Raw genomic sequence first — 40,443 nt, forward strand, 5'->3', positions numbered from 1 at the left:
TTGCCCTCGAAAAGGCGACGCCATTGCAATCGATCATCGACACTCCGACCGTTTCTTGCTCCGGTTCAGATCAGATCGAAGGACAACCTTGGAAGTCTTCAATCTTTTCATGAGATCCGGCCGAAGTGGCCGTAATGACTGCGATCTTTCTGCCGCCGCCCTGTCTGATCCTGAAAATACACACCCCCCATGAGGGGGGCAAGATAGGAATCTTTACGAACCGTTTACGACTCCGACACAGACGGGCGGGGTGCCGCGGCGGGAGGCGGGAAGGGTGCCGGGAACACGTTGGCGAGTCAGCAGATTCGCGACGCGATCGCTTCATCCGTGTATCGGCCGCAAACCTGTCAAGGGGTCTGAAAATTTTCCCCGACAATGATCATGACGGTTCGGCAAATGTGCCCGCGAAAAGGCACCACCTATCAAGCAATTGATTTTGAAGGTTTTTTTGTGCCAGCCTCTGCGCGGCTCCGGCGCTGCCCGGAAAGCCGGCAAAGGGTTGGAAAGGCGGCAGCAGGGGCCGAAAACACGAAGGGCCCGGCGTGAAGCCGAGCCCTGTAGCGTCGCGATCGTTCACCTGATGGTTGCGTTGGCAGCCGCGGGTGACGTCGGTGTGTGCGCAATGCGACCGTCGACCGGAGCGCTGCCGCTCAGCCGAGCGCCTTCACGCGGGCGGCGAGGCGCGAGACCTTCCGCGAAGCGGTGTTCTTGTGCACGATGCCCTTCTGGGCGGCACGCATCAGTTCCGGCTGCACCACGGCGAAGGCGGCGGCAGCTGCGGCGGCGTCGCCGCTGGCGATGGCCTCTTCGACCTTGCGCACAGTACCGCGCATGCGGGTGCGGCGGTTCTTGTTGATCGCGGTGCGGCGCGCAATCTTGCGCACCGCCTTCTTGGCCGAAGTCGTGTTGGCCATCTCGAGCCCTTCCTGTGATCCGTGCCGCATCCGGAGCGCGGCGCCCCGCCACCCCATGGGTGACGCTGCGGGCGACCGGCCGGCGGGCAACGGAAAGATATGGCGGCGACGACGTCACCACCTGTTTCGGAGCGCGCTTATAGTCCCTCGCGGGCGGTCCGTCAACGTGGCGGGCACGGGGGCGCGCGGAAAATCCGCGCGAGGGGCCGTTCCTCTCCGGAGGGTCCCCGTCCGGAGACCCGCTCCCCGGGCAGTCACCGTCCGGAGAAATGCGGCGCACGCTTCTCGATGAAGGCGGCCATGCCCTCCTTCTGGTCCTCGGTGGCGAACATGGCGTGAAACAGGCGCCGCTCGAAGCGGAGGCCTTCGGCGAGCGACACTTCCTCGGCCCGGTTGACCGTCTCCTTGGCCATCATCGCGATCGGCAGCGACAGGTCGGCGATCTTCTCGGCGATCTTCAGCGTCTCCTCCAGCAGGCTGTCGGCCGGGAAGATCCGGCTGACGAGGCCGGCGCGCTCGGCCTCGGCCGCGTCCATCATCCGCCCGGTCAGCACCATGTCCATCGCCTTCGACCGGCCAACGAGCCGGGCCAGCCGCTGGGTGCCGCCCATGCCCGGCATGATGCCGAGGGTGATCTCCGGCTGGCCGAAGCGGGCGCTGTCGGCGGCGAGAATGAAGTCGCAGCTCATCGCCAGTTCGCAGCCGCCGCCGAGCGCATAGCCCGAAACGGCCGCCACCAGCGGCTTGCGGCAGCGCGCCACCCGGTCGATCCGCTGGGCGAAGTCGCCCATGTAGGCGGTGAGGAAATCGAGCTTGGCCATTTCCTTGATGTCGGCGCCGGCGGCAAAGGCCTTGTCCGAACCGGTGAGCACGATGCAGCCGATCGCGGCGTCGGCTTCGAAGGCGTCGAGCGCTTCGCCGAGTTCGGTCAGAAGCGCGTCCGACAGGGCGTTCAGCGCCTTCGGCCGGTCGAGGCGAATGAGGCCGACATGGCCGCGGGTCTCGGTGACGATGCATTCGAACGGCATCGGCTCTCCTCTTCTTCTCTAGGGTCCGGGTGACAGGCAGGTCCGTCCGGCAGGCTATCACGTCTGGCAGAGGGCGCAGTAGAAGGTGGAGCGCCCGCCCTGGGGAATGCGCGTCACATGGCCGCCGCAACCCGGCCGCGCGCAGGGCGCGCCGGCCCGGTCGTAGACGGCAAAGCGGTGCTGGAACAGGCCGAGCGTGCCGTCGGTGCGCTGATGGTCGCGCAGCGACGAGCCGCCGGCCTCGATCGCCTCGCCGATCACCGCCCGGATCGCGGCCACCAGCGCCTCGCGCTTGGCGGCCGCGGCGGGGCCGGACAGGGAGCCTGCCGGGGCGAGCGGCGACAGGCCGGTGCGGAACAGCGCCTCGCAGACATAGATGTTGCCAAGCCCGCGATCAGCTTCTGGTCGAGCAGGGCCGCCTTCAGCGACACGATCTTGCCGGCAAACACCCGGTCGAGATGGTCGGGCGACAGCGCGTTGCCGGTCGGTTCCGGCCCGAGGCCGCGAAAATGCGGATGGGCCTCGATCCCGGCGCGCGGCACCAGCGTCATGAAGCCGAAGCGGCGCGGGTCGTTGTAGACGATGCGACTGCCGGCGTCGGTCTCGAACACCACATGGTCGTGGATCTCCGCCCGCGGCTTGGCGTGGTAATAGGGATCGGGCGCGCCGTTCTGCGCCCCCTCGAAGCGGAACGAGCCGGACATGCCGAGATGCATGACGAGGCAGACGCCGTCGTCGAGGTCGGCGACGAGATATTTCGCCCGCCGCCCGAGCGCGCTGACGCGCCGTCCCGTGATCCGCGCGGCAAAGTCATCCGGAAAGGGAAAGCGCAGGTCCGGCCGGCGCTGGTCGACCTTCGTGATCACCGCCCCTTCCAGAACCGGCTGCAGGCCGCGCCGCACGGTCTCGACTTCGGGAAGTTCGGGCATCGGGGTCCTCGGGTCCGCAACGGGTCCGCGAGATGTAGGCAAGGCGGGCACTTCGGGCAATGCCACGTCTCCCCGGCGAAGCGCGTGAAAACGGCTCCCATCGCGCGTGACGGCTGTGCCATGATCGCCGCCTGCCGGCGCCCGTTCCTGCTGCCGGGCCTACGGGAGGCAATACGGTGACCTTTTCCTCCTTCATGCTTCAGTATGCCGGCGTGAGCGTTTCGACCGTCGCCGCCCGGGCGCCATCGCTGTTCATCACCGAAGGCGCCCCGTTCGGCCGCTTTCCGGCGATCACGGACGGCGAGGTGGCCACCCTCCAGGGCGCCGGCACCACGGTGGTCGGCTATGTCAACGTCGCCGTCACCGACGACACCCGACCCTACTGGAACCCGGACTGGACCGAGGACGAAACCGATCGCGGCGCGCTCACCGATCTTGCGCCGAGCTGGCTGGTTGGCCAGCCGAAGAATTGCTTCGGCCGCATCGCCGACTATGACGACCCGGCCTGGCGCCAGATCGTGATCGACCAGGCGGTCGAACTCGTCTCCCGGGGCTATGGCGGCGTCTTCCTCGACGACGTCGGCATCTATTTCACGGAGGGCTCGACCGGCGGGCCGGTCGCCGGGCGGGCGCTGAAGATGATGGCCTTCGTGACGGAGATCGCCGAGGCGATCCGCGCGGTCGATCCCGGCGCCGTCCTGGTGGTCAACTCCACGCCCTATATCCCCACCGACGCGACCGGCGGGCCGGCAAGCGCCACGGCCGCCGCCTTCCTCGACGCCGTCGACGCCATGCTGTTCGAGAATTACTTCGGGCTCAGTCGCGCCCGCGAGACCGCCGCCATCGACGTCGGCATCACCTACATCCTGCCCCACATGGACATTCTGGCGCTGGAATCGGAGGGCGGCATCGAAGCGGCCGCCCGCTTCCTTCTGGAGGCGGAGGCGGCCGGCTTCGCCGGTTTTGCCTCCTTCGGCGGCAGCTACGCGACGGCGGGCTACAACCGGGTCGACGGCATTGCGGCGAGCGAGACGCTGGGCGGATCGTCCGGCCAGGACATCATCTTCGCCGGGGCGGGCCATGACATCGTGAACGGCGGCGACGGGGCCGATCTCGTGCGCGGCGAGGACGGCAGCGACCGTCTCTCGGGCGGCCGCCATGCCGACATCCTTGCGGGCGGGGCAGGGGGGGACACGCTCAAGGGCGGCAAGGGTGATGACACGCTGGTCGGCGGCCGCGGCAACGACCGTCTGTCCGGCGGCGACGGCGACGATGTGCTGGCCGGTGGCCAGCATGCCGACGTCTTCGTCTTCGACGCGGCGCTTTCCAGTGCGGGGACTGACCGGATCACCGATTTTGGCAGCGGCAACGACCGGATCGAGCTGTCGGCCTCGGTGTTCGCCGGCCTTGCACCGGGCGCCCTCGCGGGTGCTGCCTTTGTCGTCGGCGCGGCCGCCGCCGATGCGAATGACCGGATCATCCACAATGCCTCGAAAGGAACTCTGTGGTTCGATGCCGACGGATCGGGCGCCGGCGCATGGTGCGCTTTGCGACCCTCACCGGTGCGCCGGACCTTTCCGCCGCCGATTTCCTCATCGTGTGAAACCGGCACCCGCGTCGATTCCGCTCCCCTCCGGCGCGCATCCGCCCTATAAGCGGTGCGACAGATCCCTGGGATACGGAGAATGCGGCGATGACGGCAAATGACACGGCGAGCTTCGGCTTCCGCGACGTGGACGTCGGCGCCAAGCAGACGATGGTGGACGAGGTGTTCCACGCCGTTGCCAAGCGCTACGACATCATGAACGACGCCATGTCGGCCGGCGTCCACCGGATCTGGAAGGACGCCTTCGTCTCGCGGCTCGCGCCGCCGCGCACCGGCTCCAGGCCCTTCCGGGTGATCGATGTCGCCGGCGGCACCGGCGACATCGCCTTCCGCATCCACGACCGTTCCGGCGGCCACGCCCGTCCCACCGTCGTCGACATCAACGGCTCGATGCTCGCCGTCGGCCGCGAGCGGGCCGAAAAGCGCGGGCTGACGGGCATCGACTTCGTCGAGGCCAACGCCGAGGAGCTGCCCTTCGAGGCGTCGAGCTTCGACGCCTACACGATCGCCTTCGGCATCCGCAACGTGCCGCGGATCGACAAGGCGCTGTCGGAGGCCTTTCGCGTGCTGCGGCCGGGCGGGCGCTTCCTCTGCCTCGAATTCTCCTCGGTCGACGTGCCCGGCCTCGACCGGCTCTACGATCTCTATTCCTTCCACGTGATCCCGCGGCTCGGCCAGGCGATCGCCGGCGACGCGGACAGCTACCGCTATCTCGTGGAATCGATCCGCCGCTTCCCCAACCAGGAGCGCTTCGCGCAGATGATCCGCGACGCAGGCTTCTCGCGGGTCGGCTACACCAACCTCACGGGCGGGGTCGCTGCGATCCACGTCGGCGTCAAGATCTGAGGTCCGGGCGTCGCGATGTCCTCTGTCGGTGATGTCCTGCGGCTCGCCCGCGCCGGCTACGTGCTGGCGCGCGAAGGCGTGCTCACGGCGATTCCCTTTCCCGAACCGATGCCGGTCGGCCTCAAGGCCGCGCTCTACGGCGCGCGGCTGATCCAGCGCCGCTCGGCCTCCGGCGCCGACGGCGCGGCGCGCCTCACCGTAGCGCTCAACCGGCTCGGGCCGTCCTATGTCAAGCTCGGCCAGTTCCTCGCCACCCGGCCGGATCTCGTCGGCGCGAGCTTTGCCCGCGATCTGACCGCGCTCCAGGACGCGCTGCCGCCCTTCGGCGAGGCGGTGGCCCGCACGGAAATCGCGGCGGCCTATGGCCGTCCGGTCGACGCGGTGTTTGCCAGCTTCAGCCCGCCGCTCGCCGCCGCCTCGATCGCCCAGGTCCACCGGGCCGAGGTGATCGACGAGACCGGCGAGCGCCGGCCGGTGGCGGTCAAGGTGCTGCGGCCCGGGGTCGACGTGCGCTTTCGCGCCGATCTCTCGGCCTTCTACCGGGTGGCGCGGCTGATGGAGCGGGTGCATGCGCCCTCGCGCCGGCTGCGCCCGGTGGCGATCGTCGACACGCTCGCCCGCTCCGTGCTGCTGGAGATGGATTTTCGTCTGGAAGCGGCCGCTTTGTCCGAGATGGCGGAGAATGTCGCCGCCGACGAGGGCTTTCGGGTGCCGGCGGTGGACTGGCGGCTGACCAGCCGGGGCGTGCTCGTCCTCGAATGGATCGACGGCCACAAGCTGTCCGACCTTGCCGGCATCGCGGCGGCCGGCCACGACGGCGTGGCGCTGGCGCGCAACCTGTTGCAGTCCTTCCTGCGCCATGCCCTGCGCGACGGCTTCTTCCACGCCGACATGCACCAGGGCAACCTGTTCGTCGAGGCGGACGGCACCATCGTCGCGGTCGACTTCGGCATCATGGGCCGGCTCGGGCCGAAGGAGCGGCGCTTCCTCGCCGAGATCCTCTACGGCTTCATCATCCGCGACTATGTCCGCGTCGCCGAGGTGCATTTCGAGGCCGGCTACGTGCCGGCCCACCACGATGTCGCGAGCTTCGCCCAGGCGCTGCGGGCGATCGGCGAGCCGCTGCAGGGCCACACGGCCGCCGACATCTCCATGTCGCGCCTGCTCAACCAGCTGTTCGAGGTCACCGACCTGTTCGACATGGCCACCCGGCCGGAGCTGATCATGCTCCAGAAGACCATGGTCGTGGTGGAGGGCGTCGCCCGCACCCTCGACCCCGGCCTCGACATGTGGAAGACCGCCGATCCGGTGGTGCGGACCTGGATCGAGCGCAATCTCGGCCCGCGCGGCATGATCGAGGATGCGGCCGGACAGCTCCGGGCGCTGTGGCGCCTGACGTCCAAGCTGCCGGATCTTGCCGAACGCGCCGACCGGCTGGCGCGGCGCTTCGACGACGCCGGCGACGAGGTCGTCCGCGTGCGCCCGGTGTTCTCGGGCCGCGCCGTCGCCGCGCTGTGGGTGGGCGCGCTGTCGCTCGCGGCGATCGCGGCGGCGATCTGGTTCGGATAGCGCCTTCGCGGGGCAAGCAGGCCGCGCGGTCGACGCACCGGGGCGGCAGGGAGACACGGATGCGGCTCTTCATCTTCGGTGCCGGCTATTCCGGCCTCGCGCTGGCCCGGCGGCTGGCCGGCACGGCCGAATGGATCGGCGGCACCACCCGTCATGACGCGCGTCTCGGCGCGCTGCGGGATGCCGGTATCGAACCGTTCCTGTTCGATGGCACCCAGGCGGGCGCGGGCGTGTCCGCGGCGCTGCAGAGGGCGACCCATGTGGTGATGTCGATCGCCCCGGAGCCGGCCGGCGACCCGGTTCTCATCCACCATGGCGCGGACCTCGCCTCGGCGCCGGCGCTGGACTGGCTCGGCTACTGGTCGACGATCGGCGTCTACGGCGATCACGGCGGCGCCCATGTCGACGAGACGGCGGAGTGCCGCCCCGTGAGCGCGCGCTCCAAGCTGCGGCTGGAGATCGAGCAGGCCTGGCAGGCCTTCGCCGCCGCGCGCGGCGTGCCCGTCGCCGTGATGCGGCTTGCCGGCATCTACGGCCCCGGCCGCAACGCCTTCGTCAAGCTCGCCGAGGGCACGGCCCGCCGGCTGGTCAAGCCCGGCCAGGTGTTCAACCGCATCCATGTGGACGACATCGCCACAGTCACCGCCGCCGCGATGGAACGGCGCGTGGGCGGCATCTTCAACGTCTGCGACGACGAGCCGGCCCCGCCCCAGGACGTGATCGCCTATGCCGCCGGGCTGATGGGCGTGCCGCCGCCCCCCGAACAGGATTTTGCCACCGCTGACCTCTCGCCGATGGCCCGCTCCTTCTACGGCGAGAACAAGCGCTGCCGGAATGGCAAGCTCAACGCGGATCTCGGCGTCACGCTCGCCCATCCGACCTACCGCGAGGCCCATGCGGCCATGTGGGCGGCGGGAGACTGGCGCTAGGTCAGGCCCAGCGCGCCGCCTCGTCCACCAGCCGGCCGACCACCGTGTCGAGGGAGGCCGAGGTGCGCTCGGACGTGAGTTCGCCCTTGTCGTCGAAGGCGGTCGCGGCGCCGGGCACCACCACCTGCTCGGGGATCACGGTGGCGCCGATGCCGATCTCCAGCACCTGCCTGAGGGTCATCAGCGAGCGCATGCCGCCGAAGGCGCCCGGCGAGGCGGCGCCGACCGCGAAGACGCGCTTGCGGAAGGCCGAGGGCTCGCCCGGTGCGGGCCGCACCCGGCTGATCCAGTCGATCGTGTTCTTGAGCAGCGGCGTGACCGAGGAATTGTATTCCGGGCTTGTGAGGAAGATGCCGCTGTGGGCGGCAAACAGCCCGGCGAGGCGTTTGGCCGGTTCCGGCACGCCGCTCTCGCCCTCCAGATCGCCGTCGTAGATCGGCAGCGGATAGTCGGTCAGCGAGATCCGCGTCACCTCGATGTCGCGCATTGCGAATCGCTTGGCCGCAAGCGCCGCGAGCTGCGCGTTGAAGGAACCGGTCCGGTTGGAACCGGGCAGCACGAGGATGCGGGGGGCGGGTCTCGGCATGGAGCAACCTTGGTCTTAAGGACAGGTGGCCGCGAGCCTAGCCGCCGGACCGGACATTGCAAGTCCCCGCTCGCGCTCCCGTCGGACTCGGATCGGGTGAGCGCGAGCAGCCGGCCCCCGCCGCGCCGCCATCCGGCACGACCCCCTCTTGCCATCGCGGGTGGGCGCATTAGTTTGTAGTCATTCTAATTTGAGGCTGCGCTGATGTTCGACCTTTCCCGCCGTGCCTTTTCCGATCTCTCCGAGCAGGAGGTGCTCGCCCTCGCCATTTCCTCCGAGGAGGAGGACATGCGGATCTACGCCAGCTATGCCGAAGGCTGCGCGCCGACTTTCCCGCCACCGCGGCGGTGTTCTCCGACATGGCGGCCGAGGAATCGGGCCACCGCGCGCGGCTGATCGACCTCCACCGGGAGAAGTTCGGCGAGGTGGTGCCGCTGATCCGGCGCGAGCATGTGCGCGGCTTCTATGCGCGCAAGCCCTACTGGCTGGTGCGTCCGCTCGGGCTGGACCGGGTGCGGCGCGAGGCCGAAGACATGGAGGCGCAGGCGGCGAACTTCTACCTGAAGGCGGCGCAGCGTACCTCGGACGCCGGCATCCGCGCGCTGCTCGGCCAGCTGGCCGCCGCCGAGGGCGCGCACCGGCTCCGCGCCGCCGAACTCGGCGAACGGCACCTGACCGCGCAGGCCCGTCTCGACGAAGGCAAGGCCGATCACCGGCGTTTCCTGCTGCAGATCGTCCAGCCGGGTCTTGCCGGACTGATGGACGGCTCGGTCTCCACGCTCGCCCCGGTGTTCGCGGCCGCCTTCGCCACCCACGACACCTGGCAGACCTTCCTGGTCGGCATGGCCGCCTCGATCGGCGCCGGCATCTCGATGGGCTTCACCGAGGCGGCCTCCGACGACGGCGCGCTCACCGGGCGCGGCAGCCCGTGGATCCGCGGCGCCGCCGCCGGCATCATGACCGCGGTCGGCGGCCTCGGCCATGCGCTGCCCTATCTCATTCCCGATTTCGTCACCGCGACGGTGGTCGCTGCGCTGATCGTGCTGCTCGAGCTCTGGGCGATCTCGTGGATCCGCTGGAAATACATGGACACGCCCTTCCTCCGGGCGGCCTTTCAGGTGGTGGTCGGCGGATTCCTCGTGTTCCTCGCCGGCATCCTGATCGGCAACGCCTGACGTGTCGGCCGCCAGAACGAAGAAGGCCCGACCTTGCGGCCGGGCCTCTGACGAGACGGGACGAGACTGTGTGCCGGCGCCTCAGGCGGCCGGCACGCCGGTCGGCAGCGGACAGGAGACGCCCGTGCCGCCGAGGCCGCAGTAGCCGTTCGGGTTCTTGGCGAGATACTGCTGATGGTAGGCTTCGGCGTAATAATACGGGCCGGCGTCGACGATCTCGGTGGTGATCTTCTGCGGCCGGCCGGCCCTGGCCAGCGCCTCCTGGTAGGTCGCGCGCGAGCGTTCGGCCACCGCGCGCTGCGCGGCATCCGTCACGTAGATGCCCGAGCGATACTGCGTGCCGGTGTCGTTGCCCTGGCGCATGCCCTGCGTCGGGTCGTGGCTTTCCCAGAAGGCCTTCAGAATGCCCTCGAAGGAGATCGCCGCGGGATCGAACACCACCTGCACCACCTCGTTGTGGCCGGTGAGGCCGCTGCAGACCTCCTGGTAGGTCGGATTGGGCGTGAGGCCGGCGATATAGCCGACCGACGTGACCCACACCCCCGGCAGCTGCCAGAACTTGCGCTCGGCGCCCCAGAAGCAGCCGAGGCCGAGCACGACGCTTTGATAACCCTCCGGCCACGGGCCGGCGAGCGGACGATGGTTCACGAAATGGAAGTCGGCGGTCGGGATCGGCGCGGCCCGGCCGGGCATCGCCTCGGCGGCGGTCGGCAGCTTGAGCTTGCGGTTGAGCATGTCGGCGAGAAACATCAGGCGGTCTCCCTTCTTGAAAGCGGTCCGACCCGGCAGGTCCCCGGTCGGCGGCACGTCAGGCCTGCGGACGCCGCGTGCCGCGACGGCCGAGATACATCAGCAGCAGGCCGAGAAGCCCCCCGACCACGAAGGTCGGCGCGGCGAGCAGGGTGACGAGCAGCGGGTCCCAGGCGAGATCGCCGAGGGTGTCGCGCACGCCGGCCTGCGCCGCGTTGAGGCTGGACGGGCTGAGCGCGAACCAGGTCGCACCGAGCGGCGTCACCACCAGCCGGTCGGAGGAAATCGTGCGCACGCCATCGGCGATCAGGGCGATGAAGGACGCCGTGAACACGGCCAGTCCGGCAAGGCGAAGAAGAAAGCGCAGCATGAGCCCGTCCGTCGGTCCTGGCTGTCCGGCCCGATATGGGGTGCCGGAGCGCGCGGGACAATGATTCCCGGGCGATCTCGTCCCGGCTGCCGCGCCATGATCACCACGGCAGGGCCCCCGCCGTCATCCGAATTCGGCGTGACACCGCCGTGATCGGGCCGTTGGCCGGCGCCGGGCGACGCGAAACGCCCCGGACATGACGAGGGGCGCCGCAGCGCCCCTCCCGATCCGTCGGCCGAAGGCCTCAGGCGTCGAGGCGCTCGATGATGAGGCTGCGCAGCGAGCGCAGGTCCTTGGCAAAGCCGCGGATGCCCTCGGCGAGCTTCTCGGTCGCCATCGCGTTCTCGTTCATCGCCCAGCGGAAGGCCCGCTCGTCGGTCGGATAGATCGCGGGCTTGCCCGTCACCATCTCCGGCGACAGCTTGCGCGGCAGCTCGCCCTCGTCGGCGGCGAGCTCGTCCAGCAGCGCCGGGGAGATGGTCAGCCGGTCGCAACCGGCCAGCGCCTCGATCTCGGCGGCCGTGCGGAAGGACGCGCCCATCACCACGGTCTCGATGCCGTGGGCCTTGTAGTAGGTGTAGATCTCGCGCACCGACAGAACGCCCGGATCTTCCTCGGCCGTAAAGCTGCGGCCTTCCTTGGCGACATACCAGTCGAGGATGCGGCCGACGAAGGGCGAGATCAGGAAGGCCTTGGCCTCGGCGCAGGCCACGGCCTGGGCGATGCTGAAGATCAGCGTCATGTTGCAGTCGATGCCTTCGCCCTGCAGCACCTCGGCGGCGCGGATGCCCTCCCAGGTGGAGGCGAGCTTGATCAGGATCTTCTCGCGCGGGATGCCGAGGGCGTCATAGGCGGCGACGATCTCGTGGGCCTTGGCGATGCTGCCGGCGGTGTCGAAGGAGAGGTCGGCGTCGACCTCGGTCGAGACCCGGCCGGGCACGAGGCGCGCGAGTTCCGCGCCCACGGCGACGGCAAGACGGTCGCCGATCGCGGCCACGACACCTTCGCGCGTGCCGGACTGGCTGCGGCCCCAGGTCACCGCCTCGTCGAACAGCGCCGCATGGCTCGTCAGACCGAGCGCCTTCAGCACCAGCGTCGGGTTGGTGGTGCAGTCGACGGGCTTCAGGCGCCGGATGGCGTCGATGTCGCCGGTGTCGGCGACGACGGTGGTCATGGCGCGCAGTTGATCGAGTTTGGAAGTCATGACTCTCTTTCCGGAATTCTTGTTGCCATCGGTGCCGGGCTGGGAGGCAAGGCATAGCAGCCGGCGCGACCGGCGTCGATGCCGCCAGGGGCAAGCCGTGCGGCAGATGCGCGGGTGCTCTGCGCCGAGCGGGCGGCATCTTTCAGGTGCCGCGGGAACGCCGTCAGGCCGGTTCCTGGTCGTTGAGCGCAAGCACCTCGCCGGCCAGATAGAGCGAGCCACAGACAAGAATGCGCGGCGCCATCTGTTCGTTCCAGCTGGTCGAAAGCCGGGCGAGCGCGTCGGCGACATCGGGGGCCGACTCGGCGGCAAGGCCCGCGGAGGTGGCGGCCGCGGCCAGTTCCTCCGGCGGCCAGCCGGCGTCGGACGAGGCGATCGGCACGGTGTAGACGTGGCGCGCCAGCCCCTTGAAGGAGGAGAAGAAGCCGACCGGATCCTTGGTCGTCAGCATGCCGACGACGAGCACCAGCGGCCGGGCGACCCGTTCCTCCAGATCGGCCATGGCCGCCGACACCACCTCGCCGGCGCCGGCATTGTGGCCGCCGTCGAGCCAGATCTCGGTGCCGGAGACGGCGCCGGCAAACAGAGGCCCCGGCATCAGCCGCTGCAGGCGGGCGGGCCATTCCACGGTGTCGAGGCCGGCTTCGATCGCCGCGACCGGCACGGCGAGGCCGGCATGGCGCAGGGCGGCGATCGCGGTGCCCGCATTCTGGAACTGGTGCTGGCCGGCAAGGCGCGGCCGCGGCAGGTCGAGCAGGCCCTGGCCGTCCTGATAGACGAGCCGGCCGTGTTCCTCGTGCACCGCCCAGTCCTGGCCGCCGACGAACAGCGGCGCCTTGCGCCGGGCCGCCTCGGTCTCGAACACGGCGCGGATCTCGTCGGTGGCCGGGCTGGTCACCACCGGCCGGCCGCGCTTGATGATGCCGGCCTTCTCGCCGGCGATCGCCGTCACCGTGTCGCCGAGGAAGGCCTGGTGGTCGAGCGAGATCGAGGTGATCACCGACACCAGCGGATCGCGGATCACGTTGGTGGCGTCGAACCGGCCGCCAAGGCCGACCTCGAGCAGGACGTAGTCGGCCGGATGCTCGGAAAACAGCACGAAGCCGGCCGCCGTCAGCATCTCGAACAGGGTGATCTGCTCGTCGCCGTTTGCCGCCTCCACCCGCGCCAGCGCATCGGAAAAGGCCGCGTCACCGACGTAGGAACTCCGGCCCGGGCCGGTCGCCAGCCGGTAGCGCTCGTTGAAGCGGACGAGATGCGGCGAGGTGTGGGTGTGGACCCGCGCCCGGTTCGCCTCCAGCATCGCCCGCAGGAAGGCGATGGTGGAGCCCTTGCCGTTGGTGCCGGCAACGTGGATCACGGGAGGAATGCGGAGGTGCGGATCACCGAGGGCGCCCAGCAGTCGCTCGATGCGCGCCAGCGAAAGGTCGTAACCCTTCGGCCAGCGCGACGACAGGCGGTCGATGATCTCCAGCGTCGCAGGCATGTGTCGGGTGTCCTCGGGCCGCCTCAGGCGGGGGCGGTCTCGGCTGCAACCGGCGCCTCGAGGGCCGGAACGGAGGCGGTCGGCTCGGTCCGCACGCCGCTGAGCAGGCGGCAGAGGCGGGCCAGCGTCTCGCGCATCTGGTGGCGATGCACCACCATGTCGACCATGCCGTGCTCGAACAGGTATTCGGAGCGCTGGAAGCCCTCGGGCAGCTTCTCGCGGATCGTCTGCTCGATCACGCGCGGGCCGGCAAAGCCGATCAGGGCGCCCGGCTCGGCCACATGCACGTCGCCGAGCATGGCATAGGAGGCCGTCACGCCGCCGGTGGTCGGGTTGGTCAGGACCACGATGTAGGGCAGGCCGGCCTCGCGCAGCGCCTCGATCGCCACCGTGGTGCGCGGCATCTGCATCAGCGACAGGATGCCTTCCTGCATGCGCGCGCCGCCGGAGGCGCAGAACATGATGTAGGGCGCGTGGCGCTTCACCGCCTCCAGCATGCCGGTCACGATCGCCTCGCCGGCGGCCATGCCGAGCGAGCCGCCCATGAAGTCGAAGTCCTGCACGCCGGCCACGACCTCGACGCCTTCGAGCAGGCCGGCGCCGACCAGCACGGCGTCCTCGCGCCCGGTCTTGGCGCGGGCGCCTTGATGCGGTCGCTGTAGCGCTTCTCGTCCCGGAACTTCAGCGGATCGGCCACCACGGCGGGCAGGGCGATCGGCTCGAAGCGGCCCTCGTCGAACAGGCTCTCCAGCCGGCGCGGCGCGGGCATGCGCATGTGGTAGCCGGACTTCGGCACGACCCACTGGTTGGCCTCGAGATCGCGGTGAAACACCATCTCGCCGGACTCGGGGCACTTGAGCCACAGGTTCTCCGGCACGTCCCTCTTGACGAGGAGCTGGCGGATTTTCGGGCGGACGACGCTGTTGATCCAGTTCAAGACGGCACCTTCGGACGCTGCGGGAGGAACGAGCGTCTCCTGAGAATGTGGCGGGGCGAAGTCGCGGCACCGGCGCCGCGGCCCGCCGCCGACGTCGGTCTGGTCTATCGGAAAACGCCGGGGGCGTCGAGACGGGGCACCGTGGCGCGCCGAACCAGCACTTCTTCCCCGAAACGACGGACGATGCGGTGATCCGATCCGGCGGGCGCAGCAGCCTGAATGGTCAGGCGGCTTCGCTCCGGGCTGCGCGCACGCCCGCGGCAAGATCGGCGACGATGGCGGTGACGGCGCCGACGGTGCGGTCCGTCGCCTTGCCGTCTTCCAGCGAATCCCGCACCGCGTTGACCAGCGCCGAGCCGACCACCACGCCGTCGGCGTCGCGGCCGAGGGTGCGGGCCTGCTCGAAGGACTTCACGCCGAAGCCGACCATCACCGGCAGGTCGGTGTGGCGCTTGATCCGCTCGACCGCGACCTTGACCCGGCCGGCGTCGGGCGCGGCGGTGCCGGTGATGCCGAGGATCGAGACGTAGTAGACGAAGCCCGAGGTGTTCGCGAGCACGGCCGGCAGGCGGGCGTCGTCGGTGGTCGGCGTCGCAAGGCGGATGAAGCTGATGCCGGCCTCGATCGCCGGCAGGCACAGCTCCTCGTCCTCTTCGGGCGGCAGGTCGACGACGATGAGCCCGTCGACGCCGGCGGCCTTGGCGTCCGTCAGGAAGCGCTCGACGCCATAGATGTAGATCGGATTGTAGTAGCCCATCAGCACCAGCGGGGTCGTCTCGTTGCCGGCGCGGAAGGCGCGCACCATATCCAGGGTGCGGATCATGGTCTGGCCGCCGTTGAGGGCGCGCAGGGTCGCGGCCTGGATCGGCGGGCCCTCGGCCATCGGATCGGAGAAGGGCATGCCGAACTCGACGATGTCGGCCCCGGCCTCGGGCAGCGCCTTCAGGATCTCCAGCGACGTGTCGTAGTCCGGATCGCCGGCGGTCACGAAGGTGACGAGGGCCGGCCGGCCCTCGGCGGCGAGCCGCGCGACGGTGCTGTCGATGCGTGTCTTGGTCATGTCGTTGTCCCGGCCGGGCCCCGGTCAAGGTGCCGTTCCACATTGGCATCGATCTAGGCGGGGCGGTGCGGCCCTGTCAATCGCGCCCGGCCGCGCGGTGGCCGCGCCGCTGTCGGCCCGTTCCCGGGGCGACCGCCTCGGTTGCGGCCGTTCCGAGCCAGCACCCGGTGCGGGAGCAGCCATGTCACAAGAGGTGTATGACTTTTGTGCAGATGCTGCATAATAAGGCGACATGAAGTGTCCTATACTTATGCAACGTGCACCATACATAAGCAAAAACGCGGATGGGCCCATGCTGATCGACCTCAAGTCCTTCTTCTGCCGTCACGAACCGCCGAGTGTCTCGCATCTCGCCAGCCTGAAGTCCGGTCTCGGCGGGCTGATCGGCATCGGCCTGTCGGGCGGTCTTGCCGGCCTCACCGGGCTGCCCTTCCTCATCGCGCCCTTCGGCGCCTCGGCGGTTCTGGTGTTCGGCCAGCCGGCCAGCCCCCTTGCCCAGCCGGCCAACGTGATCGGCGGCTATGCGGTCGCGACCCTCGTCACGCTGGTGGTTCTGGCCTTCCTGCCGATGGGCTGGCTGGCAGCGGCGATCGGCGTCGGCGCGGCGATCGCGCTGATGGCGTTGCTGCGCGTCACCCATCCGCCGGCCGGTGCGATCCCGATCCTCGCCGCCACGTCCTCGATCCACGGCCTCACGCTGGTGGCGGTGGTGGCCGGCGGCAGCCTGTTGCTGGTGCTGGTCGCCGCCCTCCACCATCGCCTGCCGCCGCGCCTCCATGTCTACCCGCGCCGGGTCGACCAGTCCTGAGCGGGTCCCCCCTGGCAGACCGGACCTCGATGCACCAGATCTCCGACCGGACGCCTCTTGAAGGTCGCGCCCGGCTTTGTCCGCCGGCCGCGTGGACAGACGCGGAGATCCGTGCAAGGGGATGTGCCGAGGATTTCCCTGACATGATGGCGCCGCCCGCTGCGGGCGGCGAGGCGGACGGACGTGGCGCTCGAGATCAAGATCTGCGGATTGTCGACGAACGACAGCATCGACTGGGCGCGCGGCGCCGGAGCCGGCACCATCGGCCTCGTCCATTTTCCAAGAAGCCCCCGTCACGTCGATCTCGATGCGATGGCCACGCTTGCCGCGCATGCCCGGCGGGCGGCCCCTGATCTCGCGGTGGAGCCGGCGCGGGTCGTCGCGCTCACCGTCGATGCCGACGATGACCTGCTTGCCGCCATCATGGCTGCCGCCGCGCCCGACGTGCTCCAGCTCCACGGCCACGAGGATCTGGCGCGGGCGCGCGCGATCGAAAGCCGCTTCGGCGTGCCGGTCCTGAAGGCCCTCGGCATCGCCGACGCGGCCGACGTCGGCGTCGCACGGGAGTGGTCGAAGGCCGGCATCCGCCTGCTGCTCGACGCCAAGCCGCCGAAGGAGGCGACCCGCCCCGGCGGCCTTGGCCGGACTTTCGACTGGTCGCTCCTGACGGCGCTTGACCATGACCGGTCCTTCATGCTTTCCGGGGGCCTTGACCCCGACAATGTCGCCGAGGCGGTGCGTTTGCTGCGCCCGGGCGGCGTCGACGTGTCGTCGGGCGTCGAGACGGCGCCGGGGATCAAGAGCCGCAACCGGATCGCGGCCTTCGTTGCGGCGGCGAGGGCTGCGGACGAAGAGGGTGCGGCGGCTGCGGCCGGTCGCCAGAGGAAGGACATCGAGGCGTGAACGCGAAGCCAAATTCCTATCGCACCGGTCCCGACGAGCGCGGACATTTCGGCCTCTATGGCGGACGCTTCGTCGCCGAGACGCTGATGCCGCTGATCCTCGAACTCGAGGCGGCCTACGAGGCCGCCAAGATCGATCCGGCCTTCCACGCCGAGATCGCCAACCTCCACACCCACTATGTCGCCGGCCGAGCCCGATGTATTTCGCCGAGCGCTGACCGAGCACCTCGGCGGCGCGAAGATCTATTTCAAGCGCGACGAGCTGAACCACACCGGCAGCCACAAGATCAACAATTGCCTCGGCCAGATCCTGCTGGCCAAGCGCATGGGCAAGACCCGGATCATCGCCGAGACCGGCGCCGGCCAGCACGGCGTTGCCACCGCCACGGTCTGCGCCCGCTTCGGCTTCCCTTGTGAAGTCTACATGGGCGCGACCGACGTGGAGCGTCAGGCGCCCAACGTGTTCCGCATGAAGCTCCTGGGCGCCAAGGTCCATCCGGTCACCGCCGGCCACGGCACGCTCAAGGACGCGATGAACGAGGCGCTGCGCGACTGGGTGACCAATGTCGAGGACACCTATTACCTGATCGGCACCGCCGCCGGCCCGCATCCCTATCCGGCGATGGTCCGCGACTTCCAGTCGATCATCGGCACGGAAGCCCGCGCCCAGATCCAGGAGATGGAAGGCCGGCTGCCGGACGCCATCGTCGCCTGCGTCGGCGGCGGCTCCAACGCCATCGGCCTGTTCCATCCCTTCCTCGACGACGAGGAGGTGGCGATCTACGGCGTGGAGGCCGGCGGCCACGGGCTCGACGTCCACAACGGCCATGCCGCCTCGCTCACCGGCGGCCGTCCCGGCGTGCTCCACGGCAACCGCACCTATCTGCTGCAGGACGACGACGGCCAGATCCTCGAGGGCCACTCGATCTCGGCCGGCCTCGACTATCCGGGCATCGGCCCGGAACATTCCTTCCTGCGCGACACCGGCCGCGTGACCTACGTGCCCGCGACCGACGCCGAGGCGATGGAGGCCTTCCAGTTGCTGACCCGGCTGGAGGGGATCATCCCGGCGCTGGAGCCGGCCCATGCGCTCGCCCACGTGATCAAGCTGGCGCCGACCATGGCCAAGGACCAGATCCTCGTGATGAATCTCTGCGGGCGCGGCGACAAGGACGTGTTCACCGTCGGTCGCCTGCTCGGCTTCGAGATGTGACGGGACAGAGGACAGCATGCCCAACATCACCGTCCAGCTCTTTCCCGGGCGCTCCGTCGAGACGCGCCGCGAACTCGTCGCCGAACTGACGCGGACCACCTGCGCCGTGCTCGGCTGTTCGCCCGCCGCCGTCACCGTGATCCTCCAGGACGTCGAGCCCCACAACTGGGGCGTCGGCGGCGACCTCTTCTCCGACAAGCTGGCGACGAAGGCCGCCAGCGACGGCGACGCGGACTGAGGGGACGCGGACTGAAGGGGGCGAGACGCTGCGGCTGGTCCGCCTGGCGTTTCATCGCCTGTCATGAGCGCTCCGGTCCGTTTCGGCAAGGATCGGAGATCGCAAGGGATTTGATCCTCTCATCCGTCTTCGCCGGGCTTGACCCGGCGATCCACTGGCCGTGCGGCACGCCACATGGTCGGTTGGGGCCACGCGTTGACGGCCCGGTCGATCGCTCTCCTCAGCGAGGCTATTGGGTTGCCGGGTCAAGCCCGGCAAAGACGGCAGAGGGGCTGAGACACGTAACGCGCTCCCGCGCCACCGCACTGCGGTTCCGCGCCCCATCGCGGCATGCGCCGGCCCGCCCGTCGCCGCCCGGCCATCCCTTGCCCGTCAGATCCCGCCGCGGTTCCACAGCGCGTAGATCGTCATTCCCGCCGCCGCCAGCAGCAGGATGATCATCCTGTCGCGCTGGGGGTCGCGCCGGCGGCCGCGGCCCCTGCGGGCCATTGCCATGCGCATCAGTCGCCGCAGCATCGGGGATCCTCCGTCGGCGTCACGTCTCCCCAAAACGATAGGCCGTGACCTGCCGGTAGGTCTCTCCCGGCCGCAGCACGGCGGAGGGAAAGCGCGGGTTGTTGATCGCGTCGGGAAACACCTGGGGCTCCAGACAGATCCCGGAATTGGGCGAGAAAGATCGTCCGTCGGTGCCGGCCATCGGCACGATCATCGACCCGTCGTAGACCTGCAGCCCCGGCTCGGTGGTGAACAGATCCATCGTCAGGCCGCCTTGCCCGGACAGCCGGGCGGCCAGACGCGGCGTGTCGGAGCGCGCGTCGGTCAGCACGAAATTGTGGTCGTAGCCGACCCGCCCGCCGGCCTCCGCGCGCCGGATCGGCCGGGCGGCGCGGAAATCGAAGGGCGTGCCCGCCACGGGCCGGATCTCGCCGGTCGGGATCAGGTCGGCGTCGATCGGCGTATAGGCTTCCGCCGCCACGGTGAGGTCATGATCCAGGATGTCGCCGTCGCCGTCGAGGTTGAAATAGGCGTGGCCGGCGAGGTTGACGAGCGTCGGCGCGTCGGTGGTGGCCGTCAGCGTGATCGTCAGACGGCGATCCGCCGCGATCTCGTAGCGGCAGGACACGTCAAGTGTGCCCGGATAGCCCTCCTCGCCGTCCGGCGAACGCCGGGTTAGCGTCACGGACTGGTCGTCGCGGCTTTCCACCTGCCACAGCCGCTGGGCAAAGCCGCGCAGGCCGCCGTGGAGATGGGTCCGGCCGGCCTGGTTGAGCGGCAGCCGATAGGAGGTGCCGTCGAGTTCGAAGGCGCCGCCGGCGATGCGGTTGGCGCAGCGCCCGGCAATCGCGCCGAAATAGCGGCCGTCGCCGTCATAGGGCGCGACCTCCTCGAAGCCGAGCACGACATTGCGCGGCCCCTGTGCGGTGGACACATCAAGCCGCCGCAGGATGGCGCCGAAGGTGAGGATCGCGGCCGAGAGGCCATCGCGGCCGATGGTGATCTCCTCCACCGTCTCGCCGGTCGCAAGTCTGCCGAAGGCGCGCGTCGTCATCTGGTCTCTCCCGCTGTCGGTCCTCTTTCCGGGCGCGCCGGGCGCGGAACCGGGAGGGGTGCCCACCTCTAGTCGATCGGACGAGGGGGGTGAACCCTTATTCACGGGCGGGTGGCCCGGGCGGGCGGTGCGCCAGCGCTGCCATCGCCGGCACAGGCTTGCGACCGGTCGGGACTGGCTATATCCATCGGAATATTGCGAAAGAGGAAAGCCGCCGATGTTCACCGCCTTCGACTCCGTCCTCGGCGCGCCGCTGCGGCGCCTCGTGGCCGCGCTCGCCCTCGGCGTCGTCCTCGCCGTCCCGGCGGCGGCGGCCCGCGCCGACGAGGTGACGGTGTTTGCCGCCGCCAGCCTCAAGACCGCGCTGGACGAGATCGCCGCCGCGTGGAAGGCTGCCGGCGGCGGCGAGGTCCGGGTGTCCTACGCGGGCAGTTCGGCGCTCGCCCGGCAGATCGAGCAGGGCGCGCCGGCCGACGTGTTCGTCTCCGCCGATCTCGACTGGATGGCCCATGTTCGCGACAAGGGTCTGGTCCGCGCGGGCACCGAGGTCCGACTGCTCGGCAACGCGATCGTGCTGGTGGCGCCGGCCGGGTCGCAGGGCCCGGTCGATCTGGCGGATCCGTTGGCGCTGGCCGCAGCACTGGCCGACGGGCGGCTGGCGATGGCCAATGTCGATGCCGTGCCGGCCGGCCGCTACGGCAAGGCCGCGCTGACGGCACTGGGCCTCTGGCGCAGCGTCGAGGCGAAGGTCGCCCAGGCCGACAACGTGCGGGCCGCCCTGATGCTCGTCTCGCGCGGCGAGGCGCCGCTCGGCATCGTCTACGCGACCGACGCGGCGGCGGACCCGGGGGTGCGCATCGTTGCCCGCTTCCCGGCGGACAGCCATCCGCCGATCGTCTACCCTGCCGCCGTGCTGGCCGGGGCGGCATCGCCGGACGCGAGGGATTTGCGACGTTTCTCCGCTCGGCGGACGCCCGCAAGGTCTTCGAGGCGTGGGGCTTCGTCTGGCTGGACCAGCCGGTCGCAAACTGAACGCCTCGGCAGAGGGCACCGGGATCGGTCATCGCGATAGTCGTTGGAACATAGCGCAGAGCAGGGGATGGGGCGATTGGCGGGGTTCGAACTCTCGGCGGAGGAATGGACGGCGGTCGCGCTCAGCCTGCGCGTGGCGGCGGTCGCCACCCTGTTCAGCCTGCCGCCGGCCGTCGGCGTGGCGCTGCTGCTGGCCCGCGGCCGCTTTCCCGGCCACGCGATCCTGAACGGCCTCGTGCATCTGCCGCTGATCCTGCCGCCGGTGGTCACCGGCTATCTGCTGCTGATCGGCTTCGGGCGGCGCGGCGTGATCGGCGCGGCGCTCGCCGAGCATCTCGGCCTCGTCTTCTCCTTCCGCTGGACCGGTGCGGCGCTCGCCGCCGCCGTGATGGGCTTTCCGCTGCTGGTGCGGGCGATCCGGCTGGCGATCGAGGCGGTCGACCGCCGGCTGGAGGACGCCGCCGCAACGCTTGGCGCCGGGCCGGGGATCGTGTTCGCCACGGTCACGCTGCCGCTGATCCTGCCGGGCATCCTCGCCGGCGCGATCCTCGCCTTCGCCAAGGCGATGGGCGAGTTCGGCGCCACCATCACCTTCGTCTCCAACATTCCGGGCGAAACCCAGACGCTCGCCTCCGCCATCTACACCTTCATGCAGGTGCCGGGCGGCGACGCCGGCGTGCTGCGGCTCACGCTGGTGTCGATCGCGATCTCGATGGCGGCGCTGGTCGCTTCCGAACTCCTGTCGCGGCGCATCGCCCGCCGGATCGAGACCCGATGACGATCGAGATCGCCGTCCGCCACGCCGTCCCCGGCTTCACGCTCGACGTGGATCTGCGCCTCGGCAACGGGCTCAACGCCCTGTTCGGCCCCTCCGGCTCGGGCAAGACGACGCTGGTGAACGTGATTGCCGGCCTGCGCCGGCCCGGCGCCGGCCGCATCGTCGTCGACGGCACGGTGCTCCACGACAGCGCCGCCGGCCTCGACCTGCCGCGCCATCGGCGCCGCATCGGCTATGTCTTCCAGGAGGCCCGGCTGTTTCCCCATCTCGACGTGCGCCGCAACCTTCTCTACGGGCGCTGGCTGCGCGGCCAGGGGGGCGGCCGGGCCGAGATCGACGCCGTGGTCGAGATGCTCGGCATCGGGTCGCTGCTGGCGCGCCGTCCGTCCGGCCTCTCGGGCGGCGAGAAGCAGCGGGTCGCCATCGGCCGGGCGCTGCTGTCCGCGCCGCGGCTGCTGCTGATGGACGAGCCGCTGACCGCGCTCGACGAGGCGCGCAAGGCCGAGATCATGCCCTATCTGGAGCGCCTGCGCGACGAGAGCCGCGTGCCGATCCTCTACGTCAGCCATTCCGTCGCCGAGGTCGGACGGCTGGCCGGCGAGATGGTGGCGCTGTCCGGCGGCCGGGTGGTGGCCCATGGTCCGACCGCCGAGGTGATGGCCGGGCTCGACATCCTGCCCGGCGGCGTGACGGCGGAAGCCGGGGTGATGCTGGATGCGGAGGTGGTCGGCACCGAGCCGGAGTGGCAGCTGACCCTGCTCGACACCGCGGCCGGACGGCTGGCGGTGCCCAGCGGCGACCTGCCGGCGGCGGGGCGGGTCCGGCTGCGCATCCGTGCCCGCGACGTGATGCTGGCGCTCGATCCGCCCGTCGGCGTCAGTGCGCTCAACAGCCTGCCGGGGGTGGTCGAGGCGGTCGTGGCGACCGGGGACAGCGCGGTTCTGCTGCGACTCCGCTGCAACACCGCCGTCGTATTCGCCCGGGTCACCCGCCGCTCGGCCGCCAACCTCGACCTGGTGCCCGGCCGCCGGGTTCACGCGGTCCTCAAGAGTGTCGCGCTCGACCGGGCCATGATTTCGCTGTGAAAACGGGGGGCGCCCGGGCCGCAACATGGTAACCAGTCGTTAAACGTAACGGCAAGAATCCGAACGGTTCTGGTGAAAAAAGCGCTACCACGCCCCCTCGCCGTTCTTTCGGTTAAATCGGCGAGTTTAAAGTCGCAGACGATTTGGGTATGAGTGGCGCCGGACATGTTCGTTGTTCCGAGATTCGGGGCGGCGGGCGGGGGCGTCTGAGAGGGTAGAAACGGGTATGCATTTCCGCGCGACCGTCGTGCTCACCGCCGGCCTGGCACTGAGCGCCTGTTCAAATCTTCCGGCCGAGGGGCCGAGCGCCTCGGCGATCCACGAAGATGCGGGCAAGCAGCTGCCGGCCCTCAGCGCCTATGAACTGGTCGACATCACGCCGCAGTCCCTCGCGGCTCTTCAGGGCCGCACCAACGAGACCTTCGCCGGCAACTTCGGCGGCAAGGGCGGCGGCTCCATTGGCCGCATCGGCATCGGCGACACCGTGGCGGTGACGATCTGGGAAGCCGGCACCGGCGGCCTCTTCTCCGGCGGCGGGCAGGTTTCGGCCGCGGCGGCCGGCGCCAACAGCGCCACGATCCCCCCGCAGATGGTCGGCTCCGACGGCGCGATCGTCGTACCCTACGCCGGCGTCGTGACCGCCTCCGGCCGGACCACCCAGCAGGTGCGCGCCGACATCGAACGCTCCCTGGCCGGCAAGGCCATCGAGCCCCAGGTGCTGGTCAACGTCGTCAAGAGCGTCGGCAACACGGTGACGGTGACCGGCGAGGTCACCCGCGGCGGCCGCATTCCGCTGTCGCCGAGCGGCGACCGCCTGCTCGACGTCGTGGCCGAGGCCGGCGGCGTCAGCGTCCCGGCGCATCAGGCCTTCGTCACCCTGACGCGGCGCTCGGTCACCGCCCGGGTGCCGATGCAGAAGATCATCGACAATCCGCGCGAGAACGTCCTCGTCTCCGCCGGCGACGTGATCGCGATCAGCCAGAAGACGCAGACCTTCACCGTCTTCGGCGCGGCCGGAACCCATGCCGACATTCCGTTCACCTCCCAGGAGATGATGCTCAGCGAGGCGATCGCCAAGGCGGGCGGCCTGCTCGACAACCGCGCCGATCCGGCCGGCGTCTTCATCTACCGCATGGAGCAGCGCACCATCCTGTCGCGCCTCAAGCCCGACAGCCAGGTCCTTGCGTCGAACTACGGCGAGACCGTGCCGGTGATCTACCGGCTGGACCTGCGCGCCCCGGCCGGCCTGTTCATGGCCAAGCAGTTCCAGGTCTACGACAAGGACACGATCTACGTCGCCAACGCCAAGCTGTCGGAAATCCAGAAGTTCCTGACGCTGGTCGGCACGCTGACCCAGCCCGCCTCGACCGGCATCAGCCTCGTCAACGCCGCGGGCAACTGACCGGCGACGTCACCGGTCAGTGAGGCGAAACGAAAAGGGCCCGGAGCGATCCGGGCCCGTTTTCATTGCGATGAAGACTTCTCCGAAGCCGGAAGCCCGAAGCCCGAAGCGGAAGCCCGTCAGCCCGCACTCTCGTAGCGGTCGACCTCGCGGCGGGAGCCGGCCACGATCGGGGCCCGGTCGTGGAGGTGGCCGGGGACGAGGTCCAGCAGGCGGCGGCCCTCGCCGTCGGTCGCCCGTCCGCCGGCCTGCTCGATCAGCAGCGCCATCGGATTGACCTCGTAGACGTGGCGCAGCCGTCCATTGGCGTTGCCGGGGCGGCGGTCGGCCGGGTAGAGGAAGATCCCGCCCTGCACGAGGATGCGGTGGAGATCCACCACCGCCGCCATCATCCAGCGCAGGCGCACGTCCTCGCCGCGCGGGCCGTCGCGGCCGGCCAGGCAGTCGTCGACATAGCGCGCCTGCCGGCCGGTCCAGTGGCGGCGGAAGGACAGGTCGACGCCGATCTCGCTGGTCGAGGCCGGCATCTTGCGGGCAAGGCCGGTGCCCTTGAACACGCCGTCGTTGCGGTCGAGCGTCATCATCTGCACGCCGTGGCCCACGGTGAAGCCGAACACGGTCTCGGGGCCGTAGACGAGGTAGCCGGCGGCAAGCTGGCGCGCGCCCGGCTGGGCGAAGGGCTCCGTCAGGCTGGCGACCTGCCCGGCGGCGTCCGAGCCGGCGGGGACCGGCAGCACCGAGAACAGCGTGCCGCAGGCACCCGCGATGCCGATCATCGACGAGCCGTCGATCGGATCGAAGGCGATCGCCACCCGTCCGTTGCTCGCGCCCTCGATCGGGGCCGCGGCCTCCTCTGAGCCGATCCAGGCCGCGCCGGCGCGCAGCGCCTCCTCGACGAACACGCCATGGGCGGCGACATCGAGCGCCTTCTGCCGGTCGCCGTCGCTGTTGGTGCCGACGATCCGCGCCGGATCGCCGTCGAGGCCGCCGCGGGCCAGCATCGTCGCAACCTTCTTGCCGGCCTCCGACATGGCGACGATCGCCGCGGCCACCGCCAGCCGCGCGGCGTCCTCGCCGGCCCAGAGCGCGAGATGGGCGCCGAGCGTCTGGTGGTCGTCGCGCACGCGCAGGCGGGTCGGCGGGGCGGGAGCAAGGTCGGCGACTGCTGTCATCGGAAGGTAGCCTGTTGTTCGTGCGCCGGGATTTCGGCTCGCCGTCGTCGCAAGTGCGACGCAACGATCGTGCCAGACCCGGCTGCGTCCTGCGCCGGCCCTTCTCTACCCCTCGGAGGATGACGTCTTCACGTCGCCCCTTCCTCCCCGACAGGCACCGCCGTGGGCAGCATCGCCTGCCGCACCTGCGTCTCCAGCCAGTCCACGGCCGGGTCGCCGTTCGAGAGCCGGTGCCGCAGCACGCTGATGCGGAACCCCGGCACGTCGAGCGGCGGATCGAAGATCCGAAGGTCGAAGAGATCGGCCAGCTTGCGACAAACGCGCGAGGGGGCCGTCATGATCGCATCGGATTTCGCGATCGTCGTGAAGGCCGGAATGAACTGCGGCATCACCAGCGCCACCCGCCGGCGCCGGCCGAGCCGGGTCAGCGCCGCGTCGACCTTGCCGTCGGCATTGCCCGACAGCGAGACGAGCACGTGGTCGAGCGTGCAATAGAGGTCGAGGTCGAGCGTGTCGCCCACCCGCGGGTTGCCGCGCCGGACGACCACCAGAAAGGTTTCGGGATAGAGGTCGGTCTGGCTCGTGTCCGGCACGCCGTCGCCGAACGCGCCGACCGCCAGATCGACCGCGCCGCCGGCCAGCGCCTCCTGCAGGGCCTCGAGGCCGAGGGTGACGAAGCTGACGCGGCAGCCCGGGGCAAAGGCCGAAAGCGTGCGCAGCAGGCCGGGTGCAACCTGTGCGATCAGGCTGTCGACGGCGGCGATCACGAAGTTGCGCTGCGAGCCGGCGGGATCGAAGCCGTGGCCGATGCGCACCGCCAGCCGCACGGCGCTGATCGCCTCACGGATCGGCTCGGCAAGCTGCCGGGCCCGCGGCGTGGGCGTCACGCCCGAGCCGTTGCGCACGAACAGCGGGTCGCGGAAGATTTCCCGCATCCGCCCGACCGCGTGGCTGACGGCCGACTGGGTGAGGCCCTGCTCGCGCGCCACCTCGCTCATCCGCCCGGAGCGCAGCAGAGCGTCGAAGACGATCAGGAGGGACATGTCGAGGCGGCGGATATGAACGTCGTCGATGGGGCGCATGAATCGAATTCGGTTTGGTTTATATGGGTCGGTTGATATACCTACTCTGGAATCATGCAAAGGTCGAAGACGCCGCGGGACATCCCGCTGTCTGTCCCCGACCTTTCGGTCGTTCGAGCCGCAGGCGCCGACATCCGGCCGTCCGGCGGGCCGCAAACCGCCGGGCCGGGTCGCGGCGCGCGACCGCCGGCCTTGTTCTTTCAAGCACCTTTTTCCATCCGGTTCCGTCGCCTCGCGGCGGGACCCGACGACACATCCGGGAGATTTCCTCCATGATCAAGCTGACGATCAATGGCGCCGAGCGCGAGATCGACGTCGCGGACGACACGCCGCTGCTCTGGGCGCTGCGCGACGACCTCCAGATGACCGGTACCAAGTTCGGCTGCGGTGCGGGCCTCTGCGGCGCCTGCACCGTCTACATCGACAACGTGCCGGTGCGCTCCTGCCAGACTGCGGTCGGCGATGTCGGCACCTCCGCGGTGACCACCATCGAGGGCCTGTCCGGCAAGGCCGCGCAGGCGGTGCAGGCCGCCTGGGTCGAGATCCAGGTGCCGCAGTGCGGCTACTGCCAGTCCGGCCAGATCATGGCCGCCGCGGCGCTGCTCACCGAGACGCCGAAGCCGACCGACGAGGACATCCTCAACGCCATGGACGGCAACGCCTGCCGCTGCGCCACCTACGCACGCATCCACGCCGCCGTGAAGCGCGCGTCCGACATGATGGAGGGCTGATCCATGCTGCATCACCTCAACCGGCCGATCGCGGCCGACCCGCTGCTGCCGGCCACCTCGCGCCGCGGCTTTCTCAAGGCCTTCGGCGGCGTCGGGGCCGGGCTGATCATCGGTCTCGCCCTGCCGCGCACCGGCACCGCTGAGGCCGCGACCGGGGCGGCCGACGCCGACGTGGTGTTCAATCCCTTCGTCAGCATCGCCCCGAACGGGCAGGTCACGGTGCTGATCAAGCATCTCGACAAGGGCCAGGGCATCGCCACCGGCCTCGTCACCTTGGTGGCCGACGAACTCGACGCGTCGCCCGACCAGATGGTCGCCGAGTTCTCGCCGGCCAACACCGAACTCTACAAGAACCTGTTCTTCGGCATCCAGGGCACCGGCGGCTCCACGTCGATGGCCAATTCCTTCATGCAGTATCGCACGGCCGCCGCCGCCGCCCGGACGATGCTGGTCGCCGCCGCCGCCGCGGCCTGGTCGGTTCCGGCCGGGGAGATCAAGGTCGCGGGTGGGCGGATCACCCATGGCGAGCGCAGCGCCAGCTTCGGCGATCTCGCCGCCGCCGCCTCCGCGCTTCCCGTTCCGGCCGAGCCGAAGCTGAAGACGCCCGAGGAATGGGTCTACATCGGCAAGGACTTCCGCCGCGTCGACGTCCCGGTCAAGTCCGCGGGCGCCCCTGGCGTCTACGGCATGGACGTGCACATGGACGACATGCTGGTCGTGACCGTGATCCGCGCGCCGAAGTGGGGCGCGACGGTGAAGTCCTTCGACGCCGCCGAGGCGCTGAAGGTCAAGGGCGTGGTCGACGTGAAGTCCGGCCCCTTCGGTGTCGCCGTCTTCGCCGACAAGACCTGGCCGGCGATCAAGGCGCGTGATCTCGTCACCGTCGAATGGGACGAGGCCGCCGCCGAGACCCGCGGCAGCGAGCAGATCTTTGCCGAATATGCGGAACTCGCGAAGACCGCCGGTGCGGTGGCCAACGACGGCGACGCCGAGGGCGCGCTGGCCAAGGCCGCCGAGGTGATCGAGGCGGAATACCGCTTCCCCTACCTTGCCCACGCGCCGATGGAGCCGCTCAACGTCACCATCCTTGCCGACGCCGGCAAGTCGGTGACGATCTGGACCGGCGCCCAGTTCCAGTCGGTCGACCAGATGGTCGCCGGCGGCATCCTCGGCATCGCGCCCGAGAAGGTGGCGATCAACACGCTTTGGGCCGGTGGCTCATTCGGCCGCCGTGCGGTCTACAACAGCGAATACATCGCCGAGGCGGCGCTGGTCGCCAAGACCTGGGGCAAGGCCCAGCCGCTCAAGCTGGTCTGGACCCGCGAGGACGACATCAAGGGCGGTTACTACCGGCCGGCCTACCTGCACCGGGTCCGCGCCGGCGTCGATGCCGAGGGCAACATCTCCGGATGGGAGCACCGGGTCGTCGGCCAGTCGATCTTCACCGGCACCGCCATGGAGCAGATGGTGGTCAAGAACGGCGTGGACGACACCTCGGTCGAGGGCATCCACGACACCACCTACGCCATTCCGGGCCTGCGGGTGGAGCTCCACTCGCCGAAGGTCGGCGTGCCGGTGCTGTGGTGGCGCTCGGTCGGCCACACCCACACCGCCTACGTGATGGAGACGATGATCGACCTTCTGGCGGCGAAAGCCGGCAAGGACCCGGTCGCCTTCCGCCTCGCCCTGATCAAGGACGACCCGCGCAAGGCGGCGGTGCTGAAGCTCGCCGCCGAGAAGGCCGGCTGGGACACGCCGCCGGCCGAGGGCCGCTATCGCGGCGTCGCGGTCCACAAGTCGTTCAACACCTATGTCGCCGAAGTGGCGGAGATCACCTATGCCGACGGCGAGGTGAAGGTGGAGAAGGTGGTCTGCGCGGTCGACTGCGGTGTGGCGGTCAACCCGGACAACATCAAGGCGCAGATGGAAGGCGGCATCGGCTTCGGCCTCGGCGCCGTGCTCCGCAACGCGGTGACGCTGACCGACGGCGTCGTCGACCAGGCCAACTTCGACACGTTCGAGCCGCTGCGCATGTCCGACATGCCGGTGGTCGAGGTGCACGTGGTGCCGTCGGCCGAGGCGCCCACCGGCGTCGGCGAGCCCGGCGTCCCGCCGATCGGCCCGGCCGTCGCCAACGCGGTGTTCAAGGCCACCGGCAAGCACCCGCGCCTGCTGCCCTTCACCACGGGCGATTTTGCCTGAGGCAGTGGCGAGGCCTATGAGACAGGGAACGGCGGCCGGAAGGTCGCCGTTTTCGTTTGGGGAGGGGTGTGTGATCTGCTCCTGTCCGATCGACACGCGCGGCAGGGGCCTTTGCCCTCGTCCTTCGAGACAGGCGCTTCGCGCCTTCCTCAGGACGAGCAAAGGGGAATTGTCTGGGATAAAACGAGAAATCCGCGAAGGCCTCATCCTGAGGAGGCCCGCAAGGGCCGTCTCGAAGGACGAGGCCGGGTGCGCGGAGTTTCCTGCACCGCCCCCGCTCACCCCGTCGCCGCCTCCCCCTCCAGCACCGGCAGCGACAGCCGACAGACCAGCCCGTGCGGCTGGCGGTTGGTGAGCAGGAGGTCGCCGCCGTGGTCGATCGCCACCCGCCGGGCGATCGCAAGCCCGAGGCCGAAGCCGCCGCGGGCGTCGCCCCGGCCCTCGCCGTCGTCGCCGCGTACGAAGGGCTGCTGCAGGCGCTCGCGGAGCGCCTCGTCGATGCCGGGGCCGTCGTCGGCGACCTCGATGATCATCCGGCCGTCGTCACCCGCGGCCAGCCGCAGCGACACGGTCCGGCCGAACTTGAAGGCGTTTTCCACGAGGTTGCCGATCGCCCGGGCGAGCGCATCCGGCTGGCAGCGGGCGACGAGGCGCGGCGGCAGGTCGAGCGCGACGTCGCGGCCGAGCTCGGCAAAGCCGTCGGCGATCGAGGCGACCAGCGAGGCGACGTCGATCCGCACGAAGGGCTCGGCGACCGCTTCGCCGCGCAGGAAGGCGAGCGCCTTGTCGGTCAGCTGCGACAATCGGTCGATCTCGCCGACGAGGTCGGCGCGCACCGTGTCCGCCTCGACCTCCTCGGCCCTGAGCCGCAGCCGGGTCAGCGGGGTGCGCAGGTCGTGGCCGACGGCGGCCAGCATCTCGGTGCGGGCGGTCATCATCTCGCGCTGGCGGTCGCGCAGGCCGTTGAGTTCGGCCGCAAGCCGGCGCACCTCCATCGCACCCTCGCCGACGAAGGGCGCGACATCGAGCGCGCCGCCCGCGCGGGCGACGCCGGCGGCCAGCCGTTCCAGCGGCGCGATCACCGAGCTTTTGAGTGCCGCGATCAGCAGGCCGCTGGTGACGAGGATGGCAAGGCCGCCGGCGATCAGCAGGCCGAGCGGCGGCGGCGGCCGGGGGAGGTCGATCCCCGAATGGGAAAAGCGCAGGTGCAGGTCGCCGGTCAGGGAGACGACCACGTCCGGATAACGGCTGTCCGCGAGGGTCGGCGCCACCAGCTGCCAGCGGATGTGGTCCGGCAGGCGCAGGGCCAGCGCCCGGGGGATCATCAGGGTCTCGAAACTCTCCCGGGGCAGGACACCTTCGGCCTGCAGGCCCGGCTTGCCCGGCGACGGCGGCGCCGCGACCTTGCGCAGATGCGCGTCGTTGCCGAGCGCCAGCGCCAGCACGGTGTCGCGCTCGACGGGCGGGGCGGCATCGAGCAGCGACGAGAGCAGCACGATCCGGCCGGTGTAGGCGAACAGTTCCTCTTCCTCGCCGGTAAAGGGGGGGCCGCCGCGCACCCGGTCGACCAGCACGAACACGGTCGCCATCAGCAGGATGGTCGCGACGATCGCCAGCGTCACGAACAGGGCGATCTGGACACCGATCCGCTGCAGCGCCGGGAAGCGGACGAGAAGGCGGTTCATCGCTTTTCGCGGACCTGTGCGGAGAAGACATAGCCGACGTTGCGCACCGTGTTGATCAGGCCGCCGTCGTCCGATTCGGACTGGAGCTTGCGCCGGAGCCGGCTGACCATGATGTCGATGCTGCGGTCATAGGGTCCGCCGCTCGCCCGGCCGCGGGTGATCTCCAGCAGCGTGTCGCGGGCAAGCACCTGGCCGGCGTGGCGGCAGAAGGTGACCAGCAGGTCGAATTCGCCGCTGGTCAGCGACACCCGCACGCCCTCGACGTCGTAGAGCTGGCGGCGCAGCAGGTCGACGGTCCAGCGGTCGAACTGGATCTGCCCGCCGATCACGACGTCGCGCGGCGGCGCGGCGACGGGTTCCTCCCAGCGGCGCAGCACGGCGCGGATCCGGGCGAGCAGTTCGCGCGGGTTGAACGGCTTCACCAGATAGTCGTCGGCGCCGGTCTCCAGCCCGACGATGCGGTCGATATCCTCGCCGAGCGCGGTCAGCATCAGGATCGGCGGACCCTTGTCGCGCCTCAGGCGCCGGCAGATCGACAGGCCGCCCTCGCCCGGCAGCATCAGGTCGAGCACCACCAGGTCGACCGGGCCGGCCGCGAGCATCGCGTCCATGGCCCGGGCGTGGCGGCCGAGGAGACCTTCAGGCCGCTCTCGCCGAGAAACTTCTCGACCAGCTGGCGGATCACCGGGTCGTCCTCGACGATGAGGATATGCGGTTGCATGGGGCGTGCTCGTCGGTCTGCCCGTGCCGCCTGCGGCGCGGGGGAAGGAAGGAAGGGGCCGGCACCGGCGCGGTGATGACGGCCGGGCGCCGCATGGTGCAACGGGAAATGGCCGGACGCCATGGGAGACCCATGGTCCGGCCATCACCGCGAGACGCGGAACATGGATCGCGTGTCGCGTCCGGTCAGGTCGCCGCTCAGGCGGCCTGATCGAACAGCTTGGTCAGGTCGATGGTCTGCGAACTGCCGTAGGCGGAGTTGCCGGCCAGAAGACTGGCGAGATCCGGCAGGCCGCCCGATCCGCCCGTGCTGCTGGCCGTGCTGCTGGCCGTGCTGCCCGAGGGGGGGCCACCCGGAGGCGGTCCACCCGGGGGAGGGCCGCCCTGGGGAGGACCGCCCGCCGCGCTCTGGGCCTTCGTCTCCTCGAAGGCGGCGTTCTCGTCCTCCGTGATCTCGCCGTCGCTGTCGGCATCGATCAGGTTGAACAGTTCCTCCGCCTTGTCGGCATCAAGACCGAAGTCCTCGCCGGTGGCGGAGAATTCCTCGAGCGACAGGGTGCCCGACTCGTCCTCGTCCGTCTCGGCGAAGAGATCCGCGCCGCCGCCTCCCGGAGGCGGACCACCCGGAGGCGGCCCACCTTGCGGAGGTCCACCGGCGCCGAACTCCTGCAGGGACAGCAGCGTGGAGGCGGCCTCGGACGAGAACTGCTCGATCCCGGAGGCAAGCTCGCTGCCGGTGATCGCGCCGTCGCTGTCCGCATCGAGCGCGGAAAAGATATCCGATACGTCTTCGTCGGATGCTTCGCTGTCGCCCGTCGCTGCGAATTCTTCGAGCGAGAGGGCGCCATCGACATCCGTGTCGGCCTGGCTCAGGATACGCGAGGCAAGGCCGGCGGCGGGACTGTACCCGCCTGTTCCACCGATATTCATCGTGTTCTCCTCCTCTTCGGGAGAAAGGACTGGTGATCGCCGGCATCCGGATGCAAGCATCATGGACACTCTCACAAGACGAAACTCGGCAGGGTATCGTTTTGTATCAAATTGCGCGGCGTGAAAAATACGCGTTAACGTTTCGTTGAGGGTCTTGATCGCTGAAGGCACTGTGAAGTCGTGTCAGACCCGGCAATTTGTTAACAGATGGTGAAGATCTTGCCCGGCAATATTTGCCGGGTGCTGTCCCGGAAGGCCGACGACTGGAGGCAAGGCGGTGGAACCGATCGCCACGCCGAACGTCACACGACAGACCCGCCCGCGGCGACGAGACGCCGGACAGACCGAGGGAGAGGACGAGATGACCGATGCGATCCGCCGCGAGAGCGACACGATGGGCACCGTCGAGGTGCCGGCCGACCGCTACTGGGGCGCGCAGACCCAGCGCTCGATCGGCAACTTCCCGATCGGCGTCGACCGCTTCCGCTGGGGCCGGCCGATGATCCGCGCCCTCGGCATCCTGAAGCGCGCCGCCGCCGAGGCCAATGCCGATCTCGGCGAATTGCCGGCCGACATCGCCGACCTGATCGTCAAGGCGGCCGACGAGGTGATCGCGGGGCGGCTCGACGGCGAGTTTCCGCTGGTGGTGTTCCAGACCGGTTCGGGCACCCAGTCCAACATGAACGCCAACGAGGTGATCTCCAACCGGGCGATCGAGATCGCCGGCGGCACCCGCGGCGCCAAGAGCCCGGTCCACCCCAACGACCACGTCAACCGCGGCCAGTCCTCCAACGACACCTTCCCGACGGCGATGCACATTGCCGTGGTCGAGGAGATTGCCGGCCGGCTGCTGCCGTCCGTGGGCCGCCTGCGCGACACGCTGGCCGACAAGGCGGCGGCCTATGGCGGTATCGTCAAGACCGGGCGCACCCATCTCCAGGACGCGACCCCCGTCACCCTCGGCCAGGAGATCGGCGCCTGGGTGGCCCAGCTCGACTTCGGCCTTGGCGCCGTCAGGGCGAGCGTGCCGGGCCTCTGCGATCTCGCCATCGGCGGGACGGCGGTCGGCACCGGCCTCAACGCCCATCCCGAATTCGGCGACCGGGCGGCGGCGCGGATCGCCGCCCTCACCGGCCATCCCTTCCGCTCGGCCGACGACAAGTTCTTCGCGCTCTCGGCCCATGACGCGCTGGTGCAGGCCTCGGCGGCGCTGCGCACGCTGGCCGGCGGGCTGATGAAGATGGCCAACGACGTGCGCTGGCTCGCCTCCGGCCCGCGCTGCGGCATCGGCGAGATCCGCATCCCGGAAAACGAGCCGGGCTCGTCGATCATGCCGGGCAAGGTCAACCCGACCCAGTGCGAGGCGCTGACCATGGTCTGCGTGCAGGTGTTCGGCAACGACGCGGCCGTCGCCTTCGCCGGCAGCCAGGGCAATTTCCAGCTCAACGTGTTCAAGCCGGTCATGGTGCACAACGTGCTGGAATCGATCGCGCTCCTGTCCGACGCCTGCCTCGCCTTCAAGGCCCATTGCGCCTGCGGCATCGAGCCGGACATCGCGAAGATCGAGGCGAATCTGGGTCGCAACCTGATGCTGGTCACCGCGCTCAACCGCCACATCGGCTACGACAAGGCGGCCAAGATCGCCAAGGAGGCGCAGGCAAGGGGGCTGACGCTGAAGGAGGCGGCGCTCGGCTCGGGCTTCGTCTCAGAGGCGGACTATGACCGCTTCGTCGTGCCGCTGGACATGACCCACCCGTCCTGATCGCGGGACGCCACCCGTTCAGCCGGACTTTGCGGTGACTTCAGAAATCGCGAAACCGCCGTTCCGGCGGCAGGATGCCTTTGTGCACAGGGGCTTGAGCCGCAGTGTCGCAGCCCCCTGCGTCAATCTCTCCGTCGAAGGCCGGCCGACTTTCCCGTAGATCCGTGGGGAAAGCGCCCCTGCGCCCGGCACGTTGCCCGGAACGCGCGGGGGACCGGAGAGGAAGGATCGCCCCATGCCCAGCGTCGCCCCCACGCGCCCGCCGTTCGAGGCCCCCGGCGTCCTTGCCGACGACGACTTCACGCCGGTGTTCGAGCTCCTGTTCGGGCTGCTCGCCGACGTGGTCCGCCGCCGCGAGCCCGGCCTGATCAAGCATCTGTTCGAGACCGGCCGCGACCAGGGCCGCAATCAGGGTCGAGCTGGGACGATCCCGGACGCCCTGCGCGTGCCGGCGCTGCAGGTCACCGGCATCTGGTTCCAGCTGCTCGGCATCGCCGAGGAGAATGTCGCCCAGCGCAGCCGCCGCCACATGGAAAGCGCCGGGGGGCCCGATCAGGTCGCCGGCTCCTTCTCCGACGTGGTCGGCTCGGTCGCTGCCGCCGGGGTGAGCGCCGAGGATCTGGCCGCCGCGCTGGCGAGCGCCGAGGTCAGCCCGACCCTCACCGCCCATCCGACCGAGGCGAAACGCGTCACGGTGCTGGAGATCCACCGCCGCATCTACCGCGGCCTCGTCGCGCTGGAGACCGACCGCTGGACCCCGCGCGAGCGCGAGGCGCTGATCCGGGCGCTGCGCACCGACATCGACCTCCTGTGGCTGACCGGCGAACTGCGCCTCGAGAAGCCGACGGTGGAGCAGGAGATCGCCTGGGGCCTCCACTTCTTCCACGAGACGCTCTACGAGCAGACTCCGCGGGTGATCGACGCGCTCGCCGCCGCCCTGCGCCGCCACTATCCGGAGGCGGCGGTGCCGGCGCCGGCGCTCCTGCGCTTTTCCACCTGGATCGGCGGCGACCGTGACGGCAATCCGTTCGTGACCGCTGACACGACCCGCTTCGCGCTTACCGAATACCGCCGCGCCGCGATCCGGCGCCTGGCCAGCGGCTGCACCGAGATGGTGGCGCTGATCTCGATCAGCGCCAACGCGGTCAACGTGCCCGACGCCTTCCGCAGCGCGCTTGCCGGCCTGCTCGCCGCCTCCGGCCAGGGCGCCGAGATCGCCCGGCGCAACCCGGACGAGGTGTTCCGCCAGTATTTCGTGGCGATCACCGAACGGCTGAAGGCGACCGACGGCCAAGAGAGCGCGGCCCGGCCTTACGCCAACCCTGATGAACTCGTCCGCGACCTTCTGGCCGCCGAGCGCGCGCTGATGATGATCGGCGCCGAGGATCTGGCCCGCACGCGGCTGCGGCCGCTGCGGCTGGAGGCCGAGATCTTCGGCTTCCGCACCGCCTCGCTCGACATCCGCCAGAATTCCTCGGTGGTGAACCGCACGCTCTCCGACATCTGGGCGCAGCTGCCGCCGGACGGAATCGAGACGCTGCCCGAAGTCAACTCGCGCGACTGGCACGCCCTCGTCTGCCGCGAGCTGGCGCGCGCCGAACTGCCCGCGCCCGACCGTGCCGCGCTCACCGCCGAGGCCGCCGAGATGATGGCGACCCTCGACGTCGTCCGCGAGGCCCAGGGCGGGCCGGACCCGCGCGGCGTCGGTGCGCTGATCCTGTCGATGACGACCAGCGCGGCGGATCTCCTCGCCTTCTATCTTCTCGGCCGCTACGCCGGCCTGCCGGACGGCGAGGACGGCCGGCGCGTCGTCACCGTCATTCCGCTCCTGGAGACGATCGACGACCTCGGCAACGCGAGGCGATCCTGAAGGACCTGTTCGCCGAGCCGGCGGTGCGCCGCGCGCTGCGGGCCAACGGCCACACCCAGGAGATCATGCTCGGCTACTCCGACAGCAACAAGGACGGCGGGTTTCTGGCCTCCAGCTGGGAACTCTACAAGGCGCAGGAGCGCCTCGTGGAGGCCGGGCGCAAGGCGGGCGTGCGCATCGCCTTCTTCCACGGCCGGGGCGGCTCGGTCAGCCGCGGCGGCGCACCCGCCGGCCGGGCGATCGCCGCCCAGCCGCCCGGCACCGTCGGCGGCCGCCTGCGCGTCACCGAACAGGGCGAAGTGGTCTCGTCCAAATTCGCCAACCGCGGCTCGGCCCTGCACAATCTGGAGCTTCTGGCCGCCAGCGTGCTCGCCCACAGCCTCGGCGGCGCCCGCGACGAGCGCCCCGCGCCCGGCCATCACGAGACCATCGAGGCGCTGTCCGGCCTCTCGCTCGCTTCCTTCCGCAAGCTGATCGAGCAGCCGGGGCTGATCGACTATTTCAACGCCGCCAGCCCGGTGGAGGAACTGGCGCTGCTGAAGCTCGGCTCGCGCCCGGCGCGGCGCTTCGGGGCCAAGGCGCTGTCCGATCTCCGCGCCATTCCCTGGGTGTTCGCCTGGAGCCAGAACCGCCATCTCGTCACCGGCTGGTACGGTCTCGGCACGGCCTTCGACGCCTTCCTGAAATTCCGCGGCGAGGAGGGCCGGGCCCATCTGCGCGAGATGTTCGAGCGCTCGCGCTTCTTCCGCCTGCTGATCGACGAGGCGGAAAAGACCCTCTACCTCTCCGACATGGGCATCGCCCGGCTCTACGCCGGCCTCGTGCCCGACGAGGAGACCCGCGAGCGCATTCTCGGCATGATCGAGGCCGAGCACGCGCGCACGGTGGACCATGTGCTGGCGCTGTCGGGAAGCCGGGTGCTGGCCGAGCGCTTCCCGATGCTGAGCCGGCGTATCGAACACGTCCGGCCGATGATCGACCGCACCAACCGCATGCAGGTGGACCTCCTGCGCGAGTTTCGTGCCGCCCCGCAGGACGGCGAGGCCCGCGACGCGATCCTCTCGCCGCTGCTCCTGTCGATGAACGTCATTGCCGGCGGGCTGGGCTGGACGGGGTAAGGCGGGGGTTTCGCCGGATTGCAGTGGCGCGCGCGACGCGAGTCTTTCCCGGCGCAGGATGCAAGGGGCGCGAGTCTGGCGGTGGGCGATGATGGCGCCCGTTGCCGTCCCCATTGGTGTCATCCCCGGCGAGCCGAGCGAAGCTCGGGGAGGGAAGGGGATCCAGAAGGCAGCCGTGGAACTCGGTGGCCAGCTTCTGGATCCCCTTCCCTCGCTTCGCTCGCCGGGGATGACCACCTTGGCTGGATCATACCCCCGAAACGACGGCCGACGACGATCACAGCGCCCGCCGCCCCAACGCCTGCCGCCTCACCTCACGCTGTCGCCCCAACGCCTCTCCGCCCTCACGCCGGCAGGGCGCGCGGCCGGCGGTCCTCGCCGATGGCGACGAAGGTGAAGGTCGCCTCCGTGACCTTGGTCACCGTCTCCTCCTCGCGCGGCCGCGCCAGGCCTCGATGCGGATGCGCATCGAACTGCGGCCCGTCGCCACGATCTCGCCGAAGAAGCTGACCTCGTCGCCGACCAGCACGGGGCTGAGGAAGGTCATGGCATCCACCGCCACGGTGGCGGCGCGCCCGCGCGCTCGTCGCGTCGCCACATTGCCCGCCGCCAGATCCATGTGCGCCATCAGCCAGCCGCCGAAGATGTCGCCGGCCGGGTTGGTGTCGGCCGGCATGGCGATGGTGCGGATCACCGGCGTGCCGGAGGGTTCGCAAGCCTGAACTGCCACATCTTGACTGTCTGCCATGATCGCCCCCGCCATCGCCCCCGCGCGCGGCCACATCTTCGGCGATCGCGCGGCCGGGTGCCAGTCGTGGCAAGTCGTGTCTGCCCTGCAATGTGCACCCTGCACGCCGCCCGGCGCCTCAGCGCGGGCGCAGGCCCAGCGCTTCCAGATGGTCAATAATCTCCCGGGCCGCCGTTTCCGGATCGGGGCCGACCAGCAGCCGGCCGCCGCCGCCCGCCGTCTCGGTCGCGGCCTTCAGCCGGTCGGCGGCCGAGGCGCCGCGCCGGCGCGGGCGATCACCTTCGGGCGCTTGCGATAGGGGCGTTCCTCGGGGGAGGGGCCGGGCGCACCTGCCGTTCCCGTGATGCCGTCGCCCGCGACACCCTCGATCGTGTCGATCACGCCGCGCCGGCGGGCGCCGTGGGCATAGGCGGATGGCGGCGGGGCGGCCGGGGAGACCGCCACCACCGCCGGCAGGCGCAATGTCAGGCGACGACGGACGCCGCGGCCGAGCGCCTGCTCGACGACAAGCGTGCCATCCGGCCCGCGTGCGATCGCCACCGCGCCGGTGACGACGCTGGCGCCAAGGCGCCGGGCCAGCACATAAGGCAGCAGGCCGGCGTCCTCGCCGCCGTCGCCGCGCATGCCGGTGAGGATCACGTCGGGCCGCATGTCGGCGAGCGCTGAGACGAGCGCGTCGGCCGGGTCGGCGCCCTCCGGCAGCGTCACGTGGACGAGGCGGTCGGCGCCATGCCCCAGCGCCTCGGCCACCGCCTCGGCGCGCGGGCCGGCATGGAGCGCGGTCACGGTCTCATCCAGCCCGCGGGCCAGGCCGATCGCCTGCAACTCGCCGCGCACGGGCACGGCGCGGGCGCGGAGGCGGCGCGTCCTTCGGACAGGCAGACGACCACCTTCATGACGTGCCCTCCGGGGACGCGGCTTTCCGCCGTGCAAGCTCGGCCAGCAGCGCGGGAATGACCGCCTGCGCGTCGGCGACGATCGCAAGGCCGGCCCGCTCGATCATCGCGGCGTGGAGATCGGTGTTGACGGCGATCACATGCTCGCAGCCGGCGACGCCCTGGAGATGCTGCGGCGCGCCGGCGATCCCGAAGGCGAGATAGCAGGTGGCCGTGAGCACCGTGCCCGATGCGCCAACCTGGGCCGCGCGCGGCATCAGGCCGGCATCGCAGACGACGCGGCTGGCGCCCGGCGTTGCCTTGAGCGCCGTGGCCAGCGTGCGAAACCCGGCAAAGTCGGTGACGCCGTTGCCGGCGGACACGACGAAGGTCGCCTCGGCGAGGGAGACCGTCGCCGGATCGGCCGGGAGGATTTCGGCCGAAAGGATGCCGCGTGGGGCGGCAACCTCTTCGACCGTCGGCTCCATCGCCCGCGCCTCGTGCCGCGTGCCGGCATGGGGCGCGACCGCATCGGCGGCAAGCGTGAGGAGCCTCGGCGGCGCGAGCCGCTGTTCGATCCGCCGGCCCTTTGCGGGCCGGGTGACGGCGCGGGCGGTGACGCTTTCGGCGCCGGCAAACAGCGGCTCGCCGAGGTCGGCCGCGACGCGGCGGGCAAGGTCGCCGCCGTCGATGCTCTCGCAGAACACCGTGTGGCGCGGTGCCATGCTGCGCACAAGGACCGCAGCATGGGCAGCGAAACCCTCCGGATCGTGGGCGCCGGCAAGCCCTGCGGCGAGATCGATCACCCGGTCGGCGCCGGCCTCGGCCAGACCGCTCACCGGCCCGGCGACGAGCGCGACCACCGCGCCTTCGCCTGCGGTGCCGTCCGCATCGGCGAGGAGCCGCGCGGCGCCGAGCGCCTGCCGGCCGTGCGGTGTCAGCCGTCCGGCGGCCAGATCCGGGACGGCGAAGACGAGGAAGGCGGGGGCCTCGATCACACGCAGCGTCGGTGCCGCGTCGGCGATGACTGTCGCCCCGGATGCGGGCAGGACGGCGGGGCCCGTCTCGTTGCGGCCGCGATCGATCCGCAGGCGCGGGGCGGTGCCGACGGTCTGCCCGGCCAGGGTGCGGCGCGGATCCAGCCGCGGCCGC

At 70.3% G+C, this 40,443-nt stretch carries 29 protein-coding genes and 8 pseudogenes; 17 read left to right on the forward strand and 20 right to left on the reverse strand.

Annotated elements, in window-relative coordinates:
• Positions 1–650: 650 nt before the first annotated feature.
• The 3 genes and pseudogenes from rpsT to mutM form a co-directional block, all read right to left on the reverse strand.
• Positions 651–914 (reverse strand): 30S ribosomal protein S20, encoded by a 264-nt coding sequence (rpsT, locus tag A6302_RS05935; RefSeq protein WP_069306277.1) that lies wholly within the window; start codon positions 912–914, stop codon positions 651–653.
• Positions 915–1,168: 254 nt separating this feature from the next.
• The gene (locus tag A6302_RS05940) at positions 1,169–1,942 is read right to left on the reverse strand and encodes an enoyl-CoA hydratase (protein ID WP_069306278.1); all 774 of its coding nucleotides are present in this window, start codon (positions 1,940–1,942) and stop codon (positions 1,169–1,171) included.
• Between the two features lie 57 nt (positions 1,943–1,999).
• A pseudogene (gene mutM, locus A6302_RS05945) lies at positions 2,000–2,871 on the reverse strand (bifunctional DNA-formamidopyrimidine glycosylase/DNA-(apurinic or apyrimidinic site) lyase).
• Positions 2,872–3,047: 176 nt separating this feature from the next.
• On the opposite strand from mutM, the gene A6302_RS05950 reads away from it, so the two are divergent.
• The 4 genes from A6302_RS05950 to A6302_RS05965 are packed head-to-tail and all read left to right on the forward strand — an operon-like array spanning position 3,048 to position 7,821.
• Positions 3,048–4,526, forward strand: coding sequence for an endo alpha-1,4 polygalactosaminidase (locus tag A6302_RS05950; RefSeq protein ID WP_069306279.1), 1,479 nt, complete (start codon positions 3,048–3,050; stop codon positions 4,524–4,526).
• 38 nt (positions 4,527–4,564) lie between these two features.
• The gene (gene ubiE, locus A6302_RS05955) at positions 4,565–5,323 is read left to right on the forward strand and encodes a bifunctional demethylmenaquinone methyltransferase/2-methoxy-6-polyprenyl-1,4-benzoquinol methylase UbiE (RefSeq protein ID WP_069306280.1); all 759 of its coding nucleotides are present in this window, start codon (positions 4,565–4,567) and stop codon (positions 5,321–5,323) included.
• 15 nt (positions 5,324–5,338) lie between these two features.
• The gene (gene ubiB / locus A6302_RS05960) at positions 5,339–6,892 is read left to right on the forward strand and encodes a 2-polyprenylphenol 6-hydroxylase (RefSeq protein ID WP_069306281.1); all 1,554 of its coding nucleotides are present in this window, start codon (positions 5,339–5,341) and stop codon (positions 6,890–6,892) included.
• A gap of 59 nt (positions 6,893–6,951) precedes the next feature.
• A complete protein-coding gene (locus A6302_RS05965; protein ID WP_069306282.1) occupies positions 6,952–7,821 on the forward strand; it encodes an SDR family oxidoreductase in 870 nt (289 codons plus the stop codon).
• A gap of 1 nt (position 7,822) precedes the next feature.
• Here A6302_RS05965 and A6302_RS05970 read toward each other — a convergent pair whose 3' ends face one another.
• Positions 7,823–8,407: an NADPH-dependent FMN reductase gene (locus tag A6302_RS05970; protein ID WP_069306283.1), complete on the reverse strand. Its 585-nt coding sequence runs from the start codon at positions 8,405–8,407 to the stop codon at positions 7,823–7,825.
• Between the two features lie 204 nt (positions 8,408–8,611).
• Between A6302_RS05970 and mbfA the strand changes: the two are divergent.
• Positions 8,612–9,582 (forward strand): annotated as a pseudogene (gene mbfA / locus A6302_RS05975) (iron exporter MbfA).
• Between the two features lie 81 nt (positions 9,583–9,663).
• Here mbfA and msrA read toward each other — a convergent pair.
• The 6 genes and pseudogenes from msrA to trpA form a co-directional block, all read right to left on the reverse strand.
• Entirely contained in the window at positions 9,664–10,332 is a 669-nt protein-coding gene (msrA, locus tag A6302_RS05980; protein ID WP_069306284.1) for a peptide-methionine (S)-S-oxide reductase MsrA, read from the reverse strand.
• Between the two features lie 58 nt (positions 10,333–10,390).
• Complete coding sequence (locus A6302_RS05985) at positions 10,391–10,702, reverse strand: hypothetical protein (RefSeq protein ID WP_069306285.1); 312 nt, start codon at positions 10,700–10,702, stop codon at positions 10,391–10,393.
• Between the two features lie 244 nt (positions 10,703–10,946).
• Positions 10,947–11,906, reverse strand: a complete 960-nt coding sequence (gene tal, locus A6302_RS05990; RefSeq protein ID WP_069306286.1) for a transaldolase — start codon at positions 11,904–11,906, stop codon at positions 10,947–10,949.
• Between the two features lie 163 nt (positions 11,907–12,069).
• On the reverse strand, positions 12,070–13,392 hold the full coding sequence (locus A6302_RS05995) for a bifunctional folylpolyglutamate synthase/dihydrofolate synthase (RefSeq protein ID WP_069306287.1): 1,323 nt from the start codon (positions 13,390–13,392) through the stop codon (positions 12,070–12,072).
• A 23-nt stretch (positions 13,393–13,415) separates the two neighbouring features.
• Positions 13,416–14,329: pseudogene (gene accD / locus A6302_RS06000) on the reverse strand (acetyl-CoA carboxylase, carboxyltransferase subunit beta).
• 223 nt (positions 14,330–14,552) lie between these two features.
• The gene (gene trpA / locus A6302_RS06005; protein ID WP_069306288.1) at positions 14,553–15,389 is read right to left on the reverse strand and encodes a tryptophan synthase subunit alpha; all 837 of its coding nucleotides are present in this window, start codon (positions 15,387–15,389) and stop codon (positions 14,553–14,555) included.
• 292 nt (positions 15,390–15,681) lie between these two features.
• Between trpA and A6302_RS06010 the strand changes: the two genes are divergently transcribed.
• The 4 genes and pseudogenes from A6302_RS06010 to A6302_RS06025 all read left to right on the forward strand — a co-directional run bounded on the left by A6302_RS06010 (position 15,682) and on the right by A6302_RS06025 (position 18,550).
• Positions 15,682–16,197 carry an HPP family protein gene (locus A6302_RS06010; RefSeq protein ID WP_069306289.1) on the forward strand — a complete coding sequence of 172 codons (516 nt, stop codon included), beginning with the start codon at positions 15,682–15,684 and terminating at the stop codon, positions 16,195–16,197.
• Between the two features lie 183 nt (positions 16,198–16,380).
• A complete protein-coding gene (locus tag A6302_RS06015) occupies positions 16,381–17,100 on the forward strand; it encodes a phosphoribosylanthranilate isomerase (protein WP_069306290.1) in 720 nt (239 codons plus the stop codon).
• Positions 17,097–18,312: pseudogene (gene trpB / locus A6302_RS06020) on the forward strand (tryptophan synthase subunit beta). The gene A6302_RS06015 and the pseudogene trpB overlap by 4 nt, the downstream one beginning before the upstream one ends.
• A 16-nt stretch (positions 18,313–18,328) precedes the next feature.
• Positions 18,329–18,550: a 4-oxalocrotonate tautomerase gene (locus A6302_RS06025; protein ID WP_069306291.1), complete on the forward strand. Its 222-nt coding sequence runs from the start codon at positions 18,329–18,331 to the stop codon at positions 18,548–18,550.
• A gap of 372 nt (positions 18,551–18,922) precedes the next feature.
• On the opposite strand, the gene A6302_RS22745 is transcribed toward A6302_RS06025, so the two are convergent.
• Complete coding sequence (locus A6302_RS22745) at positions 18,923–19,066, reverse strand: hypothetical protein (RefSeq protein WP_169833509.1); 144 nt, start codon at positions 19,064–19,066, stop codon at positions 18,923–18,925.
• A 19-nt stretch (positions 19,067–19,085) separates the two neighbouring features.
• Entirely contained in the window at positions 19,086–20,099 is a 1,014-nt protein-coding gene (locus tag A6302_RS06030; RefSeq protein ID WP_069306292.1) for an aldose epimerase family protein, read from the reverse strand.
• Positions 20,100–20,316: 217 nt separating this feature from the next.
• Between A6302_RS06030 and modA the strand changes: the two are divergent.
• From modA to A6302_RS06050, 4 genes and pseudogenes are all read left to right on the forward strand, one after another.
• A pseudogene (modA, locus tag A6302_RS06035) lies at positions 20,317–21,131 on the forward strand (molybdate ABC transporter substrate-binding protein).
• A gap of 67 nt (positions 21,132–21,198) precedes the next feature.
• Positions 21,199–21,909 carry a molybdate ABC transporter permease subunit gene (modB, locus tag A6302_RS06040; RefSeq protein ID WP_069306293.1) on the forward strand — a complete coding sequence of 237 codons (711 nt, stop codon included), beginning with the start codon at positions 21,199–21,201 and terminating at the stop codon, positions 21,907–21,909.
• A complete protein-coding gene (modC, locus tag A6302_RS06045) occupies positions 21,906–22,994 on the forward strand; it encodes a molybdenum ABC transporter ATP-binding protein (protein ID WP_069306294.1) in 1,089 nt (362 codons plus the stop codon). The genes modB and modC overlap by 4 nt, the downstream gene beginning before the upstream one ends.
• Positions 22,995–23,220: 226 nt before the next feature.
• Positions 23,221–24,396 (forward strand): polysaccharide biosynthesis/export family protein, encoded by a 1,176-nt coding sequence (locus tag A6302_RS06050; RefSeq protein WP_069306295.1) that lies wholly within the window; start codon positions 23,221–23,223, stop codon positions 24,394–24,396.
• A 119-nt stretch (positions 24,397–24,515) separates the two neighbouring features.
• On the opposite strand, the gene A6302_RS06055 is transcribed toward A6302_RS06050, so the two are convergent.
• Positions 24,516–25,568: a class 1 fructose-bisphosphatase gene (locus tag A6302_RS06055; RefSeq protein ID WP_069306296.1), complete on the reverse strand. Its 1,053-nt coding sequence runs from the start codon at positions 25,566–25,568 to the stop codon at positions 24,516–24,518.
• Between the two features lie 128 nt (positions 25,569–25,696).
• Positions 25,697–26,650, reverse strand: a complete 954-nt coding sequence (locus tag A6302_RS06060; RefSeq protein WP_069306297.1) for a LysR family transcriptional regulator — start codon at positions 26,648–26,650, stop codon at positions 25,697–25,699.
• 272 nt (positions 26,651–26,922) lie between these two features.
• Between A6302_RS06060 and A6302_RS06065 the strand changes: the two genes are divergently transcribed.
• Both A6302_RS06065 and A6302_RS06070 read left to right on the forward strand, forming a co-directional pair.
• Positions 26,923–27,381, forward strand: a complete 459-nt coding sequence (locus A6302_RS06065; RefSeq protein ID WP_069306298.1) for a (2Fe-2S)-binding protein — start codon at positions 26,923–26,925, stop codon at positions 27,379–27,381.
• Positions 27,382–27,384: 3 nt separating this feature from the next.
• Positions 27,385–29,583 (forward strand): xanthine dehydrogenase family protein molybdopterin-binding subunit, encoded by a 2,199-nt coding sequence (locus A6302_RS06070; RefSeq protein WP_069306299.1) that lies wholly within the window; start codon positions 27,385–27,387, stop codon positions 29,581–29,583.
• Positions 29,584–29,861: 278 nt separating this feature from the next.
• Here A6302_RS06070 and A6302_RS06075 read toward each other — a convergent pair whose 3' ends face one another.
• The 3 genes and pseudogenes from A6302_RS06075 to A6302_RS06085 all read right to left on the reverse strand — a co-directional run bounded on the left by A6302_RS06075 (position 29,862) and on the right by A6302_RS06085 (position 33,089).
• The gene (locus tag A6302_RS06075) at positions 29,862–31,268 is read right to left on the reverse strand and encodes a sensor histidine kinase (protein WP_069306300.1); all 1,407 of its coding nucleotides are present in this window, start codon (positions 31,266–31,268) and stop codon (positions 29,862–29,864) included.
• A pseudogene (locus tag A6302_RS06080) lies at positions 31,265–31,989 on the reverse strand (response regulator). Before A6302_RS06080 ends, A6302_RS06075 begins: the two are co-directional and overlap by 4 nt.
• A 197-nt stretch (positions 31,990–32,186) precedes the next feature.
• Positions 32,187–33,089, reverse strand: a complete 903-nt coding sequence (locus A6302_RS06085) for an EF-hand domain-containing protein (protein ID WP_141703441.1) — start codon at positions 33,087–33,089, stop codon at positions 32,187–32,189.
• Between the two features lie 190 nt (positions 33,090–33,279).
• Between A6302_RS06085 and fumC the strand changes: the two genes are divergently transcribed.
• Both fumC and A6302_RS21120 read left to right on the forward strand, forming a co-directional pair.
• The gene (gene fumC, locus A6302_RS06090; protein WP_069306302.1) at positions 33,280–34,680 is read left to right on the forward strand and encodes a class II fumarate hydratase; all 1,401 of its coding nucleotides are present in this window, start codon (positions 33,280–33,282) and stop codon (positions 34,678–34,680) included.
• A 235-nt stretch (positions 34,681–34,915) separates the two neighbouring features.
• Positions 34,916–37,668, forward strand: a pseudogene (locus A6302_RS21120) (phosphoenolpyruvate carboxylase).
• Positions 37,669–38,012: 344 nt separating this feature from the next.
• Here A6302_RS21120 and A6302_RS06105 read toward each other — a convergent pair.
• From A6302_RS06105 to A6302_RS06115, 3 genes and pseudogenes are all read right to left on the reverse strand, one after another.
• A pseudogene (locus tag A6302_RS06105) lies at positions 38,013–38,416 on the reverse strand (acyl-CoA thioesterase).
• Between the two features lie 234 nt (positions 38,417–38,650).
• Positions 38,651–39,202, reverse strand: coding sequence for a hypothetical protein (locus A6302_RS06110; RefSeq protein ID WP_245293941.1), 552 nt, complete (start codon positions 39,200–39,202; stop codon positions 38,651–38,653).
• Positions 39,203–39,308: 106 nt separating this feature from the next.
• A partial coding sequence (locus tag A6302_RS06115) for an electron transfer flavoprotein subunit alpha/FixB family protein (RefSeq protein ID WP_069306305.1) occupies positions 39,309–40,443 on the reverse strand: 1,135 nt, incomplete at its 5' end.

Source organism: Methylobrevis pamukkalensis, from assembly GCF_001720135.1.
GTDB lineage: Bacteria > Pseudomonadota > Alphaproteobacteria > Rhizobiales > Pleomorphomonadaceae > Methylobrevis > Methylobrevis pamukkalensis.

Bases quoted from the DNA above. Each gene is read 5' to 3' on its own strand.
- msrA (WP_069306284.1), bottom strand. From the start codon at position 10,332: ATGTTTCTCGCCGACATGCTCAACCGCAAGCTCAAGCTGCCGACCGCC.
- A6302_RS06070 (WP_069306299.1), top strand. From the start codon at position 27,385: ATGCTGCATCACCTCAACCGGCCGATCGCGGCCGACCCGCTGCTGCCG.
- A6302_RS06065 (WP_069306298.1), top strand. From the start codon at position 26,923: ATGATCAAGCTGACGATCAATGGCGCCGAGCGCGAGATCGACGTCGCG.
- A6302_RS06025 (WP_069306291.1), top strand. From the start codon at position 18,329: ATGCCCAACATCACCGTCCAGCTCTTTCCCGGGCGCTCCGTCGAGACG.
- A6302_RS05940 (WP_069306278.1), bottom strand. From the start codon at position 1,942: ATGCCGTTCGAATGCATCGTCACCGAGACCCGCGGCCATGTCGGCCTC.
- rpsT (WP_069306277.1), bottom strand. From the start codon at position 914: ATGGCCAACACGACTTCGGCCAAGAAGGCGGTGCGCAAGATTGCGCGC.
- A6302_RS06050 (WP_069306295.1), top strand. From the start codon at position 23,221: ATGCATTTCCGCGCGACCGTCGTGCTCACCGCCGGCCTGGCACTGAGC.
- modB (WP_069306293.1), top strand. From the start codon at position 21,199: ATGGGGCGATTGGCGGGGTTCGAACTCTCGGCGGAGGAATGGACGGCG.
- tal (WP_069306286.1), bottom strand. From the start codon at position 11,906: ATGACTTCCAAACTCGATCAACTGCGCGCCATGACCACCGTCGTCGCC.
- modC (WP_069306294.1), top strand. From the start codon at position 21,906: ATGACGATCGAGATCGCCGTCCGCCACGCCGTCCCCGGCTTCACGCTC.
- A6302_RS06055 (WP_069306296.1), bottom strand. From the start codon at position 25,568: ATGACAGCAGTCGCCGACCTTGCTCCCGCCCCGCCGACCCGCCTGCGC.
- A6302_RS05985 (WP_069306285.1), bottom strand. From the start codon at position 10,702: ATGCTGCGCTTTCTTCTTCGCCTTGCCGGACTGGCCGTGTTCACGGCG.
- A6302_RS05995 (WP_069306287.1), bottom strand. From the start codon at position 13,392: ATGCCTGCGACGCTGGAGATCATCGACCGCCTGTCGTCGCGCTGGCCG.
- fumC (WP_069306302.1), top strand. From the start codon at position 33,280: ATGACCGATGCGATCCGCCGCGAGAGCGACACGATGGGCACCGTCGAG.
- A6302_RS05970 (WP_069306283.1), bottom strand. From the start codon at position 8,407: ATGCCGAGACCCGCCCCCCGCATCCTCGTGCTGCCCGGTTCCAACCGG.
- A6302_RS06075 (WP_069306300.1), bottom strand. From the start codon at position 31,268: ATGAACCGCCTTCTCGTCCGCTTCCCGGCGCTGCAGCGGATCGGTGTC.
- trpA (WP_069306288.1), bottom strand. From the start codon at position 15,389: ATGACCAAGACACGCATCGACAGCACCGTCGCGCGGCTCGCCGCCGAG.
- ubiB (WP_069306281.1), top strand. From the start codon at position 5,339: ATGTCCTCTGTCGGTGATGTCCTGCGGCTCGCCCGCGCCGGCTACGTG.
- A6302_RS06060 (WP_069306297.1), bottom strand. From the start codon at position 26,650: ATGCGCCCCATCGACGACGTTCATATCCGCCGCCTCGACATGTCCCTC.
- ubiE (WP_069306280.1), top strand. From the start codon at position 4,565: ATGACGGCAAATGACACGGCGAGCTTCGGCTTCCGCGACGTGGACGTC.
- A6302_RS22745 (WP_169833509.1), bottom strand. From the start codon at position 19,066: ATGCTGCGGCGACTGATGCGCATGGCAATGGCCCGCAGGGGCCGCGGC.
- A6302_RS06010 (WP_069306289.1), top strand. From the start codon at position 15,682: ATGCTGATCGACCTCAAGTCCTTCTTCTGCCGTCACGAACCGCCGAGT.
- A6302_RS05965 (WP_069306282.1), top strand. From the start codon at position 6,952: ATGCGGCTCTTCATCTTCGGTGCCGGCTATTCCGGCCTCGCGCTGGCC.
- A6302_RS06030 (WP_069306292.1), bottom strand. From the start codon at position 20,099: ATGACGACGCGCGCCTTCGGCAGACTTGCGACCGGCGAGACGGTGGAG.